Origin of the sequence: Vibrio sp. SALL6, from assembly GCF_002002385.1 — a bacterium.
Classification (GTDB): domain Bacteria; phylum Pseudomonadota; class Gammaproteobacteria; order Enterobacterales; family Vibrionaceae; genus Vibrio; species Vibrio parahaemolyticus.
In genome coordinates, this window is record NZ_MQVK01000026.1 from 57,672 (window position 1) to 113,963 (window position 56,292).

At 46.5% G+C, this 56,292-nt stretch carries 58 protein-coding genes (2 of these 58 running past the window's edge); 37 read left to right on the forward strand and 21 right to left on the reverse strand.

The annotated features are described in order from the left end of the window. The 8 genes in view from BIW15_RS17545 to BIW15_RS17580 are tightly spaced (at most 32 nt apart) and all read left to right on the forward strand, a layout consistent with a single transcriptional unit that may run on beyond the window. Nucleotides 1-80: the 3' end of a flagellar basal body rod protein FlgF gene (locus tag BIW15_RS17545; RefSeq protein WP_005464045.1), read on the forward strand. It extends 652 nt beyond the left edge of the window; 80 of the gene's 732 nt are visible here — the last part of the coding sequence; its start codon lies off the left edge, out of view; it ends in the stop codon at nt 78-80. 25 nt (nt 81-105) lie between these two features. Then, nucleotides 106-891 carry a flagellar basal-body rod protein FlgG gene (flgG, locus tag BIW15_RS17550; RefSeq protein WP_005481471.1) on the forward strand — a complete coding sequence of 262 codons (786 nt, stop codon included), beginning with the start codon at nt 106-108 and terminating at the stop codon, nt 889-891. A gap of 32 nt (nt 892-923) precedes the next feature. Next, complete coding sequence (gene flgH, locus BIW15_RS17555) at nt 924-1,595, forward strand: flagellar basal body L-ring protein FlgH (protein ID WP_077281397.1); 672 nt, start codon at nt 924-926, stop codon at nt 1,593-1,595. Then, nucleotides 1,595-2,716 (forward strand): flagellar basal body P-ring protein FlgI, encoded by a 1,122-nt coding sequence (locus tag BIW15_RS17560; RefSeq protein WP_005463987.1) that lies wholly within the window; start codon nt 1,595-1,597, stop codon nt 2,714-2,716. The genes flgH and BIW15_RS17560 overlap by 1 nt, the downstream gene beginning before the upstream one ends. Nucleotides 2,717-2,726: 10 nt before the next feature. Continuing rightward, the gene (locus BIW15_RS17565; protein WP_005463927.1) at nt 2,727-3,266 is read left to right on the forward strand and encodes a rod-binding protein; all 540 of its coding nucleotides are present in this window, start codon (nt 2,727-2,729) and stop codon (nt 3,264-3,266) included. Further along, nucleotides 3,267-4,640 (forward strand): flagellar hook-associated protein FlgK, encoded by a 1,374-nt coding sequence (gene flgK / locus BIW15_RS17570; protein ID WP_005483982.1) that lies wholly within the window; start codon nt 3,267-3,269, stop codon nt 4,638-4,640. An 11-nt stretch (nt 4,641-4,651) separates the two neighbouring features. Then, on the forward strand, nt 4,652-5,551 hold the full coding sequence (gene flgL, locus BIW15_RS17575) for a flagellar hook-associated protein FlgL (protein ID WP_005463980.1): 900 nt from the start codon (nt 4,652-4,654) through the stop codon (nt 5,549-5,551). Nucleotides 5,552-5,568: 17 nt separating this feature from the next. Beyond that, nucleotides 5,569-6,609 carry a flagellin gene (locus BIW15_RS17580; protein WP_077281355.1) on the forward strand — a complete coding sequence of 347 codons (1,041 nt, stop codon included), beginning with the start codon at nt 5,569-5,571 and terminating at the stop codon, nt 6,607-6,609. Between the two features lie 124 nt (nt 6,610-6,733). Here BIW15_RS17580 and BIW15_RS17585 read toward each other — a convergent pair whose 3' ends face one another. Then, complete coding sequence (locus tag BIW15_RS17585) at nt 6,734-9,448, reverse strand: DUF2339 domain-containing protein (protein ID WP_077281356.1); 2,715 nt, start codon at nt 9,446-9,448, stop codon at nt 6,734-6,736. Nucleotides 9,449-9,762: 314 nt separating this feature from the next. On the opposite strand from BIW15_RS17585, the gene BIW15_RS17590 reads away from it, so the two are divergent. The 6 genes from BIW15_RS17590 to BIW15_RS17615 all read left to right on the forward strand — a co-directional run bounded on the left by BIW15_RS17590 (nt 9,763) and on the right by BIW15_RS17615 (nt 16,277). After that, on the forward strand, nt 9,763-11,562 hold the full coding sequence (locus BIW15_RS17590; protein WP_005463905.1) for a sodium:proton antiporter: 1,800 nt from the start codon (nt 9,763-9,765) through the stop codon (nt 11,560-11,562). A 243-nt stretch (nt 11,563-11,805) separates the two neighbouring features. Further along, nucleotides 11,806-12,825: a type 2 isopentenyl-diphosphate Delta-isomerase gene (fni, locus tag BIW15_RS17595; RefSeq protein ID WP_005481444.1), complete on the forward strand. Its 1,020-nt coding sequence runs from the start codon at nt 11,806-11,808 to the stop codon at nt 12,823-12,825. A 160-nt stretch (nt 12,826-12,985) separates the two neighbouring features. Continuing rightward, nucleotides 12,986-13,249: a DUF3012 domain-containing protein gene (locus tag BIW15_RS17600; protein WP_005481466.1), complete on the forward strand. Its 264-nt coding sequence runs from the start codon at nt 12,986-12,988 to the stop codon at nt 13,247-13,249. Nucleotides 13,250-13,484: 235 nt separating this feature from the next. Further along, on the forward strand, nt 13,485-13,886 hold the full coding sequence (locus BIW15_RS17605; protein WP_005481510.1) for a GFA family protein: 402 nt from the start codon (nt 13,485-13,487) through the stop codon (nt 13,884-13,886). 236 nt (nt 13,887-14,122) lie between these two features. Continuing rightward, on the forward strand, nt 14,123-15,802 hold the full coding sequence (locus BIW15_RS17610; protein WP_077281357.1) for an LruC domain-containing protein: 1,680 nt from the start codon (nt 14,123-14,125) through the stop codon (nt 15,800-15,802). Nucleotides 15,803-15,812: 10 nt separating this feature from the next. Then, nucleotides 15,813-16,277, forward strand: a complete 465-nt coding sequence (locus BIW15_RS17615; RefSeq protein ID WP_077281358.1) for a hypothetical protein — start codon at nt 15,813-15,815, stop codon at nt 16,275-16,277. 155 nt (nt 16,278-16,432) lie between these two features. Here BIW15_RS17615 and BIW15_RS17620 read toward each other — a convergent pair whose 3' ends face one another. Beyond that, the gene (locus BIW15_RS17620; RefSeq protein WP_077281359.1) at nt 16,433-16,783 is read right to left on the reverse strand and encodes a rhodanese-like domain-containing protein; all 351 of its coding nucleotides are present in this window, start codon (nt 16,781-16,783) and stop codon (nt 16,433-16,435) included. Between the two features lie 259 nt (nt 16,784-17,042). Here BIW15_RS17620 and BIW15_RS17625 point away from each other — a divergent pair, with 259 nt between their 5' ends. The 4 genes from BIW15_RS17625 to BIW15_RS17640 all read left to right on the forward strand — a co-directional run bounded on the left by BIW15_RS17625 (nt 17,043) and on the right by BIW15_RS17640 (nt 20,406). Beyond that, nucleotides 17,043-17,333 (forward strand): co-chaperone GroES, encoded by a 291-nt coding sequence (locus BIW15_RS17625; protein ID WP_025508554.1) that lies wholly within the window; start codon nt 17,043-17,045, stop codon nt 17,331-17,333. A gap of 33 nt (nt 17,334-17,366) precedes the next feature. Then, nucleotides 17,367-18,965 (forward strand): chaperonin GroEL, encoded by a 1,599-nt coding sequence (gene groL / locus BIW15_RS17630; protein ID WP_005463958.1) that lies wholly within the window; start codon nt 17,367-17,369, stop codon nt 18,963-18,965. A gap of 105 nt (nt 18,966-19,070) precedes the next feature. After that, complete coding sequence (locus BIW15_RS17635; protein ID WP_005464025.1) at nt 19,071-19,280, forward strand: hypothetical protein; 210 nt, start codon at nt 19,071-19,073, stop codon at nt 19,278-19,280. A 154-nt stretch (nt 19,281-19,434) separates the two neighbouring features. Next, nucleotides 19,435-20,406, forward strand: coding sequence for a leukocidin family pore-forming toxin (locus BIW15_RS17640; protein ID WP_005463923.1), 972 nt, complete (start codon nt 19,435-19,437; stop codon nt 20,404-20,406). Nucleotides 20,407-20,495: 89 nt separating this feature from the next. Here the strand turns inward: BIW15_RS17640 and BIW15_RS17645 are convergent, their stop codons facing one another. Continuing rightward, nucleotides 20,496-21,107, reverse strand: coding sequence for a LysE family translocator (locus tag BIW15_RS17645; protein WP_077281360.1), 612 nt, complete (start codon nt 21,105-21,107; stop codon nt 20,496-20,498). Between the two features lie 109 nt (nt 21,108-21,216). Here BIW15_RS17645 and BIW15_RS17650 point away from each other — a divergent pair, with 109 nt between their 5' ends. Next, nucleotides 21,217-22,107, forward strand: coding sequence for a LysR family transcriptional regulator (locus BIW15_RS17650; RefSeq protein ID WP_047725868.1), 891 nt, complete (start codon nt 21,217-21,219; stop codon nt 22,105-22,107). Nucleotides 22,108-22,166: 59 nt separating this feature from the next. Further along, nucleotides 22,167-22,538, forward strand: coding sequence for a VOC family protein (locus BIW15_RS17655; RefSeq protein WP_077281361.1), 372 nt, complete (start codon nt 22,167-22,169; stop codon nt 22,536-22,538). Nucleotides 22,539-22,638: 100 nt separating this feature from the next. Here BIW15_RS17655 and BIW15_RS17660 read toward each other — a convergent pair whose 3' ends face one another. Beyond that, on the reverse strand, nt 22,639-22,860 hold the full coding sequence (locus tag BIW15_RS17660; RefSeq protein ID WP_025791583.1) for a hypothetical protein: 222 nt from the start codon (nt 22,858-22,860) through the stop codon (nt 22,639-22,641). Nucleotides 22,861-22,985: 125 nt separating this feature from the next. Here BIW15_RS17660 and BIW15_RS17665 point away from each other — a divergent pair, with 125 nt between their 5' ends. Then, nucleotides 22,986-23,522: a TetR/AcrR family transcriptional regulator gene (locus BIW15_RS17665; RefSeq protein ID WP_024703136.1), complete on the forward strand. Its 537-nt coding sequence runs from the start codon at nt 22,986-22,988 to the stop codon at nt 23,520-23,522. 74 nt (nt 23,523-23,596) lie between these two features. Here the strand turns inward: BIW15_RS17665 and BIW15_RS17670 are convergent, their stop codons facing one another. Both BIW15_RS17670 and BIW15_RS17675 read right to left on the reverse strand, forming a co-directional pair. Beyond that, entirely contained in the window at nt 23,597-25,039 is a 1,443-nt protein-coding gene (locus tag BIW15_RS17670; RefSeq protein WP_077281363.1) for a hypothetical protein, read from the reverse strand. A gap of 33 nt (nt 25,040-25,072) precedes the next feature. Beyond that, nucleotides 25,073-26,638, reverse strand: a complete 1,566-nt coding sequence (locus BIW15_RS17675; RefSeq protein ID WP_021450267.1) for a bifunctional UDP-sugar hydrolase/5'-nucleotidase — start codon at nt 26,636-26,638, stop codon at nt 25,073-25,075. A 278-nt stretch (nt 26,639-26,916) separates the two neighbouring features. On the opposite strand from BIW15_RS17675, the gene BIW15_RS17680 reads away from it, so the two are divergent. After that, the gene (locus tag BIW15_RS17680) at nt 26,917-27,972 is read left to right on the forward strand and encodes a nitronate monooxygenase family protein (protein WP_077281364.1); all 1,056 of its coding nucleotides are present in this window, start codon (nt 26,917-26,919) and stop codon (nt 27,970-27,972) included. A 72-nt stretch (nt 27,973-28,044) separates the two neighbouring features. Here BIW15_RS17680 and BIW15_RS17685 read toward each other — a convergent pair whose 3' ends face one another. From BIW15_RS17685 to BIW15_RS17695, 3 genes are all read right to left on the reverse strand, one after another. Continuing rightward, nucleotides 28,045-29,445, reverse strand: coding sequence for a fructose-specific PTS transporter subunit EIIC (locus BIW15_RS17685; RefSeq protein ID WP_045586747.1), 1,401 nt, complete (start codon nt 29,443-29,445; stop codon nt 28,045-28,047). An 11-nt stretch (nt 29,446-29,456) separates the two neighbouring features. Next, complete coding sequence (locus BIW15_RS17690) at nt 29,457-29,897, reverse strand: PTS sugar transporter subunit IIA (RefSeq protein WP_065770304.1); 441 nt, start codon at nt 29,895-29,897, stop codon at nt 29,457-29,459. Nucleotides 29,898-30,161: 264 nt separating this feature from the next. Further along, complete coding sequence (locus tag BIW15_RS17695; RefSeq protein ID WP_005464008.1) at nt 30,162-31,124, reverse strand: LysR family transcriptional regulator; 963 nt, start codon at nt 31,122-31,124, stop codon at nt 30,162-30,164. Between the two features lie 175 nt (nt 31,125-31,299). Here BIW15_RS17695 and BIW15_RS17700 point away from each other — a divergent pair, with 175 nt between their 5' ends. Then, complete coding sequence (locus BIW15_RS17700; RefSeq protein ID WP_077281365.1) at nt 31,300-32,793, forward strand: DUF1254 domain-containing protein; 1,494 nt, start codon at nt 31,300-31,302, stop codon at nt 32,791-32,793. Between the two features lie 260 nt (nt 32,794-33,053). Here the strand turns inward: BIW15_RS17700 and BIW15_RS17705 are convergent, their stop codons facing one another. After that, nucleotides 33,054-33,530, reverse strand: coding sequence for a peptide-methionine (S)-S-oxide reductase (locus tag BIW15_RS17705; RefSeq protein ID WP_015312890.1), 477 nt, complete (start codon nt 33,528-33,530; stop codon nt 33,054-33,056). A 181-nt stretch (nt 33,531-33,711) separates the two neighbouring features. Here BIW15_RS17705 and BIW15_RS17710 point away from each other — a divergent pair, with 181 nt between their 5' ends. Together BIW15_RS17710 and BIW15_RS17715 are read left to right on the forward strand one after the other, a co-directional pair. Next, the gene (locus tag BIW15_RS17710; RefSeq protein ID WP_077281366.1) at nt 33,712-34,062 is read left to right on the forward strand and encodes a VOC family protein; all 351 of its coding nucleotides are present in this window, start codon (nt 33,712-33,714) and stop codon (nt 34,060-34,062) included. 91 nt (nt 34,063-34,153) lie between these two features. Continuing rightward, the gene (locus BIW15_RS17715) at nt 34,154-34,894 is read left to right on the forward strand and encodes a DNA-binding transcriptional regulator YciT (protein WP_005463954.1); all 741 of its coding nucleotides are present in this window, start codon (nt 34,154-34,156) and stop codon (nt 34,892-34,894) included. A gap of 18 nt (nt 34,895-34,912) precedes the next feature. Here BIW15_RS17715 and BIW15_RS17720 read toward each other — a convergent pair whose 3' ends face one another. Next, nucleotides 34,913-35,269 carry a VOC family protein gene (locus BIW15_RS17720; RefSeq protein ID WP_005463914.1) on the reverse strand — a complete coding sequence of 119 codons (357 nt, stop codon included), beginning with the start codon at nt 35,267-35,269 and terminating at the stop codon, nt 34,913-34,915. Nucleotides 35,270-35,525: 256 nt separating this feature from the next. On the opposite strand from BIW15_RS17720, the gene BIW15_RS17725 reads away from it, so the two are divergent. Together BIW15_RS17725 and BIW15_RS17730 are read left to right on the forward strand one after the other, a co-directional pair. Further along, nucleotides 35,526-37,040, forward strand: a complete 1,515-nt coding sequence (locus BIW15_RS17725; RefSeq protein WP_069550247.1) for a catalase — start codon at nt 35,526-35,528, stop codon at nt 37,038-37,040. Between the two features lie 101 nt (nt 37,041-37,141). Continuing rightward, entirely contained in the window at nt 37,142-37,609 is a 468-nt protein-coding gene (locus tag BIW15_RS17730) for an ankyrin repeat domain-containing protein (protein WP_077281368.1), read from the forward strand. 118 nt (nt 37,610-37,727) lie between these two features. On the opposite strand, the gene BIW15_RS17735 is transcribed toward BIW15_RS17730, so the two are convergent. Beyond that, nucleotides 37,728-38,381 carry a nicotinamidase gene (locus tag BIW15_RS17735; RefSeq protein ID WP_005479858.1) on the reverse strand — a complete coding sequence of 218 codons (654 nt, stop codon included), beginning with the start codon at nt 38,379-38,381 and terminating at the stop codon, nt 37,728-37,730. Between the two features lie 32 nt (nt 38,382-38,413). Next, the gene (locus tag BIW15_RS17740; RefSeq protein ID WP_005463941.1) at nt 38,414-39,139 is read right to left on the reverse strand and encodes an NUDIX domain-containing protein; all 726 of its coding nucleotides are present in this window, start codon (nt 39,137-39,139) and stop codon (nt 38,414-38,416) included. Between the two features lie 299 nt (nt 39,140-39,438). Between BIW15_RS17740 and pncB the strand changes: the two genes are divergently transcribed. From pncB to BIW15_RS17755, 3 genes are all read left to right on the forward strand, one after another. After that, entirely contained in the window at nt 39,439-40,749 is a 1,311-nt protein-coding gene (pncB, locus tag BIW15_RS17745) for a nicotinate phosphoribosyltransferase (RefSeq protein WP_077281369.1), read from the forward strand. A 293-nt stretch (nt 40,750-41,042) separates the two neighbouring features. Then, nucleotides 41,043-41,402, forward strand: coding sequence for an acyl-CoA synthetase (locus tag BIW15_RS17750; RefSeq protein ID WP_077281370.1), 360 nt, complete (start codon nt 41,043-41,045; stop codon nt 41,400-41,402). 252 nt (nt 41,403-41,654) lie between these two features. Continuing rightward, a complete protein-coding gene (locus BIW15_RS17755) occupies nt 41,655-42,173 on the forward strand; it encodes a glycine zipper 2TM domain-containing protein (RefSeq protein WP_015312896.1) in 519 nt (172 codons plus the stop codon). Nucleotides 42,174-42,260: 87 nt separating this feature from the next. Here the strand turns inward: BIW15_RS17755 and BIW15_RS17760 are convergent, their stop codons facing one another. Further along, entirely contained in the window at nt 42,261-43,169 is a 909-nt protein-coding gene (locus tag BIW15_RS17760) for a DMT family transporter (RefSeq protein WP_025442519.1), read from the reverse strand. Nucleotides 43,170-43,260: 91 nt separating this feature from the next. Between BIW15_RS17760 and BIW15_RS17765 the strand changes: the two genes are divergently transcribed. The 3 genes from BIW15_RS17765 (at nt 43,261) to BIW15_RS17775 (ending at nt 46,759) form a co-directional block, all read left to right on the forward strand. Next, on the forward strand, nt 43,261-44,145 hold the full coding sequence (locus BIW15_RS17765) for a LysR family transcriptional regulator (protein ID WP_005464181.1): 885 nt from the start codon (nt 43,261-43,263) through the stop codon (nt 44,143-44,145). Between the two features lie 182 nt (nt 44,146-44,327). Beyond that, on the forward strand, nt 44,328-44,942 hold the full coding sequence (locus BIW15_RS17770) for an outer membrane beta-barrel protein (RefSeq protein WP_005464189.1): 615 nt from the start codon (nt 44,328-44,330) through the stop codon (nt 44,940-44,942). Between the two features lie 158 nt (nt 44,943-45,100). Then, the gene (locus BIW15_RS17775; protein WP_164977246.1) at nt 45,101-46,759 is read left to right on the forward strand and encodes an ABC transporter substrate-binding protein; all 1,659 of its coding nucleotides are present in this window, start codon (nt 45,101-45,103) and stop codon (nt 46,757-46,759) included. 89 nt (nt 46,760-46,848) lie between these two features. Here the strand turns inward: BIW15_RS17775 and ompV are convergent, their stop codons facing one another. Further along, nucleotides 46,849-47,625 carry an outer membrane protein OmpV gene (gene ompV, locus BIW15_RS17780; protein ID WP_005464165.1) on the reverse strand — a complete coding sequence of 259 codons (777 nt, stop codon included), beginning with the start codon at nt 47,623-47,625 and terminating at the stop codon, nt 46,849-46,851. 200 nt (nt 47,626-47,825) lie between these two features. Next, nucleotides 47,826-48,350, reverse strand: a complete 525-nt coding sequence (locus tag BIW15_RS17790; protein WP_077281373.1) for a copper resistance protein NlpE — start codon at nt 48,348-48,350, stop codon at nt 47,826-47,828. 376 nt (nt 48,351-48,726) lie between these two features. Here BIW15_RS17790 and BIW15_RS17800 point away from each other — a divergent pair, with 376 nt between their 5' ends. From BIW15_RS17800 to nqrM, 3 genes are read left to right on the forward strand one after another with little or no spacing between them, the layout of a single operon-like run. Beyond that, entirely contained in the window at nt 48,727-49,017 is a 291-nt protein-coding gene (locus tag BIW15_RS17800) for a DUF134 domain-containing protein (protein WP_005464150.1), read from the forward strand. After that, nucleotides 49,014-49,514 (forward strand): NifB/NifX family molybdenum-iron cluster-binding protein, encoded by a 501-nt coding sequence (locus tag BIW15_RS17805; protein ID WP_005479888.1) that lies wholly within the window; start codon nt 49,014-49,016, stop codon nt 49,512-49,514. Before BIW15_RS17800 ends, BIW15_RS17805 begins: the two co-directional genes overlap by 4 nt. 1 nt (nt 49,515) lies before the next feature. Further along, complete coding sequence (gene nqrM, locus BIW15_RS17810) at nt 49,516-49,725, forward strand: (Na+)-NQR maturation NqrM (protein WP_025576288.1); 210 nt, start codon at nt 49,516-49,518, stop codon at nt 49,723-49,725. On the opposite strand, the gene BIW15_RS17815 is transcribed toward nqrM, so the two are convergent. Then, complete coding sequence (locus BIW15_RS17815; RefSeq protein ID WP_179115299.1) at nt 49,703-50,515, reverse strand: phosphotransferase; 813 nt, start codon at nt 50,513-50,515, stop codon at nt 49,703-49,705. The two genes, nqrM and BIW15_RS17815, sit on opposite strands and share 23 nt — an antisense overlap. Before the next feature lie 187 nt (nt 50,516-50,702). Here BIW15_RS17815 and BIW15_RS17820 point away from each other — a divergent pair, with 187 nt between their 5' ends. Then, on the forward strand, nt 50,703-50,897 hold the full coding sequence (locus BIW15_RS17820) for a hypothetical protein (protein WP_005373920.1): 195 nt from the start codon (nt 50,703-50,705) through the stop codon (nt 50,895-50,897). A gap of 78 nt (nt 50,898-50,975) precedes the next feature. On the opposite strand, the gene fusA is transcribed toward BIW15_RS17820, so the two are convergent. The 4 genes from fusA to BIW15_RS17845 all read right to left on the reverse strand — a co-directional run. After that, the gene (fusA, locus tag BIW15_RS17825) at nt 50,976-53,000 is read right to left on the reverse strand and encodes an elongation factor G (RefSeq protein WP_015312903.1); all 2,025 of its coding nucleotides are present in this window, start codon (nt 52,998-53,000) and stop codon (nt 50,976-50,978) included. Nucleotides 53,001-53,293: 293 nt separating this feature from the next. Further along, entirely contained in the window at nt 53,294-54,286 is a 993-nt protein-coding gene (dgcA, locus tag BIW15_RS17835; RefSeq protein ID WP_077281375.1) for an N-acetyl-D-Glu racemase DgcA, read from the reverse strand. A 50-nt stretch (nt 54,287-54,336) separates the two neighbouring features. Further along, nucleotides 54,337-55,341: an N-acetyltransferase DgcN gene (gene dgcN, locus BIW15_RS17840; protein ID WP_077281376.1), complete on the reverse strand. Its 1,005-nt coding sequence runs from the start codon at nt 55,339-55,341 to the stop codon at nt 54,337-54,339. Nucleotides 55,342-55,442: 101 nt separating this feature from the next. Beyond that, nucleotides 55,443-56,292, reverse strand: the 3' portion of a protein-coding gene (locus tag BIW15_RS17845) for a LysR family transcriptional regulator (protein WP_025605693.1). The gene runs 32 nt beyond the window's last position; 850 of the gene's 882 nt are visible here — the last part of the coding sequence; the start codon falls outside the window, past its right edge; the stop codon is at nt 55,443-55,445.

Sequence of the window (56,292 nt, forward strand, 5' to 3'; positions counted from 1 at the left end):
ACTTCGAGATGCAAGTACGCATGATGAAAACTGCAGAAACGTTGGCGCAAGCCGGTAACAAATTAATGGCGGCGAGATAAGTCTCGCCCCAAAAGGAGATAACCAATGCATTCGGCATTATGGGTAAGTAAGACAGGTATGGCAGCGCAGGACACGAAGATGACTGCCATTTCCAACAACTTAGCAAACGTAAACACCGTCGGCTTTAAGCGCGACCGCGTTGTATTTGAAGACTTGTTCTACAGCATTCAGCGTCAACCTGGTGCACAGGTGGATCAGGTAAACGAGCTACCTAGCGGTGTTCAACTGGGTAGTGGTGTGCGCGTTGTCGGCACGCAAAAAGTGTTCACGCAAGGTAACACACAAAACACGACTCAAGACCTAGATCTAGCGGTAATGGGACAAGGCTTCTTCCAGATTGAAAACTCTGACGGTCAGATTATGTACACGCGTAATGGTCAGTTCCACATCAACTCAGAAGGTTTGATGGTGAACAGTCAAGGTCTACCGCTTGAGCCACAAATTCAAATTCCTGACAACGCGACCTCTTTCTCGGTTGGCGTAGATGGCACAGTGACAACAACAACGGCAGACGATCCAACACCTCAGCAGCTTGGTCAAATCACACTAGCAAAATTCATCAACCCAGCCGGTCTTGAAGCCGTTGGCGGTAACTTGTTCCGCGAGACGGAAGCAAGTGGCCCAGCCGATGAGCTGATTGCTGGCGCAGATGGTGCAGGCAGCATCAAGCAAGGCGCGCTAGAAGGCTCTAACGTGCAAGTTGTGGAAGAAATGGTCGACATGATCACGACTCAACGTGCTTACGAGATGAATGCCAAAGTCGTATCAGCAGCAGATGACATGCTGAAGTTTGTCTCGCAATCGATGTAATGATGAAGTTGGTGATGATGAAGGAAAAAGCAATGAAATGGCTTTCTAAGAGTTGGGCAGTAGCCGTCGTGTTGCTGGTGGGATGTGCCGGACGTCAGGAGTTTATTCCGCCTCAGCCAAATGCTGAGGCGTATGCGCCGCCGAAGTTGGATTACACCTTACCAGACGCTCAATCTGGTAGCCTTTATCGTCACCAATACACGATGACTCTGTTCCAAGATCGTCGTGCGTACCGAGTCGGTGATGTGCTAACCGTGGTGCTTTCTGAAGAGACTTCTTCAAGTAAAAAAGCCGGAACCAAATTTGGTAAGAGCTCAGCGGTGAACTTTGCTGCGCCAACCATTGGCACTAAAAAGTTTGATGAACTTGGTGTGAGCATTGACGGCAGCCGAAATTTCGATGGCAGCGCGTCTAGCTCACAAGGCAACAAGCTCCAAGGTGCTATCACGGTCACGGTGCATGACGTGTTGCCAAATGGCGTATTGCGCATCAGTGGCGAAAAGTGGCTGCGCCTAAATCAAGGTGATGAATTTATCCGTTTGACGGGCATTGTTCGCGTCGATGACATCACTCGCAATAACCAAGTTTCTTCTCAACGAATTGCGGATGCTCGCATCACTTACGCTGGTCGCGGCGCGTTGGCAGACAGCAACGCTGCTGGATGGCTGACTCAGTTCTTTAACAGCCCATGGGTACCATTCTAATGAAGCCAATCAATACCTTTTTTTCGTCTTTCCTACTGGCATTGACCTTAGGGCTTCCTGCGACTTCACAGGCTGAAGTGGAAATTCCTATTATGGATTTGGTGGATGTTCGAGGCATCCGCGAAAACCAATTAGTCGGTTACGGTTTGGTGGTTGGTCTTGCCGGCCAAGGTGACCGCAACCAAGTAAAATTTACCTCACAATCCATCACCAACATGTTGCGCCAATTTGGTGTTCAGATTGATGACAGCATGGACCCTAAACTGCGTAACGTAGCATCGGTAAGCGTGACGGCATCAGTAGACCCTATGGCGGGGCCGGGCCAAACCTTAGATGTGGTCGTGTCATCCATTGGTGATGCGAAAAGCTTGCGCGGCGGTACGCTGCTTCTTACGCCGCTACGCGGTATCGATGGTGAAGTGTACGCCATCGCGCAAGGTAGCGTAGTTGTGGGCGGTTTATCTGCCGAAGGTAAAAGTGGTTCGAAAGTCGAAGTGAATACGCCAACAGCGGGTCGTGTGCCGAATGGTGCAACGTTAGAGCGCGAAATCAAAACAGACTTCAACCAGCGCGATGAAATCACGTTAAACCTGCGCAAACCAAGTTTCACTACTGCAAAAAACATCGCACGTGAAATCAATAATACGTTTGGTCCGAACGTCGCTGTTGCCATCAACAAAGCACGCGTGGATATGCGAGCGCCGAAAGACACGCAACAACGCGTGATCATGATGTCGATGCTGGAAGAGATGAGCGTCGTGGAAGGTCGTAAGCCTGCACGTATCGTCTTCAACTCCCGTACTGGTACCGTGGTGATTGGCAAGAATGTCAAAGTTGGCGAAGCGGCAGTAAGCCACGGCAACTTGACGGTGCGAATTTCAGAATCAGAAAAAGTCAGTCAACCGAATGCGTTTGCTGATGGTGAGACAAAAGTCGTGAATCAAACGGATATTGATGTAAACGAAGAGCTCGCTCAAATGGTGATTTGGCCTCCGGGCACAGAGCTCAATACCATTGTCGATGCGGTCAACAGCTTAGGCGCAACCCCAACCGATTTGATGTCGATTCTTCAGGCACTAAATGAAGCGGGCGCGTTGAATGCTGAACTGGTCGTGATTTAAGGAGTGAAGGATGAAACTAGACGGTAGCAGCGATCAAGCTCAATTGAACTCAATGCTTTATCACGACAACAGTGCGTTGGCGAACATCAAGCACAGTCGTGATCAAGAAGGCGCGCTCGAAATGGTGGCGGGTCAATTTGAAGCTATGTTCTTACAATTGGTGCTGCGTCAAATGCGCAGCAGCAGCGACGTGTTAGCGGACAAAGACAGCCCATTTTCAAGCAAGCAACAAGGCGTTTTTCGCGATATGTACGATGGTCAGTTGGCGATGGAGTTGGCGAAAAAGCAAAGCTCTGGCATCGCCAATATGCTGATTCAGCAGCTGAGCCCTTCAATGCGCGAAGTGGCCTTCGATTCGGCGCGCAATGTGTCTTCTGCAAATGACGGTAAACCGGTCGATTCTGAATCGATATCACAGCTTGAACTCGAAGAAATTACCGACCCATTTAACTCAACGGCTCAAGCGGTCGCCTCAGTTAAACAAGTGCTTGGAGAAGCCGGTATGACGACCGCTTTTTCTCAGCCGCTGATCAGGAAAATGGAGCTGTAAATGAACCTAGTTAATATCGCCCTCTCAGGTTTAAACGCAAACCGCGTTGCACTTGACGTGACGGCGCAAAACGTTGCGAACGTCAACACGCCAGGATACAGCCGTCAACAAGCGTTGATGGCGACAGTTGGTGATGGTAAGTCCAACCGCTTAAGTTCTGGTATGGGTGTGGAAGTGACCAGCATCCGCCGTGTAACTGATCAGTTCTTGGTTAAACAAACTTGGTCTACCAATAGTTTGGCGGCTTACGCGGCTGGTTACACCAGCAACATGAGCCAACTAGAAAACACCTTGGGTGCAGACGGATTTAGTATCTCTGCTGGCTTAGATTCGCTTAACGCCGCGCTTAACGACGCGACAGTGAAGCCAGAATCGATGCCTTACCGCCAGCAAATCATCAATGAATCAGAAGCATTGGCTCGACGTTTCAACACACTAACTCAGTCTTTGCACAACCAACACAAAGACATGAACGATCAGCGCACCGCTGCGCTGACTCATGCAAACAGTCTGATGTCGAACATCGCTCACGTGAACAAGCAAATCGTTGAAATGCAAGGTACAGGCGGTAACCCTGCTCAATTGATGGACACGCGTGAAAAGCTGATCGGTGAGCTGTCACAAGTGATCGAAGTGAAAACAACCGATCAACCGGATGGCAGCATGCAGGTGACGTTGGTTTCTGGTCAGCCGTTAGTCATGGGCTCGGACTTTGGTCAACTGTCTGCGATTCCTGATCCAAGCGATCCGTATCTTGCGGATCTGCACGTGAATTTTGCTAATCAAAGCTTCGCTATTGGCGATTCGGTCGGGGGTAAGTTGGGTGCCATCAACGATTACCAAACCGACGTTCTAAAGCCAAACCAAGTAGCGCTTGATGACATGGCAAAAGCTCTGGCAGATGAGTACAACGCGGTACTTGCTACAGGTAAAGACTTGAAAGGCAATGCCGGCAAACCACTGTTTAACTACGACCCTGATAACCCAGCGGCAAGTTTAACCATCACAGATTTGAGCGCGGAAGAATTGGCGTTTTCAAGCGATGGTACGCCGGGTAACGCGAATGTTCTTAAATCTTTGATTGATTTGAGTAACAAACCGGTTGCGGTAACGGGCTACGGCTCAGTGAGCTTGAACGATGCCTTTACCTCAATGGTTGGCCAAACGGCGATCAAAGCGCGTCAGGCAGATGCGGATTACCAAGCAAAACTGGCAATGAGCAAGCAAGCGCATACCGCTCGCGACAACGTAAGTGCCGTGAACAGCGATGAAGAAGCCGCGAACTTGATGACGTTTGCTAACGCGCACAATGCCAACATGAAAGTGATCAGTACGGCGAACCAGCTGTTCGACTCTGTATTGCAGTTATTCTAGAGGAAACCCAGATGCGAATCAGTGATAACCAATTCAGCCAAATGATGTTGCAAAGCCTGCAGAGCAACAGCGCAGGCCTTGGGAAAGTACTTCAACAAATGTCGACACGTGAGCGACTGACTAAGCTGTCTGACGATCCAATGGCGTCTATCAAGCTGCTTAACTTGGAACGCGAAAACAGCGCGATTGCTCAATACCAAAGTAACATCGCAAACCTGAAAACAACGCTTTCAAGCCAAGAGACACACCTAGATTCAGTGAACGAAAGCTTGAAAAGCATGCGTGATATTGTCCTTTGGGGCGCGAACGGTTCGTTAACGGATCAAGACCGTAGCGGCATGATCACCGAACTGAAAAGCTACCGTGACTCCATCGAATCGTCTTTCAATGCGCAAGATGAAGAAGGCCACTTTCTGTTTTCGGGCACAAAAACCGATACCGCGGCTCTCAATAAATCAAGTGGCGCTTATGTGGTCGAAGGCAACAGCGATGTTCGTGTGGTGACGGTGGCGAAAGGCGTGACCATGGATTCGAACATGACCGCACAAGAGATCCTAGATATTGGTGGCGGCAAGAACGTTCTTAATCAAATCGACGCTTTGATTGCAGAATTTGAGAAGCCGAGTCCGAATTTTCAAGCCGAAGTGGACGCTAGCCTAAACGCCATCGATGATACGATGGCAAACGTACTAGGCGCGATGACGGAAATCGGTGGTCGCCATAACAACCTAGATTTGATGGATGGCGCACACAGCGAAAACAAGTTGTTTGTCGACAAAGTCTCTGGTGACTTATCTGCATTGGACTACGGTGAAGCTTCGGTACGTTTAAGCAACTACATGGCTGCTCTGCAAGCTACGCAGGCGAGCTACGTGAAGATCAACGATCTTTCATTGTTTGACCGTATTTAAGGTTAGGAAGTTCTTTTATGGTAATGAGTACAGTAGAGGTTAGAGCCCATAGCATACGCTTGGGTGGCCAAGAACAAGCCTCTATCATGCCAACCCGCTCTGCGGATTCAAGCAGTACGATCAAACTGCGTCCAATTCAAGTTCAGGCTGACACCGCGTCAGCCTATTCTGTCTCAGGCATTCAACTGACTCAGGGGCAGCAACAAGCAACAGCGGTACAAATTGCTTCAAAATCACTGCAAACCATTGGTAAAGAGCTAACGCACATTAAGCGTGGGTTAACTCAAGCCGTTACGCAAGGCACACAAAATGTGCCGGGGTTGCAAGATACGCTTGTGCGCTCTAAAGCGAACATTCAACGTGTTGTGGAACAAGCGCGTTTTGATGGCCAGAAGGTGATTGATAACGAGTTGCATCTCAAATTGGATAAAGCCGATATTCGTCGCTTCTCTATCCCAGGTTTGAATGTTCATCGTCTCAGTGACCGAGCGGAACAAATTCGTTTGGATTTCCCTCAGGGCCAAGCGGTGATGATTCAGTTTGACGGTCAATCGGACGGCGCACGCACGGTGAAAATGCTCGACCGCAGTTTAATTGCAATGGGCATGCGCGCATCATTGGCTGAAGACGGCACCATTTTGTTTGAAGCGCGCGATAACGCTTATCAACAAATGCAGCAGAAGGTTTTGGTTACGGGCGAAGGGCATCGCTTCCCAGCTGGCCAGCCAAATGTGCTGAACTTGAAATCTGAGCCGGACGGCATTGCTGAGCTGAGTTTTGATTTAGGCTCTCGTGATGGCATCAAACAGACCATCTCGAAAGTCAATCAGCACTTAAGACAAGTGCAAACCAGCTTAGAAGAAGCGAAAGTTTTTCATGGCGAGTTGAACACGCAGATGCGCTCAATCCAAAGCAAAAGTCATCAACTTTCGGTAGATGAAGTGAACGCAAAGCTGGATGGTTTTATGGAGACGTCTGGTCAGTTTACCTCGACGTTCCAAGCGTTAAATGCGCAAGCGAATGTTCGCCGTCATACGGTGGTTGCATTGTTGAAATAACGCCGTTTCAAAGAACACTCCAATGATTCCCGGCTTTACATTTTTGCTGCCCCCCAATAACGGCGAAAATGCATTGTCGGGAATCTCTCTTTTCCGCTTATCTTTTTGTGTTGAAGAACGTCGATTATGGCTCAGAGGTCTGAGTGACTGAGCGATGCAGTTTTTGAAATAGCCACCCCAAAGCAATAAGTGATGCCCCCAAGCCTAAGAAGCTGATGGCGCGCCAGAACCCGTCCAAAGAGCTTACATCCCACAAGAAGACTTTCAACGCCACAAAGGCCAGTATAATTAAGCCGATGCGTTGCATCATCATCGCCTTGTGAGTGACACCGCGCCAAGTTAAAGCGCCACCAACCATTAATCCTGCCACTGAGTAGCTAAACAACTCTGCCATACTGGTCGGTTGAAACAGCGTCATTGACGTGGTTTGCCAGAACTGTCGAATCGACATCCCTAGCCAAATGGCCGCTAATGCAAAGCCAAGACATGCGACCGCTAATCGGTGTACACGCAGCGTATTCCAGCGTCTAACGACCGCAGCAATGAGAATGCACGCTGGCAGAAGCCAACCTAAACTCAGCATGTTGAACACCGGCATGGCTTGTGCCGATACGTTGTTGGTGATGAGTGGCGATTCAACGCTGTTCAGCCATACCGTCAATAGCGCGAATACGCCCCACAATAAGTAGCTGTAGGCTTGATAAACAAGGGTGAGCTGCTGAGCAAATTGGCTGCGATAACTGTAAACCAAGCCCATAACCAGAGCTTGGTTGGCAAAGACCACTGCACTTATGAAATCGATGTGCCCCAAATAGCCGTATTGTCCCGTTAACCAGTAGTTGGTTTGGGTGAACAACGCCATTAAGAACACATGCAAAAACGCCCCTTCGAACCAGTTGGTCAGGTCGGAATCTTGTTTCGCTAGCACGCTTCGGGCATAGGCTAAGATAGCCAATGACGGCACGTAACTAAGAATGACCCAAGCCCAATGCCCACTTTCAACCGGCTGCCATTGTGGAATAAATGGCAGCAACGTGAGACGAACTACCAAAATACCCATCACGATTTTGACCGCCCAACTTGCTGGGCGAAAGAACCCGCCTTGGATTTGCAGTGCCATCACCGCGACTTGTATCGAAATGGCAGTGGTGAGCCAAGTGTCGCTTAACCAAACGAAAGCGACGCCAGAAATCAGAGCGTGAACGACCGCTGAACATTCAAGTGCAAGAGAGCGAAGGCGCTGGCTAAGGAACGCATAATAGGCCGCGATGAGCGCGCAGAACAACGTCCAGTACAGGGCGTAACCGTGCATGAATTCGTCAGCATAAAACAACGTGACCAAACCCATCGTTGGTGCTAGCACCAACAAAAGCACGTTGCTGATTTGCGAACGGTCACTCAAAGATTGGCAATAGGTTCTAAAGCCAATCAGTGCAATACTCACCGCCAGTGCGAATAAAATGCTGGCCTCTCGCTCTAACATATACAGCGCATCAAACGCGATGGTGAGAACAATCAGCGCGGTTGCCGAGACGAGTATGGATGGCAAAAATACACGTAACGACCAGCCGGTACGCAGTGCTGGTAGCCAGATGACCGCCACAAGCAGCGTATAACAGTACGCCATTTGTAGAGTGTTCAGTTCCGGCATTCTGGTGATAGCAGAAAAGGTCAATAACGCTACTGCAAGAGAGGTCGCGGTTGGTTGATTTGTCCACTTGCTTTGATAGTGGCGAAAACGAGGATTGAGCATCCAACCCATTCTCGGAACCGCGAAAATGAGATACAAAGTGATGGAGAGATAAATCGCGAGCCACGAGAACAGCAGTTCAGTTGGAATACTCTCAATCAACAGCAGCATCCAAATGACATGCGGAACGGCGATGCTTGGCGCAATCCATGCCCGACGCACTTTTTGCATCAATAAGGTCGCCGCGAACGAAATCGCGCAGATGTATCCGGCTAACAAAAAGTAGTTCGGTTCATTACCTCCAATCCAAAGCGGAGCGGTGTAGCCACCGATTAAACCGAGCACCGCCATTAACGGCCCTTGTCGTAATGACAACGCTAAACTGCAAAATGCCGCCGCAGCCAAGATGATCAACGAGACACTTGGCGTCAGCATTTGATAAACCACAAAAGCAAAAATGACGGTGCAGTAAATGCCCGTTAGCCCCGTTCCGGTGACAGCAGCAGGCACATAGGTAAAGCCTTGAGCGCGTGCGGCGCGATCCGGGTTGTTTTGCTCTTTTCGATGGAACCACTCGCCAGCGAGTACCATAAGTAACGAGAGTGAAAAGGCAAAAGAAACACGCATAAGTGGCGAAAACTCAATATGGCTACCAATCACTTGTACCAGATAGCCGCCACCGATCAACATGGCTAATGCGCCGACCCAAACTAGCCAGTTCTCTTGGAAGTTAGCAATGAGTTTTTGCGCGTGCTTCTGGATTAGTGGATCTTCTTGCTCAGTAAACGTCGCCAACTGAACTTGTGTTTGCTGGCTTTGGTTGAGTTCGGTTTGCTCTTGCCCGCTATGGTGCTGCTGAGTTGCAAGGTATGAAGGCTCAAATTCAGGCTCGATATTGCTTGGAGCGCTTAACGCCGAGTCGCCAGAATCTGAACGCATCGAAGAGGCCGCTCCAAGGCTGGATTCCGATGTGTCAGGCTCTGGTTGGGAGGCTTCGAGTTTTGAATCGCGACGCGTGCTGACGCGAAGAGAGGCAACTTCTTTCTGTAATTTCGACAGTTCTTTTTCCAGCGACGATATCCGACTGGCGGCTTTCAAACCGATCAATATGGCAAAAAAAGCCGTGATCAGTGCAAGTGTCGTAAACAATCCATTTCTCCCTATCCTTGGTCGTTTGTCTCACACGATAGATGATTCTTAACTTTGAGCACGTACACTAAAGCTTAGTTCATGCTCTATGCCTGAGCGTCTTATGATGCTAGGTTCCGCGTGAAATTTTGTACCCACTTTACCTTGCTCTGAGGGGAACTGCGAGAATGACGCAAGTCTTGATGCAGTTTCTGGACGACTTTTCGGCACACATCGCCGCTAAGTCACTGGGTATAAACTATATTCATAATTCTAAGGGTCAACGCATCCTAGCGCTGTGACGCTAAAACAACGATAAAAATAGGTGACGATAGATGCAAGTGGGTAATGAAGCGCTGGTGCTGTCAGCGGTAGGGGTCATTGGTTTGGGCTGTCAGTGGTTAGCTTGGCGACTGCGCTTGCCTGCCATTTTGTTTTTGCTGTTGGCTGGCCTCATCGTCGGGCCATTTATGCAATGGCTCAAACCCGATGAAATTTTGGGAAACTTGCTCTTTCCGTTGGTCTCATTAGCGGTGGCAGTCATTTTATTTGAAGGCAGTTTGACCTTAAATTTTAAAGAAATTCGTGGCGTGAGTGGGTCGGTATGGAGCATTGTTTCCATCGGAGCGATCATCTCGTGGGCGGCAACCAGTGTTGCGACACACTATTTCCTTGGTTTTACATGGGAGCTCGCCATGTTGTTTGGTAGCTTAACCGTCGTCACGGGGCCGACAGTTATCGTGCCGCTGCTTCGGACGGTAAGGCCTAACAGTACACTTGCCAATATTTTGCGCTGGGAAGGGATATTAATCGACCCTCTTGGTGCGCTGTTTGTGGTGATGGTGTATGAGTTTATCGTGTCGCACAGCGCCGTAAACAGCATGGAAGTCTTTGGCACCATCATTGCCGTAGGTGTCATTTTAGGTGTGGCGTCTGGTGCAGCAGTGGCGACGGTATTGCGTCGAGCGTGGTTGCCGGAATACTTGCAGCCTTTTGCGGTTTTAATGGTGGTACTAGGCGTATTTTCGGTCTCTAACCACATCGAATCAGAAGCGGGGTTATTAACCGTTACTGTGATGGGTATGTGGCTTGCCAACGCGAAAGACATCAACATTCAGCAAATTCTGCACTTTAAAGAACACTTGACCATTTTGCTGATCACCGGTTTGTTCATCTTCCTTGCGGCTCGAATCAGCTTGGATGATTTTGCAGCGCTGGGCAGTGGTGCGTTGCTGCTGTTTGTCTTTATGCAGTTGGTGTCGCGTCCGTTATCGATTTTTCTTTCTACGATGCGCAGCAACTTGAACCTTAAAGACAAGCTCTTTTTGTCTTGGGTGGCACCACGCGGTATCGTTGCTGCGTCGATTTCGTCTCTGTTTGCGATTAAGTTGACTGAATACGGAGTCGATGGAGCAAGCTTGCTGGTACCAATGACCTTTATGGTGATCATCGGTACGGTGGTATTACAAAGTGCCACTGCTCGCCCTATGGCGATTGCATTGGGTGTCGCTGAACCTGCGCCGAGAGGCTTCCTACTTATTGGGGCGAACCGAGTCGCACGTGAAATTGGCCAAGCGTTAGCGCGTTATGATCGACGTGTATTGATGACGGACTCGAACTGGGAGTACATCAGCCAAGTTCGTATGATGGGCCTGGATTATTATTACGGTAACCCGATTTCTAGCCATGCGGATGACAACCTGAACATGATTGGCATTGGTCAAGTGGTCGCACTCACGCCAGATCAACACTTCAACATCATGGCTTGTATGCAATTTGTCGACGAGTTTGGCGAAGATAAAGTACATTGTCTGCAAAAAGTGAAGACGAATGGAAACGGCAGTGAAAAGCACTCTGTTGCTCAGGAGTATCACGGCAAGCTGTTGATGGGGGGCAATGTTAGTTACACCCAGCTAGCGAGCCTGTTAAGCCGAGGTGCGGAAATCAAGCACACCAAACTGAGTGAGAACTTCACTTACCAAGATTATTTGGAACATCACAAAACCAATTTGGTGATCCCGCTGTTTAATGTCGAAGACAAAGGCAAAATCCAATTCTGTGATGATCCGGATCAGTTTGCGCCAAGTACGACAAGTACCATTGTGTCGCTAATTCTGCCTGAAAGCGCACAATAGAACGCAAAACATCTATTTCACCGCCTTTAAGTTGGCATCCTATCCGTTTGTTATCCAAGCTTAGGGAGTAACTCGCCGTTATCGTTTTAAACGAGAGGGTGGGTTTCTCTTCCTATAATTTCAGAGTAAATAACGATTCATTGCTGGTTTCGGAAATGCAATACACCTATTTCAGAAAATTCGCATTGACGTTACTGATAAGGATGGCAATACTGCGCGACTGTTTTACTTTAGGGTGACATTATGGCTCCGCAAACTAACCGAAAAGACTTACATTTAGACGCTGTTTTACATCATGACATGAGCATGAAAAAGAAAACGGCGGGTTTTGAGTCTGTCGAGTTTGAACATTGTGCGCTGCCAGAATGTGACTTCAACACTATCGATTTATCGACTGAGTTTCTTGGCCATCGATTGGCGCTGCCGTTTTTGATCAGCTCCATGACGGGGGGAGCGAGAGACGCCGAAACGATCAACTGCCGCTTAGCTGAAGCCGCAAGCGAGTTAGGTATCGCGATGGGTGTGGGCTCTCAGCGGATCAGCTTAGAAGAAAGCCAGCACTCTGGCTTGGGTAAAACCATCCGTGAACTCGCGAAAGGTGTGCCGCTGTACTCAAACTTAGGAGCTGCTCAACTGCGTGACAAAGGCAAGTTGGATAACGCGCAACGTGCGGTTGAGGCGATTCAAGCAGATGCCTTGTTTGTGCACGTTAATCCGATGCAAGAAGCGTTTCAGAAAAACGGCGATCACAATTGGATTGGTGTATTGCACGCTATTGAGCAACTAAAGCCACGCGTTAACGTTCCTATCATCATCAAAGAAGTAGGTTTTGGTATAAGCGGTGACGTGGCGCAGCGACTGGTTGATGCTGGCGTGGACGCAATTGACGTCGCGGGCGCTGGTGGCACAAGTTGGAGTGCGGTTGAAGGGTATTGCCAAGACAACCCTCACATGCAGCGCGCAGCAGAGCTTTTCCGTGATTGGGGTATTCCGACGGCAACGTGTTTGGCGCAAATACGTGCGCAGCATCCTAAATTGCCTTTGATCGCCTCTGGTGGTATCCACAATGGACTTGAGGCGGCGAAAGCGATTCATTTAGGCGCGAACCTCGTAGGTCAAGCTGGTGCAGTATTGAAAGCTGCGACCATCAGCACGCAGTTGGTGGTCGATCATTTTGAACAAATGGCGTTAGAGCTGCGTTTGGCCTGCTTTGGTACTGGATCGGCGAAGGTGAACGCGTTAACTAAAGCACGTCGTCTGTAAGACCAGATATGGTGTGATTATCACAGCGTCGCTCAATAAATTTTCGGTGTCTTAACACGTAGACTGATAATTTCGTTATAGTTGATACAAAAGTCACTTTGATGAACAACGCTTGTCGAAGTGATGGGTATTTAATTGTTTGCAACTGGAACCTGAATTTATGAAAAAACTAGTCATGCTGATGTTAGCTGTGTCTGCTTTAACTGCTTGTAGCGATGAAGTGGGCACCGAAGGCTGGTGTAACGACATGCGCGATAAGCCAAAAACAGAATGGACAGCAGACAATGCCGTCGATTTTGCAAAGCACTGTGTTCTTCAAGATGGTGTTGGCAGCGAGCAATGGTGTGAGAGCTTGAAAGACAAGCCAAAAGGTGACTGGACAGCAAACGAAGCAACCAGCTTTACTAAGCACTGCATTTTCTAAGCACTGAACTTGCTTAACACGATGTCTCTTATGAAGAGCGATGGCGTGGTTAAACAAAATATTAAGAAAACACCAAGCATCTTGCTTGGTGTTTTTGTATCCGAAAAGCCCGTTTTACATTTTCGTTTCATTTTTGAAAACCTGCATTACCCGTCTTTAATTTGTCGTGTTGTGGTGGCATGGTGAAGAGACCATCACCAACCTCACGTAGGTTCATAATAAAAAAGGGACTCAAATGGAAGTACTCAAAGGCTCATGTCTGTGTGGCAAGGTAAAACTCGAAGTGGCGGATGAATTCAAATACATGGGCAATTGCCATTGCTCTGAATGTCGAAAATTTACTGGCTCTGACTATTCATCGGCGGGCGGCATTGCTCTGGATAAGTTGCTTGTTATCCAAGGGAAAGAGGATATTCAAACTTATCAGAAAAGTGAAAATACCGAGCTATGTTTTTGTCGCCATTGCGGCTCAAGTTTATATTCGAAAAAGAATAACGGAATCGTCAATATTCGCTTAGGTGTGTTGGACGATGCCCCATCTCACAAACCAAGCTTTCATATTTTCGTGGCGTCAAAAGCGCCGTGGTTAGAAATAACCGACAACCTGACCCAGTTTGAAGCAGGGCCAAAACTTTAGAGAAAATCCGTTGTTATCGCGGGGCGAATATCAACGCCTCGCGGATTAAAATTCCACTGCACACGAGCACATTTTCTGAACTATCCAGACTTCTACTTCGCTTGTCATGTTCATTCTCAAAATGACAAAAAACACCCTTGTCATCATAACTCTTTGTTAGATAAATAATTTAAATTAGGCACCATAATTGCTCCTTCTTGCATATGACCAACGTCCGGTTAAAGAAGGGGAACATTATGAGAACAGGGAAACTAATCGCGCTTTCTGGCTGCTGCTTATCATTTTCAGCCAGTGCGCTTATGACCAGCGACTTTACCTTTGAATCTGGTAGTGACAGTTCAAATTATTCAGCTAAAGGTAAACCCGTTAATACCTATTCGGTCGCAGAAACCTTGCCGCAAGATGTGCTTAGTAACGTTTACTCCATGTTGCCAGAGGGCACACTCGTCAACAGCGCCTTTATTGCGCCAGAACGTTATTCCAGCATTGATATCGATGAAGAGTTGAATGGCGCGGAGTTCGCAACCGCAAAAGTCACTTTTTTGAATGAAGGGGCTGGGTATCGAAATACGCTCGGTTATTTTGTTTTTGATACCAATAACCCGCCGACCAATAAAGATGAAATCGCAGCGCATGTGATCATTTTCCCTAATACATCGAAAGCGCCAGATGGCGAGATGGAAGAAGGTGACACTATCGACCTGAATGTGCAGCTCACTGCCGGTCAAACGCTTGCGTTCTTCATTATTCCGAATGGTTGGGGCTGGTCTGGCTCATACAACAACATTGCCAGCCTTGGCAGTTGGGGCACGCCATTTTATAGCTATTCCAATCTAAACCCAGAGTCGACTTCAGAAAATCGTCGTCATAACGTGGCTTTTATCGATACGCAAAACGAGTTCTTAGTGCTGGGTTTTGAAGATATTTATCGCCCTGATGGCGACAATGATTTCAATGACTTGCTGTTTACTGTCGAAGTGAGCCCATTCACCGCCATTTATGGCGTCAACACTGATGGTTCGACGGACTCGAAATACGAGCCATTGGTGCAAGAAAACAACCCAGAAGTGACGGTAACTTCGGTTTATCCAAGCTCAGACACGTACGCGACGGTGGCGTTTGAAGATCGCTGGCCGCTAATGGGCGACTACGATTTCAACGATGTGGTGTGGCGTTATCGCGTTACCGAACTGCTAAATGGTCAGCGTGAAATCAAAAATATTACATTCGATTACACCTTACAGGCGATGGGAGCTGGGTTCTCCAACGGTTTTGCGGTTCATCTACCAAATGTTAACCCTGCCAATATTGCGTCGACCGTGTTGACTCGAAATGGCGAACCCGTCACTCATCAAGTGGTGCAATCTGGCGGTGAGGCGGTGCTTGTGGTCTCAGAAAACTTGCGCAAAGACTTAGAAGCATTGGGTGAGTTAGACAGCAATTGTACTTTTTATCGCACTCAAACCGCGTGTGTGAGTCAGCAAACGTCAGATGTTCTGAATTATCAGCTCACCGTTGAGCTATCGACGCCTGTTTCACGTGAGCAAGTTGGCTATCCGCCTTACGACTCATTCATCTTTGCTTCGAAAGACTCGTATCACGGTGATTTTACTGCCACACCTCCGGGTATGAGTTGGCAAACGCACTTCAAGTCCTTTGCGGGAACCAGTGAGATGAATAACTCTTTTTTCAATCTGCATGATGATAACTCCGGCGGCGCTGAGTCATTCTTAACGAACAACAACATGCCGTGGGCGATCAACATTCGTGACGAGTGGGATCATCCGATTGAAAACGTCGACATCAGTAAAGCGTATCCCGATTTTCCAACTTGGGTAACCAGCAGTGGCGAGTCAGAAACAACGTGGTACCAAGCCTCAACCGCTAACAAAGTAATTCCTGCAACTCAGCAGTAAGGAGCCTGACATGAAACATTCTACAAAACTGCTTATGACGACGTTGATTTCGGCACTAACCGTAGCTTGTGGAGGCGGCGGTGGAGGTGGTGGCTCAACTACGCCTCCGGCACCAACACCGACGCCATCGGTTCAGGTTCTCGACAATACGGCTGACATCGTGGCGGAACGAGACTTCTCATTCGATGTTGGTGAAAAAATCACCTTGTCTGTGAATTATACCGGTTCGACCGAGGGGGCGTTGCACTTGTATTCGAAAGCGGCGTATACCACCGTAAATGGCGATGTGATTGCCGACCCGACATCTCGTATCACGACGTTGTATCCAAACATGGCGGGTGACGTAGAGCTCGAAGTGAATGGAAACTGGACACATCTTTATGCGCAATGGGTGCCGATGAGTGCGCAAGAGTCTGAGCAAAATTGGTCGATTGCGCTAAACAATTCCAATAACAACTACCACATTGATTTTTAGAACCGGACTTTGCGAATAGTGGGGAGCGTGTGCTTAAAAGGAGTTGAGCAACGTACATAAAACTAGGGGAAGTCGCAGAGCGCGTTGCCGCTAATCAGCAACGCGCTCTGTTTTTTCCAGATGAAAAACGGGTCATGTAGTAACAAAACGAGGGATTATTGGGTGTTTTGCAACTCTTCCAGGCCGCCTGCATTGTGCAGATTTGTGAACCCTTGCGATTGCAAATATTGATAGGCTTGGCCCGAGCGGTTACCACTGCGACAATACAGCACAATCAATTGATCTTTTTTGACGTCTTTAAAATGTTTATCAAGCTCAGATAGAGGGAAATTCACCGCATTGTCTAAATGCCCCTCAGAGAACTCTTGTGGAGTGCGCACATCGACGATCATTGCGCCTTGCTCTATCAGTTGCCATCCTTGTTCCGCGCGTTCAGAAGCCGCTACATTAGGAGCGAGCAACCCTAAGCTCAGCGTTGCAAGAAACAGAGAAATTGCCTTTTTCATTCTTTCGTCATCCTTATCAAACTATGTGTGCCACTGCGTAAAATAGCCTCCATCATAGACTCATTATGACGGATGGTGAATGAGAATTTTTGATAGAGAATTTTATTTAGTTCGATAAAAAATTTTTATTAAATTTCCCCCTTGAACTCCAATTTTTCGACCTTATTATTTTCATCGAAAACGAGCAGACGACTCGTTAATCCATCTTTATGTTCAAACTATGTCTTTTATTTTTGGTTCTAAGTAGGAGGCACTTCAAATGAAAATTCGTCCTTTAAATGACAAGCTAATTGTTGAAAGACAAGAGGTGGAAAATAAATCTGAAGGGGGAATCGTTTTAACGTCTCAGTCGGTGAAAAAATCAAACCGCGGGAAAGTCATTGCTGTTGGTTTAGGTAAACGCCTTGAAAATGGCGAACGCGCTGCGATGGAAGTCCAAGTGGGCGACCAAATCATTTTCAATGACGGTTACGGCGTGAAAACCGAGAAAATTGACGGCGCAGAATACTTGATTCTGTCCGAATCTGATGTGTTAGCAATCGTTGAGTAATTATTTTTGTAGTAGTTTTTTGAGGAGATAATTATGGCTGCAAAAGACGTATTATTTGCTAATGACGCACGTCAAAAAATGCTGAAAGGTGTGAACTTACTGGCGGACGCAGTAAAAGTGACACTAGGCCCTAAAGGCCGTAACGTTGTGCTTGATAAATCTTACGGCGCGCCAACGATCACTAAAGATGGCGTGTCTGTAGCGAAAGAAATCGAACTGAAAGACAAGTTCGAAAACATGGGCGCACAAATGGTGAAACAAGTGGCGTCCAAAGCGAATGATGAAGCGGGTGACGGTACAACGACGGCTACCGTACTGGCGCAATCTTTCATCAATGAAGGTCTTAAAGCGGTAGCCTCTGGCATGAACCCAATGGACCTAAAACGTGGTATCGACAAAGCCACTGAAGCGGCGGTTGAGAAACTACGTGAAATGTCTAAGCCATGCAGCGACAAAGAATCCATTACCCAAGTGGGTAGCATTTCTGCAAACAGCGATCGCGCGATCGGTGAAATCATTGCAGAAGCGATGGAAAAAGTGGGTCGCAATGGCGTGATTACGGTGGAAGAAGGCCAAGGTCTAGACAACGAATTGTCTGTGGTTGAAGGTATGCAATTCGACCGCGGTTACTTGTCGCCATACTTCATCACTAACCAAGAAAATGGCAGCGTAGAGCTAGACAACCCTTACATCCTATTGGTGGACAAAAAAGTCAGCAGCATCCGCGAGCTATTGCCAGTGCTAGAAGAAGTGGCAAAATCTTCTCGCTCGCTATTGATCATTGCTGAAGACATCGAAGGTGAAGCGCTAGCGACATTGGTTGTGAACAACATGCGCGGCATCGTGCGTGCGACGGCGGTGAAAGCACCTGGTTTTGGAGACAACCGTAAAGCGATGATGGAAGACATTGCGGTACTAACCGCAGGTACGGTCATCTCTGAAGAAATCGGCCTAGAGCTTGAAAAAGCAACGCTAGAGCAACTAGGTAGTGCGAAGAAAGTGACCATCACCAAAGACACAACAACCATCGTGGGTGGCGCAGCAGAAGCAAGCGCGATTGCTGATCGTGTGGCTTCGATTGAAAAACAAATCGAAACAACCACCTCTCAATACGATAAAGACAAGCTTCAACAACGTGTTGCGAAGCTTTCTGGCGGCGTAGCGGTGATCAAGATCGGCGCTGCAACCGAAGTTGAGATGAAAGAGAAGAAAGACCGCGTGGATGATGCGCTACACGCTACTCGCGCAGCGGTTGAAGAAGGTATTGTCGCTGGTGGTGGTGTTGCCCTAACTAAGATCGCGAAAGAATTGGCGGATCTAAAAGGCGACAATGATGACCAAAACGTGGGTATCCGAGTTGCGCTACGTGCAATGGAAGAGCCTCTTCGTCAAATCGCAACCAACGCAGGTGACGAAGCTTCAGTTGTGGCGAATGCTGTCAAAGCGGGTGATGCCGATTACGGTTACAACGCTGCGACAGGTGAATACGGCAACATGATCGAAATGGGTATCTTGGACCCTGCGAAAGTAACACGCTCAGCGCTTCAATTCGCAGCGTCTGTTGCTGGCTTGATGATCACCACTGAAGCGATGATCACCAACCACGTTGAAGACAAAGAACTTGATATCTAACGTTACCAATCGTTAGTGATTAAGTAAGCGTTAAAACAACAATAACATTGCAAAACCTAAGCGGGCTCGCTTGAGCCCGCGAATCAGTCATTTGAGGTAAGTGTTATGACCCGTTTGCCTGCGTTTTCTTTCTCAATATCTGAGCCGGGCGGTAATGAAGCTTCGTCAACGTGGCCGACTGCTATTCACTTCCCCCTCGTTCCAGCTGGGCCAGAGTTTTCGATCGAAAATGCTCTGCCTAAACGTCCGACAGTGACGATATTCACTATCGATCTGTCTCAGTTACTTAAAGGGGACGCTCGGGTCATTCATTAACTGCATCGAAACAGCCAGCGTAAGTTGGCTGTTTTTTTTCATTTCTGGGTGTAGGTCAAACTATTGATAATGTGAATCGTTTTCGTCACGTTGATGCAGTGTATTCAATATGTTAGCTTGGTTTGGGACTGTTCCCAAGTAAGGTAATAAAATAATGAATAAGAAAATACTGCTTCCCCTAATGTTAGGGATTTCCGCTACTGCTGCTGCTTCTGATAACAAGGTTGTAGAAAGTGTCTTGATTGATAACATCGCGCTAGAAGGTTACGTGAAGAAAAGTTATGAGGTCGTGATGCAAAGCGAGCCTGAGCTTTTCCCGTACGAGTTTCGTGGTAGCCGCGTGCAGATGAAGTTACTGGTTGAGTTATTCCATAACTCAAAGAACGATAAAAAAGCGGCTCGCGTGATCACTCTAGGGAATGGTTATGTACCAGGTAAGCCGGGTGTAAAACACACTTTTGATGCAGCGATTGTTGACCGTTTTACTCAAAACTACCCAGTTGCGTTCGATTACAGCATCTATCAAGCTGGTGGCACGCCTGTATTTAGTGAGGATTACTCACCGCAAAACGAAGCCAATGATGTTTCGGTATCGACAACCACGGTTGCACCGTCTATCGGCTTAACCGCGACTGCAACACCGGGATCGGCACCAAGTTTTTCTGGCTCGTTGACGACCGATCTCGGTGTGGCTTATACGTCTCGTTACTCAAGTAAGGATTACGTCACCGCAGCCAAGCCAAAAGCTTCCATGGAACGTGGTATGGGCGTTAAGTGGACCACCTCTCTTAGCCAAATTTACACCAACGACTACCAGTACTACGGTAAATGGGCGGGTGTTTACCACTACACAGGTTGTTCAAACGAAAACCTATTACCAGAAGAGAACTTGCCGCGTTTGATCTACGGCTTCAAACCGAAATTCCAGTACGTGTTCACACCAGAATTTGAGCGCGGAGAAGAGCCCAAAACGGAGATGATTGCGCGAGCGGGCATGAAAGAAGTTGACGAAGGTTTCTCTCGCAATGCGTGTAACTGGTACGATCAAGGCACAACGAGCCACTACACTGAGGCGCAAATTCGCTTCACGATTGATTGGGATAAGCTCACCGTTATCACTCAATAAACGTTTCACTTATCAGACCTAAGGTTTGTGGATTGTAATGCGGCTCCAGTAGCCGCATTTTTTGTGTTCAAAATCTGACCGCAAACGTATTAAGCTTTTAAGCCCAGCATCGCGCCGAAAATGACCAAACCCGCCCCACATACTTGATTGAGTCGATGCTTAATCTTCAACAAGAAGGCTTGTAATTGGGGGGACGTGAATAAAACTGCAACGATAGAAAACCAAATGCCGTGCAGCGCAATCATATAAATCCCGTAAAACAAGGCGATATGTTGCTGACTAGAATCGGGAGAAATCACTTGGCTAAAAATACTCAGAAAAAACAGCATCGTCTTAGGATTGAGTAAATTACACAGAAATCCCTGCATGAAAAATCGCCACATTGAATACTCGCTCTGTTGAATGGTTTCTGAGTTTGGCGCAGGCTGCGAGGAGAATATTCCTTTAATCCCAAGGTAGACAAGATAAGCAGCCCCAAGATAGCGCACGAGATTAAACAACCATTCATTTTGTGAAATTAAGTAACTGATCCCCAGCATGGAGTAAGCGATGTGGATGCTTATCGCCATGCTGATACCAATCGCACTGTACACGCCAGCTTCTCGTCCTTGATTTAAGCTGTTTCTTAATACCAAAACAAAGTCTGCGCCAGGGCTAATAACAATAAGTACGCCCAATAGCGTAAGAGTTACAAATTCCATATCGGTTTCCTGTTTGAATGATGAAGTCTGTGATGTAGCGGAATTGTAGGCGTCTTTGTTACTGACTATAATCGAAAAATATTCCCATATTGGTGAGAAAAACTCACAGATGCGTCACCTAAAATCTTTCTATGTCTTCCACGTTGCGGCGAGCTCTTCAAGCTACACTGAAGCGGCTGACAAACTGAACATCACCCACGGAGCCGTGAGTAAGCAGATCAAGCAACTTGAGCAATATCTGTCGCAACCTTTGTTTTTGAAAGAGGGCAGGAAAGCCGTGTTGACGGCAGAAGGTGAATTACTCAAGACATACACAAAAACGGCATTCCAAACGCTAGAAACAGGCGTGAATACACTCATTCAAGAAAAGCATCAGCATCTTGAAGTGTCTTGTGAACCGACATTAACCATGCGTTGGTTGATGCCAAGGCTTGCTGCGTTTAATGATGAACACCGTGCTGATGTTCGTTTGTCGACGGCGGGAGGCCCGGTAACATTAGGGTCAACAGGGCTTTCGATGGCGATTCGTCGAGACGATTTTGCTCAGCAGCACGATTACAACAAAACCATTCTTGTGGAAGAGTGGGTGGGGCCAGTATTTTCTCCTGAGTATTGGCAATCCATTCAAGACGATTTGGATGCAGTTCGATTGTTGAATAGCCAAACTAGACCGCATGCTTGGGCGGATTGGCAGCAATCAACACGTTGTGAAACCTTCAACGGCAACACTCAGCAATCATTTGCGCATTTTTATTTTTGCATACAAGCCGCGGTGGATGGCTTAGGCGCGGCGATGGGAGCGTATCCTTTTGTTATGGACGATATTAAGCGCGGTAATTTGGTCGCGCCATTTGGTTTTGTGCTATCAGGTTGCAATTATGTTTTATTGAGCCAAGATAAAAAGCGTACAGAACTCGAACATAAATTCATCACGTGGTTACAAACGCAAATGGTAGAGTGTGTACCACTACCATCGCAGCAAAATACGCAAGGCGAATAGAAGGCGTAGAGCGTGATTACGTCAGTCAGTTTGATGGAAAAGGGCTTAGGAAATTGGAAATGGAAAACCTCAATATTGTTGAAATCAAATCATTTGTTCCAGCGAAAGATTACGCGCTCTCAAAACGTTTTTATGAGGCGATAGGCTTTGATATGGCGTCAGACTTCGGTGATGTGGCGTACTTCTCTCAAGGCAGTTGCGCGTTTCTTTTACAGAATTTTTATGAGCCAGAACACGGCAGCAACTTCATGATGCACTTGCTCGTAGAAGACGCAGAAAGCTGGCATCAGCACTTATCCAAAGTAGGTCATGAAGAATTTGGTTCGCGTTTAACTGAGCTGGTCGAGCAACCTTGGGGTATGCGCGAATGTTGTTTGTTTGACCCTAGTGGCGTTTTATGGCGAATCGGTCAGAACATGAATACTGATTAACGCCAGTCCTCTTTTCACCACATCTATATCGCGCAGGTATTAAGATCTCAATACCTGCGCGTTTTGTTTTTGCTTAACCTTGCCAACGTTTCTCGCGCACTCACGCCTTTTTCGAGGTGGTGTGTGATGGACTGACCCCAAAAAGCTCCTCAAGCAGCATGGCTTTGAGTTCTGCTCTGACTTCTGCCCCACCGATTAACGCCAAAAGTGCGAGTCCACCTGGTATGAGAATCACCATCAATATTGGTCTTAAAATATAAGAAAAGCAGAATATGGTCGGCAAGAAAATCAATCCTTGGCCTAGTTTGTTTAATATGTACATGAGCGATTCCTTTTGTTTTTATATAAAAATTGAGCGTGCTCATTTTTTATAATTGAGCGCGCTCAATTTGTCAATGTCAGCCGCTCAAGGTATGATCCTTTCAGGCTCATTAAGCAGATACATCAATGACGAAGCGACAACAAACCAGAGACAAAATCCTAAAAGCCGCGTGGGCATCTTTTGCTCAGAATGGCTATGACATGACGACCACAAGGCAGATTGCGAGAGAAGCAGGAGTCGCCGATGGTACGGTATTCAGCCACTTCCCGACCAAACTGTCGATTTTGCGCGAAGGGATGCTGACGCAACTGCAACAGATCAGCCAAGAGACGCTAGTCAGTGTGGAAGGTAAGACAGCTATCGACATTGGTTTGGCGCTGACGGAGAAATACTATCGCTACTATTTTGCGAACGTCGAGTTGAGCCGAGCCTTGTTGAAAGAGGTGATTTGGGATTTGGATTATTACCAGTCGTTTAACCAAGCTTTGTTTCAATCTGCGAGCGTAAGTTCTGTTCTTGAAGGCAAAATGCCGTTGATTTTTGACTGCTACTTCATGACGCTAATCGCACATTTAAGCCGAGCAGAACCGGATGTTGAAGCCGCGCTTACAGATCTTCATGCTAAGTTTCGGCAAATCATTCCCATTGAATCACTTGGCTAATGGCTAAAAGTCGAATCTTAGCTCCAGCATATTCAAACAACATCGGTTTTGATGAAGCCTTCTTGTTCGAGCGTTCAAAGGTGTACAGTAGCGTTTACCGAGCGGTTGATTGATTCGGCTATGCTATCGACGCGAGACAGGTCGATCTCATCCACCCCAACTTTTGGTGGTGATTGCATGGCTGAGTAGTTATAGAGAAATCGATAAATCGCTTGCCACTGTTTAATGCGCTGCAAACTCAAGTGGGCAGCGTAGCTTGGTGGTAACCATTGGGTATAACGGTTCCAAAACTCGCTGTTCCAATTCGGGTGTGTCGGGATTAATTCGTCTATCGATTCCGATGGTCTTGCGCTTTTTTGAGTCAGCCACCCCACCCCCACTTGCCAACTCCCATATTGATTTTGGATGTTTCCACGACGCCACGTTTCATCCCACCAACTCATCTTTTGCTTTGCATGATTTAAGCTCAGGTTTTCCTCACTTTGTCCAATATGGCAATAATAGAGTTGCGTCGTGCCCCGCTTAATGGCGGAGGTAAAAGCGGTGATCGCTGCCTCTCGTAAAAAGCTTTCATGTTCGAGGACAAAGCGTTTCGGCACTTTGTTAGCAAAGTATTTCGCCAAGTTTTGCATGTGCGCGTGCGCAGCAAAAACTGGGCGAGTGAGTAGCACTTCTTTTGATTTCGCGTGCGAACCATCGCAGTAAGCGAGTTTGTCAAATTGGCTGCGGCTAAGAATTTTGTCGTAAGTGCGCTGTGCTTGGAGAAATACATCTGATTCGTTTGGCATTTCTTCTTGCTGCGTTAATTGGTAACGGCTTTGCTCCCAAAGCGGTTGAGGAATGACGTGCTCTGACATCTCTGTCTGAGGAAACCAAGCGTTGTCACTGAGCAAAAGCACGTAACCCGTTTGGGCATCGGCGCTGCATAGTGTCCAAATATGCGCTGCACGTTGTTCTCGACCATGGTGGCGAAAACCAGAGCGCGCCACTTGAACAAAGGAACGAGTTTGGATATTCGAGAACGATAAGTGACGTTCGTATAAGCGACTAAAAGTGTCCAGCATACTTGCCAAACGTTCAAGATATTGTGAAAAACGGCGATGATTCAAGCCCAATTTATACTGTAAATCTTTGGGTGAAACCTCGGCCAATAGAGCATCAAGCAGTGGTTGGAGTGTGTGGGATTCTTTGTTCGGGTTCAGCAGCGTTGCGGTTTTTTGACAGCAGCGACACTTTACTCTTGGGCTACCGACGGCGGTTCTCCCGTAACGTTGCCAAGCGGATAAGCGGCAGTCGCAATGAGGTAATAGCTTCAAATTAAAGGTTTGCTGTTGTAGTTGATGAGCCAATGCGAGTATCGGCTCGTTAATCAAAACCGGAGGATAAGCACCACACTCAGGGCAATGCCACGCGTCGTAGCCAAGCCGATTTGAGCGCGAATACAAACTGAGATCAGGCACGCCGCAATTAGGGCAGCCAAATGACTTACAGCCATTGTATTCTTGACGAAAAGTCATGGTGCTTATCCTTTGAGGTTATTTGTCAGAGACTCACTCTTTGACGCTGACATCCACTTGGCGACCCAGCGCCGGAACGATAACGTCTTTCTTGGCTTTAAATTGGTCAATCAATACTTGGGTGACTGAATCACCTTGCGACTCTAACGTGCCTTTTTCAAATACATGATAACCGTCGCCCCCGCTCGCTGCGTAAGAGTAAGTGGCCACTTTGTATGATTGCGAGTCGTTCACTGGTTTGCCATTTACGTTCAGGCTGAGCAGGCGTTTACCTTGTGGTTTTGCGTTGTCGTAGCGCGCTTCAATACCGGAGAATTGTGCCAGACCGTAAGGCAAGGTGTAGCTGTACTCCAACAGTTCTTTCAACTGTACACCGTTGAGTTTTACGACGGAAAGTTTATCTGTGAATGGGAAAAGATCCATTACGTTTTCCATCGTTACTGGGCCTTTGTTGAGGTCAACGCGAATACTGCCCGAGCTGATCATACCCACATCCGCTTTAGCGGCTTCGCGCATCATATCTGCTACTAAATTACCTACGTTGGATTCGCGATAATAACGTCGGTACGCCGTGTCATTAATGGTCGCCAACTGCTGACCAAGCTCTGGGTATTGTTTGCGAGCATTGGCGATAAGATCGCTTGTTTTCTTGTCGCGCTCAAGCTTGTCTGACTCGACAGGGATCAGTTTTCCGTCTAGCAGTTTTACGTCGTGCTTTTCGGTGTCTACGGCAAATTTAGTGTAACCCAAGTATTTACCTTGGCCGAAAGTGAGGCCGATAACTGTGCCCGTTTTTGGATGCACGACAGGCTTCCATAAGCCATGGTCAGAGTGGCCGCCAAAAATCACATCGACCCCTTTTAGCTTGCCTGCCATGTCGTAATCTTCATCAAAGCCGCGTTGCACTTCGGGATCGGCTTCTTTGTCGGTTTGCATTGGTGCCGTTTTATTTTGGTGTGTGAGCACGACAACCATGTCCACTTCGTCGCGGATCTTATCAACCCAGAACTGAGTGGTTTTGATTGGATCGTCGATAGTCAAACCTTTGCGATTACCTTTCCACATAGTGTTGTAGAAGGCATCAACGCCCATTACCCCAATCACACCGACACGAATGCCATCGCGTTCAACAATGGTATATGGCGAAGCAAAAGGCGCATTGTTTTGCTCAAACTTGATGTTGGCATTGAGCACGGGGTAGGCGGCTCTTGGCATGTTCTCTTTCAAGGTTTGCCAGCCGTATTCAAATTCGTGGTTACCGAGTGTTATCGCGTCGTAGCCCATCGCACTGTACAAATCGAAAGAGAGCTTGCCTTGCGTTTTTTTCGCGAGTGAACCAGTGAAAATGTCCCCCGCATCGAACAAGAAACTGGTCTCCTCTTGCGCGCGGGTTTGTTTGATCAGTGTGGCAAGGTAAGGAATACCGCCAATGCGGCTAATGTCTGGATTCCAAAATGCGTCAACGGGCTCATAAACGCTTTCAATGTCATTGGTGTGCAGCAACGTGACGTTGCGAATTTCCGCAAAGGAAGAAAATGACACGCCGATAGAGAACGCCGCTAACGCATACAGCAACGGCTTTTTAGAAAATGTCTTCATAGTTGATCCGGTAAAAGTTGAGTAAGAAGTAAGGTTTCGCGAAACAGAGCAACTTTAAAAAAGTACGTAACTCAGGCGATTGAATTGGATCACATAAATTCATGTCAGTAATCGCTAATTGACGCGGAATATCATTTTGAGTGGGCATTGAGTGCACAGAAATAACAACGTAGTTGGGTAAAAATTAGTCGATATGAGATAGTGGACATATTGATGCGTATCAGTGAAAACGCGCATAAAACAACAAAAACTCAGTTGGATGAACTCAAGGAAGAACGATGAAAAACAACGCATTTAATGCACTTTTGGGGACAGAGTTACCGATTATTCAAGCCCCAATGGCTGGCGTGCAAGATAGCCAAATGGCCATTGCTGTGAGTAATGTTGGCGGGCTTGGCTCGTTACCTTGTGGAATGTTGAATAAAGACGCCATCGTTAAAGAACTTCAACTTATTCAACAGGCGACCAATCGACCGTTCAACCTCAACTTCTTTTGCCATGAAATGCCGAAATACGACGCTAACAAGCACGAAGAGTGGCAAAAAACGCTGCAACCGTATTTTGCTGAAGTTGGTGCAACCGTACAGGCTCAGCCAAACGCTCCGACAAGGATGCCTTTCAATCATGATATTGCTGACGCGATTGAACCATTTGCACCGCCAGTAATCAGTTTCCACTTTGGTTTGCCTGCCGATGACTTGTTAGCGCGAATTAGAGGCTGGGGAGGGAAGATCCTTTCGACAGCGACCACAGTGGATGAAGCACTGTGGCTGGAAGCAAAAGGCGTTGACGGCATTATCGTACAAGGCTTGGAGGCTGGTGGACACCGAGGAATGTTTTTATCGGATGATTTATCTACTCAATTAGGCTTGATGGCGTTGTTACCGCAAATCGTCAAGCGTGTGAATTTACCTGTTATTGCAGCAGGAGGAATTGCCGATAAAAGCGGTGTTGAAGCCGCGCTAAAGTTAGGAGCAAGTGCCGTGCAGGTTGGCAGCGCCTATTTGTTGTGTGATGAGGCAAAAACCTCGTCTTTACATCGATATGCGATTGCCAGTGAGCGCGCGCAGCATACGGCGGTGACTAATGTTTTCTCGGGCAGGCCAGCACGAGGCATTGTGAATCGCGCGATGTCGGAGCTAGGCTACATCTGTGAGTCTGCGCCGAAATTCCCATATGCTTCCATTGAAATGACTCAGTTAAGAGCTCTTATGGAGAAGCAAAACCGAGATGAATTTACGCCGTTGTGGTGCGGACAAAATTCGTCGGGTTGCAAAGAAGTTTCGGCAGCAGAAATGACACTGTCATTAGTGGAAGGGATTGATTTGAATTGATGTATTCAATGTGCGTTTTCAATAGATAGAGCCCTTTGGGGGAAAGGGCTCTTAGGGGGAGGAGCTTAAGGTTTAAGCTTTCACAAGAGTCGCTGCGTTACGCATCGCTTCTTTCGTTGAACACTCAACAACGTTTGCTTTTGCAAAGCGGTGAGCGTCTTTTACTTGGATATCGTGAGCTAGAATAACCAACTTCGCGTTTGCTACATCTAGGTCAGTGATGCGGTTCTGGATACCGTTTTGCCCTTGAGTTTCTACTTTGATTTTCAGACCCGCTGCCGCACCTGCTTTCTCTAGTGCTTTCGCTGCCATGAATGTGTGTGCTACGCCAGATGGGCAACATGTTACTGCTACGATGTCGTACTCGCCTTCGCCTGCTGCTGGAGTCGCTTGAGCTTGTGCAGGTGCTGCTTCAACGATTTCGTCTTCTGCTTCTTCTTCAGCAACCGGTTTCCAGAAGCCAACGATAACTGCTGTTGTTAGTGAGCCTAGTGCGATACCTACAACGTACATTGGGATGTTGCTTGATACAGGTGCTGTGATTAGACCGCCCCATGGTGCGTGTAGTAGTACGTCTGTTAGGAAGCCGAACACACAGCCAACGATACCACCAGCAACGATTGAAGGAAGAACGCGTACAGGGTCGTTTGCTGCGAATGGGATAGCACCTTCAGAGATACCGATAGAGCCCATGATTGCTGCTGCTTTACCTGCTTCTTGCTCTTGCTTAGTGAACTTTTTCTTGAATAGGAATGTTGCTAGTGCCATACCTAGAGGAGGCGTACAGATTGCTATACCAACACCACCCATTAGCCATGGTTGAGTATCAACTTGAGTTTGAGCGAATAGCGTTGCTACTTTGTTGATTGGACCGCCCATATCGAATGCAGTCATACCACCAAGAATCGTACCTAGAACCACTTTAGAAGCGCCAGCCATAGAAGCTAGGAATTCGTTCATAGAAGCCATGAAGATCTTGATTGGCTCACCGATACCCCATAGAACGATACCTGCAGAGATAAGCGTACCAACAAGTGGGTAGATGAAGTAAGCGCCCAACGCAGTCATGTTAGCAGAAAGAGGGATCTTCTTAAGTTGGAATACCACACCACCAGCGATGAAGCCCGCTACGATACAACCAAGGAAGCCGCCGCCCATGTCAGCCATGATGCCAGAAGAGATCATCGCTGGAGCAAGTGCCGGTTTGTCTGCAATTGAGTAACCAATGAAGCCACCAAGAATAATTGGGAACAGCACCAGACCTTTAATACCGATATTAGAAATATCCGCCAATAAACCGTCCGCAGGAACCGCACCTTTACCTGATGCCATTACCGCCAGCGCCAGTAGTACACCACCCGCAACGATAAATGGAAGCATGTGAGAAGTACCGAATAAAAGGTGACCTTTCATGGTACTGAGTAGTTTTTTGAAATCGCTATTATTAGTAGCTTGAGCTGTGATTGTACTCATAATTTCACGCCTTATGAATTAATTAAAATATTTAGTATTTGGTTTTCGTCTTTTGCGTTATGAATATCTTCAATAAACTCTTCGCTAAATTTTCCGAATAATTCTTGAAGAACATAAATATGGTGGTCGGCACCGTTATCTGGTGAAGCAATCATGAAGAATACGGTCGGTTTGACTCCCTCTTCGTCGCCATACTCGATGCCTTCGCGCTTTACGCCAACAGCGATTGCAGGCTCTGTGACCGCTTTGCTTTTTGCGTGTGGGTAGGCGATGCCGTCCATTGAAGTCACGCTTAATGTTTCACGTGCTTCTATGTCGGTTAAAAAAGCCTCTTTGCTGCTGATTCGATTATTTTCGAATAGCATTTTCGCTAGCTCTTCAAAGACTTCTTTTTTATTATTTTCTTGAAGGTTGCCTTTAATTAAATTGACGTTTGTTAGTTCTGTAATCATTTTGTGACTCATTGGTACTGAAGTAATGAGTCAAATTTAATTAATGAAGTGGTTTTCGGAAATAGTAAAAAAAATACAATAACTATACTTTTGTATCACCCAAGCTTAAGTGTGATAGCCGTCATTAATAACGCGGAATATTATGAAATTTATTATGTGATTTATATTCCATTTATTTGTGGTGGCCGCTGTAGTTACAATAATTAAACGTGAGTGAAGGGCTGGTGGATATTTATGCGGTGATGATTGAACCGACAAATCGGCTCAATCTTGAGGAAAATCGTATTCGAAAAGTTCATTGATGATGGAAAGTAGCCACTTAAACATCGGGTTGCTACGGTTTCGATAATGCATGTAGAGCTCGATTTCCTGAGATTCTGACACCAGTGTTTCGACAATCGATTCTGCTAATGTCAGTTTTGAGAGTCGTGGGTGATGATTTTGTAGCAGATACATGGACGTGGGAAAGAGAACATCACTAGTGGCGGTAATTTCTAAAAGCGAGGCGATAGACTCAGATCGAAAGGCGACGTTGAATCCAAGTGTTTGAGATTGATCGAGTTGAATGATGCGAGGTTTTTTCTCGTTCCAATCTGGCACGATCGCACTGACGATAGGGAAAGAGGCAATGTCTTGCACCGTGACGATCTTCTCCGTCAGAGGGTGACCTTCTCTCGCAAAAATTTGGAAATGATCATTGGCTAAATATCGGCGAGAGATTTCTTTCGGAACGTTATTGAGGCTGTAGTTGATGCCAAGATCAATGTCGCCATTCACCAGCCGGTTTAACGTTGTAGGCCCCCAGTTCTCGATGCTAAAAACCATGTTTGGAGCCAGTTTATTTATCTTTAAGTAAAACTTCGCGGGCAAAGAGACGCCAAAAAAGTTGTTGATCGCAATTCGAATATGCGCAGCATGAGAGCCTGCATCAAAGTCATCCAAACCTTCGAGAACGATGGATAACTCGTCAATAATTCGAGGTAAGTTGTCTGCCAAGAGTTGACCTTTTCGAGTCGGTTTCAAACCATGCCGAGTGCGAACAAAAAGCTCATCGTTAAAGTGCTGGCGCAGTCGAGATAACGCGCGGCTGACTGCTGGCTGAGTCATGTTCAGTCGTTTGGCAGCAAGCACGGTTTTCTGTTCTTCTGCGAGCACGATAAAAACCTTCAAGAGGTTAAGATCGAGCTGATGCAATAAACCTTTCGTTAATTTTCTGGATGGGGACATCGTTGATCACGTGGCTCAAATAGTGGTTTTTATACCAGCTAAACGTACCACACTTGTGGCCGTTTATTTATGCTCTATTTGGTATAGTTGACATAAACATAAGTCAATATCACCAAAGTGCTGTTGGAAGTAATGTGATTAGGAGACGTGTTGATTTCTTAAACAGGAGCACATTATGAACCTAAAAGCGGTACCCAAAGCGCTATTAGTGACCTTACTTGCGTCATCTTTACCCATTTCTTCCGTCGCTTATGCAGCGCCGAATGCCAATGAGTCCTCTCTTGTTCAACAGCAATGGGAAGGTAACTGGCCCACGCAAAACGAAGCGGAAAAACTCGTCCAAGAGTTGTATTACCAAAGAGCCATTAGTGCGTACTACCAAATGCAGCCTGCTATGAATGTGATTGGCATGCGTGATGGTTCGGAAAGTAAGTTTGGCAAGGGTTACAACGTGTTGCCAATTTGGAAAGACCGAATGGATTCGAGAACGTTAGTTCCGACACCAAATGCGGATGTTGTCTACTCTATGAACTATCTCGATCTGAAAGAAACGGGCCCGTTGGTTGTCGCTGCGCCGCCAAAAGTAATTGGCATGTTCACAGACTTTTTCCAACGAACGATCACTGATGTCGGTTTGATTGGCCCAGATCGTGCTCGTGGTGGCTTGTATTTGTTGCTTCCACCGAACTATGACGGACCTGTACCGAAAGGATATTTCACTTTTACATCGAGCACCAACAACGTGTTCTTGTTCTTTAGAACCGTCATGAAGAAAGGCGAAAACGGCGCTGACCCATCAGATGCTGTCAAGATTGCAGAACAGACTCGTATTTATCCATTGTGGAATGAAGAGAAAAACATCCAACCGATGAAATTTCCAAACGCTTCTGGTCAACGCATCAACATGATGTACCCAACCGACTTCTCTTACTGGGAGAAAATGAAACAGTTTGTGGATGAAGAGCCAATTTCTGCCATCTCTCCAGAGCTACGAGGCGTACTTGCGTCGATTGGTATCGTAAAAGGTAAGCCGTTTAATCCCACCGTTGAAGAAAAACAACTGCTTGAGAAAGCGGTAAAAACCGCTCCTAAAATGATCACCGCGCAGCGCCTATTGGGCCGCAAAGACGAACGTAATCTTTACTACAAGGATCGTCAATATGAACGAGCTTGGGCTGGTGCGACGTCTGAATACATGCAGGAGTCATATTTGGACATTGACCAACGTGCCGCTTTCTTCCAGTATGCGTACTCTTCAGCGCCAGCGATGGTGATGCGTACGATGAATGCAGGCTCGAAGTATCCTTTCACTGTGCGAGATAGTAAGGGTGACATTCTAAATGGTAGCCATCAATACAAGCTTCATCTGCCTGCAAACCCACCAGCAAAACTCTTTTGGGCTGTGACACTGTACAACGTAGTGGATGGCACCATGCCAGAAACATCGCAGTTACTCCCTTCTAAAAATGGTTTTGACAACATAGAGAAAAACACAGACGGTTCAATCGATTTATATTTTGGACCTCAGCTTCCTAATGGCGCACCAGAGTCCAATTATATTAAAACCATTCCGGGCAGAGATTTCTTAACCGCAATTCGTTTGTACGGAACGGGTATTGAATTCTTTGACCAGACTTGGAAGCCTGACGACGTGTTAAAAATCAAATAGAAAGAATCAATATTTATAAATTTATTTGATGGTTTACAGAGGAGTAATTTAATTGCTCCTCTCGTTATTTTTTACAACCAAAAATGATGGCCATTATTTAGTCTATGTAACGATAATGATTAGATCATAAAATGAAAATATTACAGTGAAAATCTTCGCGGCTTCGCTATTTCTCCAGTTCGTGAATCCTGCCGTTACTAAATCGGATGATTCCGTACTACAAGGTATGCTGGAGCTACTTGTCGCTTACACTCAGCAGGCTACTTGTTCTTATATTTATGCAGCAGGTCTAGGGGGATGTGACAGTAATCGTTTGGGAAACGAGTGAGTCTATCTTGATGCTCTTCGTCGCTTGGAACGTAGTTTTTTAGTGGTAATACTTCAACCGCAATCTTATCGGCATCGTCTCTTGTTGCTATAAATGATTTGGCGATTTCAAGGTGCTTGGTATCACGGCTGTATACGCCGGTACGGTACTTTTCACCAACATCGTCCCCTTGCTTGTTGATGCTATATGGGTCGATGATTTCAAAGAAATAGCCCATTAAGGTTTCAACCGACACTTGGCTTGGATCAAACTCGGTTCGAACGCATTCTGCGTAGCCATCGTATTCAGATTGAGTGTTATCCGTTTTTCCATTTGCGCGTCCAGCTTCGGTGCTGATTACGCCCGGAAGGTGGCGCATAAATTCTTGTACGCCCCAAAGGCAGCCGCCTGCGAAGTAAATCTCTTCCATCATTTTATCCTGTAAAATTTTGCGCCATTATGAACAACACCGTCATGCAAACACAACTCCTACCATAAAACAGGAACAAGGTTGCAGTGATTTGCTCTCTTTTTCATTCAAGTCGTCCTCGTTAGATTTGATGCCAATGCCAGCAATTATTGAATCACAAATACTTACGAAGAGAGCCAATATGAAAATAGAACATGTCGCAATTTGGACAGAGCGTTTGGAAGAGCTGAAAAGCTTTTATGAGAAATATTTTAACGCCGTATCCAACGATAAATACTACAATCCGAAGAAGCATTTTTCGTCTTACTTTCTTTCGTTTGAAAGTGGTGCTCGATTGGAGTTGATGTCGATGGAAGGAGTGACCGCCTGTGAAAACTCTCACTCGATGCAAGTAACAGGGTTGGCACACTTTGCCTTCGCATTAGGATCAGAGCAGGCCGTTGACCAAATAACCAAAACCTTGGTGGAAGATGGTTATTACGAAAGCTGCGTATTAGATCCAGATGGCAACCGTATTGAGCTTACCGTTTAACGCGACTTAGCTTATTAATCCTGTTCACAGGCTGCTTTCATATGAAAGTATTCGGGCGTATACTGCAAGCTCATCAATAAGGAGCGAGCCTGTGAATCCAAGACAAAATGAAATTCTGCAATTAGTGAATGACCGTAAACGCGTTCAAGTTACGGAGCTTTCTGACATCATCGGCGTGTCGGGCGTGACCATCAGGCAGGATTTGAATTTTCTTGAGCAACAGGGCTACTTAAAGCGTGTTCACGGCGCTGCTACCGCACTGCAAAGTGATGATATAGATACCCGCTTAGAAGTGCGTTTTGATATTAAACAAACACTTGCTAACAAAGCCGCGGATTTGGTCGCACCGAATGAGACGGTGCTGATTGAAGGGGGCAGTGCAAATGCGCTATTGGCTCGTACGTTAGCCGAGCGTGGCGACGTGACTATCATTACGCCATCGGCCTATATTGCGCATCTTATCCGCAATACATCGGCCAACATTATCTTGTTGGGTGGCGTGTATCAGCACCAAGGCGAAAGCCTCGTTGGCCCGCTCACCAAACTCTGTATTGAGAACATTCATTTCAGCACGGCTTTCTTAGGTATTGACGGATTTCACCAAGACACAGGTTTTACTAGCCGAGACATGATGCGTGCCGACATTGCAGAGGCCATTCTGGCAAAGAAAAGACGCAATATCGTCCTGACGGATTCCAGCAAGTTTGGTCAGATTTATCCTTCGTCGATTGGTAAGACAAACGAAATCTCAGTGTTGTTAACTGACAAAGCCGCTCCGAAAAGCGACCTCGAACAGTTGAAAAAACTCGGCGTTGAAGTGGTGTTGGGTTAACAACACAATACCGCTGATTCAGTGACTTTCTGACCACACTGCAAACTCGTTTCCGCTTGGCTCAGTGAAGTGGAAACGACATCCGCCCGGAAACTCGAAAATAGGGCGGATGATTTGCCCGCCAAACTTCGCTACTTTTTCTAACGTGGCATGAATATCAGAGCTATAGAACACCAATAGTGCTGCTCCGTTTGAGGTTTGACTGACTTGTTCTGCCGAATAAAATCCGCCATCCAAACCTTGGCCAGAAAAGGCCGCGTAGTCAGGGCCGTAGTCGACAAATTGCCAACCAAAAACGTGCTCAAAAAACGCCTTAGTGGCACCGATATTGGGCGTACCAAATTCAACGTAGTTCAATTTTTCATGTTGATGCATGCAATATCCTTTCTGCTTGGTGATGTTTATTCAGTGTAATCACTCTCGCCACGAGATTCTCATGCTTTTGGTTTGTTTTTTAATCTAAATAGATGAAAAACGAAAACTTTCATCGTTTATCCCTATCAAATCTATCGCCAATTCCCATTAAACAAATGGAATCTTTGAAGATATATTCTTCGTGGGCAGAAAAGAGCTTTTGAATATCCATTTACCACTCATGGACTAAATGGTGAGCACGCATTGGAGAGCAACCATGCAGATGTCAAAAAGCTTTTTATTAATTACAGTTGGCTTAGCCAGCACATCTCTACAGGCGCAAACCCTGACAAGAGATAACGGTGCACCAGTCGGTGACAACCAAAATTCAATCACAGCAGGTGAAAACGGCAGCGTATTGCTGCAAGACGTTCACCTGATCCAAAAATTGCAACGTTTTGCCAGAGAACGTATTCCTGAGCGAGTTGTACACGCTCGTGGCACGGGTGCGCACGGTGAATTTGTTGCGTCTGGCGATTTTAGTGATTTAACGGTATCCGCTCCTTTCACTGAAAAGGGGAAGGTAACTCCTGTTTTCGTTCGTTTTTCGACCGTTATTCACTCAAAAGGATCACCTGAGACACTGCGTGATCCACGAGGTTTCGCCACTAAATTTTATACTGAACAGGGCAACTGGGATCTGGTAGGGAACAACCTGCCTGTGTTCTTCATCCGCGATTCGATCAAGTTTCCGGATATGGTGCACTCTCTGAAACCGTCACCAGTGAACAATGTTCAGGATCCAAACCGATTCTTTGACTTTTTTAGCCATGAACCAAGTGCGACTCACATGCTGACTTGGGTGTACAGCAATCTTGGTACGCCAGCGAGCTATCGCACAATGGATGGCTTTGGCGTTCACGCTTACAAGTGGATCAACCAACAAGGTGATGTGAACTATGTGAAGTTCCAATGGAAGAGCCAACAAGGCATTAAGAGTCTTCGTCCTAATGACGTGACGGAAATGCAGGGTAAAGACTTCAATCACCTTACGAATGATTTGTATGCCGAAATTGGTCGTGGAAACTACCCTAAGTGGGATCTGTTCGTGAAGGTGTTGTCGCCAGAAGCGTTAAGCAAGTTAGATTACAACGGCCTTGATGCAACCAAAGTGTGGTTGAATGTACCGGATCGCAAAGTGGGCACAATGACGCTTAATCGTCTGCCGGAAAACTTCTTTTTAGACACCGAACAGTCGGCATTCGCACCTTCAAACTTGATCCCAGGTATTGAGCCATCGGAAGACCGTTTGTTGCAAGGCCGTGTGTTTGCGTACGCTGACACTCAGCTTTACCGCTTAGGCGCGAACTTGTTCCAGCTGCCAGTGAACCGTCCGTTAACGTCTGTTAGTAACCATAATCAAAATGGTTTGAGCAATAACGCGCAGCTGAGCAATGGGGACGTAAATTATGAACCAAGCCGCAAGCTTAACTTGGCTGAAGACAATCAGTTTAAAGCGGTAGAAACCAAGCTCGTCGGTACGGTTCAGCAAAAAGCGATCAGTGAACCACGAGATTTTTACCAAGCTGGCGTATTGTACCGCAGCATGAATGAACAAGACAGAAGCGATCTGATTGCTAACCTAGCGGGCGACCTGAATAAGGTAATGGATAAAGACATCAAAGCGACGATGGTGAGCTACTTCTATCGTGCAGATAAAGAATACGGTTCGCGTCTTGCTGAAGCGACCGATACCAATCTCTCGCAAGTGAAAAATAAAGCGATGATGTAAGGCGTAAAGTTTTGGCCTGCGGGAGAAGTATCTGCTCTTTTCTGCCCGAAAATCAGGGCTCCCGTAGGCCATTTTCTGTCATTTTTAATGAGGATGGGTGAATGAAAAACGTATTCTTGCTCAGCTCTGTACTATTTTCTTTGGGTTTATCTTTTAGCTTGTTTGCCTCTCAAGACAAACTCGAAACTCAATATCAATCCTTAGTAGAGCTCTTTTTTGATGCTGCGCGCATTGGTAACAATGAAGTGGTTGAAACCTTTGTATCGCAAGGTTTCCCGATTGATCAGCGCAACAATGAAAGTTACACCGCGCTAATGGTGGCGGCATATCAGGGTAATAAAGACACGGTACGGTTACTGCTCGACTCTGGAGCGAATGCCTGTTTACAAGACAAGCGTGGTAACACGGCCCTGATGGGGGCGCTGATTAAGCGCGAAATTAGTATAGCGAAAGACTTGTATCAAGCGGAATGTTCGCGCGATTTGCGCAACAAAGCAGGACTCGACTTAAAGACGTTTGCAGAGATTTATGGCCAGTCGGAAGTGTTGAAATCTCTTCAGAATAAATAGAGCAAAAACAGATCAAGAAAAGCCAAGCAAGCAAATGATGAGTAAGACGCGATCCCAAAATAAGCAAATAAAAACGGCCCAGAAATCTGGGCCGTTTTTATACAAGGAAACCGGTTAATTACGCGAAGCGTTCAACAATAATGTCATCGGCATTTTTAACAAACAGTGCACCTTTTTCTTTCATCTCTGCGATCACGCTGTCGACCGTATCTGGCAGAACGGCGCGAGTTGCAGCCAGATTCACAATCACCTTAAAGCCGAGATCTAACGCTTGCATAACGGATTTCTTGACGCAGAAATCGAGCGCTAATCCACCAACTACGACGGTATCTATTTTATTGCATTTCAGAAACTCATTTGCACCCGTAGTTTTGGTGTCAGCCACGTCATGGAAGAAGATGCCGTAAGGGTGTGCGTCCGGATCCATCCCTTTATTGACTTGGAAATCGTAGTCAAGCACTGGAGGTAACCCATCCAGAAGCTCTACGCCTGTTGTGCCAAGCACACAGTGGCGATTCCATTTTACGTCGACATTTGGCAAGCCAACAGGCTCTAGCATGTTCGCGGGCGTTTCTGCATCCCAAGCGGCTTTTGGTGGGTGCAAGTCACGGCTTACTAGCTTCAAGCGACCTTTCGCATGGTTTTTTAGTAGCTCCGGCACGATGTCCAATGCGCCTGCTACAGGTAATTCATCTGGACAAAGCTCACTAAAGCCTTTCTCTGGATCAACGTCGATCACGGCTGTAGTTTGATAGTTAACTCGAACAGTCATGGCAGACTCCTTGTCTGTCTGATTGTTTGCGTTTAGCCACGCAAACAGTTTTGAAAAAAGGTCACTTCATCGCTTGTCAGCGTGTACACCATGGCTGGCTTACCGCCTTTGCCTTTGTTGGTGGACGCGACTTTGTTGGTCGGCTTCAACACACCTGAGTCGATCAAACGGCGTTTTATGGTCATGCGGCTGATGTCGATGCCAAATTCTTGATATGCAGAAATGATGTCAGCGACCAAAAATTCTTTATCGAGTGCGAACAGCAGCACTGATGTGTACTCAATCGAAGCACGCAGTTTCTGCCATGCTTTTTCGATGGTTTTTTGGTGGTCAAAAGCTAGGGTTTCTTCCCCATTGAGGATCGCCTGCAATGGGAACCATTTGAGCTGACACTCGGGCACGCCAGCATTGTTGATTTGCTCGACGTTGTTGCGGTCAACTAATGCGTAATGGGTGATGTTTAAGCTCCAATCTTCCGGATCGCGCTTAGGATCACCGTCGATAAACGCTTCGCTGAAGTGACGAGGATAGGTATGAATCTTCTCGCGGCAAATGCGTCGGCGCGCCGCTTCAAAGTTTTCATCTGCCGGACGTCCGCCTTCGCTGGTCAAGTCTTTATCAAAGACAAACCCGCCCGGTAATGCCCAGACACCATGGTAAGGCCGATTCGGATTTGAACGTTTAATCAGCAACACTTCCAATCCTTTATCGGCACAGCCAGATAGCCTGAATGGAATAATGTCGACAGTTACGATCATGGTTGGGTCCTAATATTGATTTGTAAGTAATCTAGCGCATAACAAGTGGTCAATCAATGGGTAAGTAACGAGTTGTTAGAAACATTGTCGACGCTGTTAACGAAATCGATTGAGCATAACAATGCCTATAAATCTGACTTATTCACAATCAGTGCTGAATTTTTAAACGGAAAAACCATATAAAAAAGAGTGGTTAGTAACAAAAGTTGACAAACTAAAGATGGGTGTTTATTGTTTACGCAAATTAGTTAGTAACAAAAAGTTATATACCCACGGAAGGGCATGTAGAAGGGCTCCGAATGACGACCACACTATTTTCTTCTCGCATCATTCAAAGTGCATTGGACTTTGATGTGTACAAAGTAAACATGATGAGTGCAGTTGCCGCACTTTATCCTGATGCGATGGTGTCGTACAAATTCATCGTGCGTAGCGAAGAAGATCTGTCGGAATTGCTGCCAGAGGTAAAGGCAGAAGTTCTTAAACTTCAAGATGTTCGCTTTACTGAAGATGAAATTGCGTACATGAAGCGCGTTGCGCCGTACCTAAAGCCCGAGTTTGTCGAAGCGTTACGTCACTTCCGTTTTAACCCGCAAAGCGATGTCTCTTTCCATAACAAAACCATGTCGGATGGCTCAAGCCAGCTACGCATTACAATCAATGGCTTGTGGAAGGAAACCATTCTGTACGAAACCATCATCATGAGCATTGTGTCGGAAGTTCGCAGCCGTCAACGTTGGTCAGATATCCCGTTCGAGCAGTTCCAAACCGTATTGGAAGACAAAGTTCGCTATTTGAAAGCCGAACTAGAACGTCGCAACATTACTAACTTCAAATTCGCAGATATGTCGACGCGTCGCCGTTTCTCTTTTCAAGCGCAGCGCACCATGTTGGAGTACTTAAGCAAGGAATTGCCACAATGCTTGACGGGAACCAGTAACTACCATTTGGCGAGAGAGTTAGATCTTACCCCAATTGGCACGGTTGCTCACGAGTGGTTTATGGGCCATCAAGCGTTAGTAAACGTGCGTGATTCGCAGAAAATTGCCCTGCAACGTTGGCAAAAAATGTTCAATGGCGCACTGGGTATCGCACTGACGGATACCATCGGCATCGACGCATTTCTCAAAGACTTCGATGAAGAGTTGAGTAATGCGTACGTTGGCGTTCGTCACGACAGCGGTTGCCCATTCACTTGGGGCGAAAAGATGATTGCGCACTATGAGTCGCTTGGCATCGACCCGATGACGAAGACCCTAGTCTTTACGGATGGTTTGAACTTCGAGCAAGCGCTAGACATTTGTGAGCATTTCCAAGGCCGTGTGCAAGTGAGCTTCGGTATCGGTACGTCGCTGGCAAATGACATGGGTAATTACGTTAACGATCAAGGCGAGGCATATCAGCCGCTTTCCATCGTGATTAAAATGGTGACTTGTAATGGCTCTCCAGTCGCCAAGATCAGTGACGAGCCAGAAAAGGCAATGTGTGAAGACATTTTCTTTTTGATGAATCTTAAACGTCGCTTTGAACAACCGCTTGATTTAAATGAATGTCGTAAGCTCATTGATCGCCTCGAAAGCGAAGGGAAGAACTACCTTATTGATGCGTAAATACCGCTCTTTTTAGCTCCTTTCTTGATAATCACCCTCTATCGTTTCGATAAATTTATATCGGTAAACGAAGAGGGTGATTTCGTTATAGTAAGTCTTATATCAATCTTTGCTCCCTTGCGTTTTTTGCGTCGCTAGAGACTATGATTGATAGATACTCCCAACGTTGCGGCATTGTGGAAAGTGTTCTTTCGCAGAGCACTCACTTAGCCTGATCACATAGTTTATCTATGCGTTTATCTGCTTTTTCATGACTTTGGGCTTCACGTAATAGCTTGAATCAGGAGTCAAAAATGAATTTAGTTGTACATTTGCAAAAGAAAGCGATAAGAAAACACGGCTATGAGATGGCAACACGCCAAGCCTGGAAATGCGGTATTAAAGCGAACCTCGTGCGACGTGTCATTGGCTTGTTTAAAGGCCAAATCGTCTGTGTGGTAGAAGGGTGCCGCGCCGAGTTATCTTCAGTTGTTAACAATCAACTGCATGATGAAGAGAAGCAAGGCCGCTACGTATTTGTCGGCGGTGTGTGCTGGGAACCAAACAACATCATCGCTCCTGGTTTTCCGGATTTTATGTTCATGCATGTTCGCAATGTGAGCCATCGTCACAAGTACCTCACTGACGACGAGCTGTTTTTGAGTTTGGCGTAACTCAAATGTCTTTAGTGATGGTTTTGCCCAAGTGCAAACCATCACCTCCCACAGTGAATAACGCAAAACAATAAACCTCAGTGATGTGAATTGGCCTCAATTAACCTCTCGCTGAGATTGTTCTGACGCTCTATTTATAAAACACCGTTTTTTTACTCCGTAATGACAGAGGCTTTGTTTTCGCCTGATGTGAATTTCTCTTCGCGATTTACTATACCGTTCATCAAAGCAAACCATACTGGGATGTAAATCATGAATATGAAATCTATCGCAATTGCAACGGCAGTTGTTGCTGTACTAGCTGGCTGTAAAGACAAAACGCCACCAGCGCCAACTCAAGCAAACATTACTTTGGTGGAAGCGGTCACTGAAACTGTGAAAAATCCTCACCAAGTATGTAAAGACGTGGTAGTGACTCAGCAAGTTGAGCCAACAGATGACAACAAAATCATCGGTACGGTAGGCGGCGCGGCAGCTGGTGCAGCACTAGGCAACCAAATTGGTGGTGGCTCTGGTAAAGTCATCGCAACCGCAGCAGGCACGATCGCAGGTGCATTGACGGGTCGTAAGATTCAAGAAAATGTGCAGAAGGGCGATGTAATTACGACCACGAAGAAGCAGTGTCACACCGAATACACGACTTCTGAGAAGGTGGTAGGTTACGACGTAACGTATGAAGTGGCTGGTGCACCAACCACAATTCGTATGGCAAGCAAACCTGCGACGAAAACTTTCCCAATTCAAGATGGCAAAGTGGTTCTGCCACAATAATTTACGTTTGAATTGAGTGATAAAGACAAGCCCTTTGGTCTGATAGACGAAAGGGCTTTTTTGCATTCATCGTATAGTTTTTAGGTCTTACGAAACGATATGTACTTGCTGCTCGTGCTCCTTTTGAGCCTGAAGCTGAGCATGTTCTTTCTGCTTGCGACGCTCGCGTTTCGATAGCCAGATCAGTGGCACCACGATCATCACCGTACCGATGGCCATGAAAATATCTGGTATTTCACCAAACCAAATAAAGCCAACGACAACCGCACCAATCAAACCGCTGTATTCTGCACTCGCGATTTTGTTGCTATCGATAGAACGGTACGCCAGTACACAAGTCGCCGCATAGATCATAATGAACAAACTTGACCCTGCCGCGACAGGGAACGCGTCCCATTGCCAAGGCTGATCCTCTATGAGCACCAACAGCAACGCAACCGGAATACCGGCCAAGTTGGTCATCAGCAAGGTTTGCATCACTGATTGGTTTTTTGGCAACTTACGAATCAACAGATTGTTAACGGCTAACGTTAACGCGACCACAAACGCTGAGATTGCTGCCCAATCAATTTGATCCGGGCGAATAATCACCAAGACCCCTGCAAATCCCATTACCGCCGCAGCGACCGATTGTTTAGATAGCTGTTCACCGAAAAAAATCGCAGCGAGAGGGAGCATGATCAATGGCGCGGCATAAAAGATCGCGTTCGCAGTTGCGAGCGGCAAAGATGAGATCGCCATGACCATAAATACAGCACCCAACAGCCACACGTGAGCACGAACCGCATGCCATTTAAATCCTTCCATAAAGTTGGTTTGTTTTGCTAACAAACAGACAGGAAGGAGGAACATAACCGCTGATATTTGTCGAAAAAAGACAAACTGAAACATCGGCACTTCATTCGCGACACTTTTGATCAAAGAGTCCGAAAGCACCGCAATAAGATTCCCGACAATTAATAGCAGCATTGCTGCCCCGACAGATGTGACTTTCACATTTTTCTCCTCATTCTTTGCCAAAGATTAGGTGATGTCATAGGATGAAGTGAAGTGATATTTATTAGTTTAAGTATGAGATTTTTAGATAATGAAATTGCCACCATTGCGAGCGGTTCACTGTTTTGAAGTTGTTGCGAGAAATCTGAGTTTCTCTCTTGCTGCCGAGGAGCTTAATGTGACGCAAAGTGCGGTGAGCCATCAGATTCGCTTACTTGAAGATTATTTGGGCGAATCGCTTTTTATTCGCCAAGGTCGCAAGCTTTCACTATCGGATACGGGCGCGCGGTATTTAGAAGACATCAGCCCGGCTATTAGCTCAATTGCGATGGCGAGCCAAAAGGTGCGAGAAGGGGATAAAGGCAGTATTCGCCTAGCGATTTACAGCTCGTTGGCGGTGAAGTGGTTGATCCCACGTTTGGCAGACTTTAAGCGCTTGTATCCTGAAATCGACCTAACACTCAATATGGTCGCGGGCGATCCAGAGCAAACGGACAGCGTGGGCGACTGCTTTATTACTGTGCAAAAACCGAAACGAAACTATATGGCGGTTAAGCTTTATGCTGAAACGCTGTACCCAGTTTGTAGCCATAAAATTTGGAAAGAAATCCAAGACCAATCTATCCCCGACGCACTGTGGCAATATCCCATTCTCTCTACAGATTCTATTTATCGTGAACGAGGGAAAGATTGGGCCGAATGGTGCAAAGCGGGTGGTTACACGTTACCAAATGATGTCGATGTCCAGCATTTTAGCCACATGCTCTTGGCGATCGAGGCTGCAAGGTACGATCAAGGCATCGCGTTTGCCAATGACTTCATGTTGAACGAGCGAGATAAAGCACAAGACTTGGTTTACATTCCATCTCATGGTTTAGAAACCGGCGACAGTTTTTATTTTGTGCACAAGAAGAACCGAGCAAAGCAGGCCGAGATCGTCAAACTGACCAACTGGTTAAAGCAGCAGTGTCTGTAATTAAGATTAAATATTCTTAATTAAGAAGGAAAATAGAAAAGTTGTGTCTAATTATTTCGTGTTTTATTGAGTTTTTATTCACTAACATCTCGCTCGGTTTAACGCCAAGCGAGATGGATAACGCGACATGCTTAAGGAAGGGCGATACACAAACTCAATAATAAAACAGGCAGTGAAATACAATGTTAAAGAAAACATGGCTAACAGCAGCCCTTCTAGCAACTTGTTCTATGGCAAACGCCGCTCCTTACATTGGTGCATCGATCGGTAAAGCAACGTTTGATGATATCAGTGGTTCAATCAAATCAAATACCTACAACGCAAGCGAGAAACTTGAAGTTAAAGACAACGAAAGTCTGTCTGGCAAAGTTTTTGGTGGTTACACATTCAACGAGTACATCTCTCTTGAAGGTGCGATCGGTGGTTATGACGCTCTGGACGGCTCTGTCGTTACCGTTGGTGATATGAAGTTTTTGGCTATCCAACCTAAATTAACGCTGCCAATTGGTGACCGTTTCAATCTTTTCGCGAAAGCGGGCCTTTCTTACTTCAACGCGGAATTTAAAGTAAGCAATTCTGTGCTAACTGGTGACGAAGGCCACACGACGTTTTCTGAAACGACAGTAACCGGACTTTACGGCTTAGGTGCTGAGTTCGCGATCACAAAAAATCTAGCACTACAGGTTGAATGGGAATACATGAAACCTGAGTTAGACGTAGCGAAACTAGGCAGTGAAAAAGTCACCGTTGAAGCAGAAATCAGCGCGTTCTCTGTCGGTATGAGCTACCGTTTCTAAGCATTTTTATTCAAGTTCTTTGGGCTTAACCCAAGCGGTGTGCTGTTGTTTGTTCAGTTAAGCCCTCAGTTTGAATTCATATAGATATGACACAGGAAGTTTGGTCACTAAGCTTCCTGTGTTATTTTTGGTTTTTAGAAAAACGCTCAGGAAGCACTGTGAACGATGTAAATCTTAGATATTTAGATTTTCTGCTCAAACATTTTGAACCGCATAAGCATCATTTAGTGACGCTTAGCGAACTCGAATCTGTGATTTGCACGTCCAGACGTAACGTTTCCATTGTGATGAAAAAGCTGGCGGCTTACGGTTGGGTGGATTGGCAACCGGCGATTGGGCGAAGCAACCCAAGCCGCTTGAGTATCACCATTACTTTGCAACAAGCGATGACCGAGTTTTTGGTGGAAGAGCTTGCCAGAGGCAGAATGAATTCGATAACAAAGCTTATCGATTGGTTCGGCCAAACGGCGGTTCGTTCGCTTACGATTGCATCGGAAAAAGTGAACGAGCTGAATGAGTCTAAAAACGCCATTCTTATTTCTTCTTATCCGTGGGTTTCAAATATCGATCCCGCAGAGACCTTCCGTCATACCGAATTACACGTGGTCAAAAGTGTTTATGATGGGCTGCTAACACAAAACTCCAATGGTGGCATTGAGCCCGCTTTAGCGCATGAATGGAAAATGGAAGAAAACGTCATGACGTTATGGTTAAGGCCAGGCATTTTTCGTCATGATGGTGAGCTTCTGAGCATAGACGATGTGGTTTGGAGTTTAGAAAGACTCAAGCAAATTAAAGGGCCGGTTTATGAGCTCTGGCAATGCATTGAAACCGTTACAGCCGAAACACCGAACTGCTTGAAGATAGTGCTCAAACGCGCAAACCAATTCTTTCCATACATGTTAGCCACGCCACATGCCTCAATATTGTGTCGAGACACGGCCTCTTTTGGCTCGGGTTATTCATATCATATCGGTACTGGGCCATTTCGAATCAGCAGCTGGAACAAAGAGAGCATCACGCTGCAAGCGCACAAAGAGTATTTTTCTGCACGCGCGCTTTTGGATCAAATTACGCTTTCTCACGGTGATGTTCAAAACTTGAATATGCTGAGTTTCAATCAAGTCTCGGATCATGTTGAGATTGAAAAAATCAGCGCACTTTCCTATCTCACCTATCGTGAGAGGCGAGATTCGCAACTGACGAAACAAGAGTGGCGCCAGCTTGCCAACTATATTAATCAGCAAAAGCGGCACCATGAGCCACAAAGTGCTGTCGACAGTATTCAGTTATCGCCTCTTGAGCTAGGTTGTAGCGCTGAGACAGCGCCAACGCTACAAGGCAAAGTCGTGCTTGCTGAACCGATATGGACTATCCCGAACCTGATGCGCCATTCTGAATGGTTGCATGAGGTGATTCGTAGCACGGGGCTAGAGTTAGAGGTCATCAAAGTGGAAGACATTAGTTTTCCCGAGTCAGTTTCACACTTGGCGGATTTATTGTTCATTGAAGAGGTCATGGAAGCGCCATTTGAATATGGGGTATTTGAATGGCTATCGGTGGCGACTGGTTTACGTTTTAGTTTCGAACAAAACCAGATGGAGCGTCACCGCGAGCAGCTTCAAGAAGCCATTGCTTATGAACAACCGATTTCTCATTTGCTGGGTATTGAAGAAGCGCTGCGCGCGCAATATGTCTATTTGCCTTTGTTCATTGGCTACGAAGAAGTGACAAAAACTCAACAAGTTCGGGGCGTGCAAGTTAAGAATACGGGCTACAGCGACTTACACCGACTTTGGATTGCTCACAGTAGTTAGCCCGTTTGATGCCAATCGCATCATCATATTCTAGAAAGCAAAAAGCCATCAATACGATGGCTTTTTTAGATTTTAAATTAAAATCTGAGTTAGAAGTTGTAAGACACGCTTGCGCCAACAACCCATTGGTTTGCGCTGTCTACAACAGATGAATCACTGATACCACTGCCTAGGCGAGTGTATTGAGTCGTTTGGTTGATTTGCCAGTTGTCATTAATTGGCATAACCAGCTTGTAGCCCAGACCGTAGCTTACAGTTGCATCACCTTTGTATGCTTTGCGGTTTGCCGTCGCTTCACGATCTTTGATGCCAAAGTAGTAATCTACGTAGTCTTCACTTTGATAAGTTAGGTTAGCAAAAGGAACAAAATCAACACTACCGAAGTTCATGATGTGGAAGTACGTCGCGCCCGCTAAGTAACCTTTGTATGCGCCGCTGATGTCGTGTTGTAGGTATGTCGAGATGACGTTGTGCTCATCTAGAGTGAAATCGGTATTTAGACCTAAATCAACTGCTAAACGACGTTTTTGTGTGCCTTTCAAGCTCTTTGCTACATCGCCATCACGAATAATGCCGCTGCCTACCACGTATGCGCTCATGTTGATCAGATCGTTGGTTTCACCCAAGAAGCGGTAGTTGATGCCGCCCAAATCTGCGTTGAAGTCTTCACCGTGGTAACCACCGTTTAGGATTGGTGCAGTATTGTGTTTTTGATCTTTAAATAGATCACTACCTTGAGCTACGCCCACTTCCGCAACCCAACCACCTTGGTTGTTGTAGATGTTGCCGTTACGGATGTATGTGTCACCTGCCGTTGCGGTGCCAGCTGCTGCCAAAGTTAGTAGTGCAATAAGTGTCTTGTTCATTTGTATTTCCTGTACCGTTTATTTTATTTTGAACAGTGTACAAAATGGTGTTGTAAGCCTCTATCAGCAAAGCGTATGGAAATGTATGGCTTTCGGTGATTTCGCTTTTTGCGTAATGACAAAACAGTATGGTTGGGGAGAACAAAAAAACCGAGCTTGGGGAGGCTCGGTTTTCAACATCTATCAGGTCAGAGTGACGATTATTGCTGCTTTGTTAGGTTGTAAAACGAAGCTAATTCGCCAGTTGCTTTCTCACCGTTCATGTCTAGCATCATAAGCATGTTCTCGCCTACGAAGTATTGGTTTGGTGCGTCTTCGTCGGTCAGCGTTACGATGCTGCCGTTTTCATCCCAAGTGAAGTGGCCTTCTGATTTGAACTTGCCATCTTCTTTGTCTTGGTAGTTTTGCTCAAGCACGTAGCTGCCATCTTGATTTAGCGTCAGAGTCACGTCGATGCCTGCGCAATCAGCACATGGTAGTGTGCCTTTGTAAACGCCATTCCAATCTAGCGCGTTTTTCGCGCTGTGCTCTGAGTCTACAAACGTTTCTGTGGTGATCACTTGTTCTTCTTCCACTGGTACTGCATCGACAGGCAGTTCAGTGTCAGTGACTTCCATTTCTACTGCTTGAGGAGTTTCAACTGCACTTGTTTCTACTGGTTTCTCGTCTTGACAGCCTGCAAGAATAATTACCGCACCAGTTAACGCCAACATTGTCTTTTTCATTTTATCCCTCTTTAAATCAAGATTTTGTATGCCGTTAATATTAGCCCTGTTTCCGACGTTTACGTCATAACAAAGCAATAGAATGATCTATCTGTGTCAATAAAACCGGTGTTTTTGGCGCTATCCAAGCGTCGCGCCATGACTTGGAGACAAAGTAGTCAGAATCATCAAACGCATGTAAATGCTTGAATTGTAGGGCTGAGTATTGAGCTGGATTTAAGCAAGTGGCAATTGGAGATTCGTTGTGGTGTGAAAACTGTCAGAATCTTATTAAATACGATTTTTGCAAACTTAGATTATTAGCATATGCCAAAAATGTTATTGGCATATGCCATAATTTGGGCGTAACGTAGCACAGTGTTTGAGAGGGACGATAATGGCAAGACCAAAAATAGAAAGAAGAATATGCGGCCGTGCGGCGCACCATTGTTTCAAGCCCAATGGCGTGCCATTCCATCAGTTGGAGCAAGTCGCCATATTGCCAGAAGAACTTGAAGCACTGCGCTTGGCTGATTTAGAGGGACTCAGCCAACAACAAGCCGCAGATCAAATGGGCATATCTAGACAAACTTTTGGCAACACAGTAAAAAGTGCGCGGTTCAAGGTCGCAAAAAGTTTAGTTGAAGGTCATGCATTAGTTTTTCCGAATGAGGAGTCAAACTTATGATTTATGCTATTCCTAATGATGGTGAGCGGGTGGCAAACCATTTTGTCAAAGCGCCTTACATCGCTATTTATTCTGATACTGACGGAATGCTTAAAAACCTAGCAAACATCGCTGCAATGCCCCAAGCTGGCTGCAAAGCGAAGTCCCAGCTTATCCAATCTTTACAAGACTACAATGTAGAAGCTGTGCTGGTGCGCAACATCGGTGAGCGCGCATTAGAAAAGCTTTTGCACAGTGGCAAACAAGTGTTCAGACTTTCAACGCGCAGCTCATTGGAAGATGTACTTGCCGTTCCGAGAGAGCCACTGACAGACGCATCGCAAGGTCGTCCATCAACCAATCATCAGAAAAAAGGTGGATGCGGATCATGTGGCTGCGGCGGTAAAAAAGCCAAACCCTCGTTGCTAGCACGCCCAAAACAGGCTGCTGCATTATTCGCCGCAAAATCGAGCCCAGCTATACTTAGCGTAAAGGCGTCGATTAAAAAGGCAGGTTAGTATGGTTTGGTTGTTTACCTTTCTTGGTTTTCTCGCGATTATTTTGCTGATGTCGCTTGGGGCTATCTTTCATAACAAGCGTATTCAAGGAAGTTGCGGCGGTTTAAACAACGTTGGTGTTGATAAAGTATGCAACTGCGAAACCACGTGCGCAGAGCCTGAGCGTCACTTGTATCAAATCTCAGAGCCTAACTCATCACCTGAGCGCTAAGGCTTTTGGCCCATTGCGGCAAGGTTTGTCGAAACCAGTCCAAATATTTGCTGGTCTGCGGATTTTTTCTGGAGACCAGTATGTTGACTACCTCGACGACGATCCACGCTTTTGCTAATCCGATATCGCGCGCCAATTCTGTTGTTTCACCTTTCTCGGCGCACTTTATATACCTGCCTGCCACCTTCAAGTAATCATCAAATGTGCCCATGCCTTCGATGAGCGGCGATAAATCTATCGCGACATGCCCTGTAGAAAAGCGCTCCCAGTCGAACAGCACTAGCTCGCCATTTTCGCGCTGTCCCCAGTTTCCAGCATTCGAGTCTCCGGAGATCAAGTTCTGTCCATCGAAAAGGTGCGCCGATCGTTGTTGGAGGTTGTGGAAGAACTGTTCTGTCTCTGAGCCCAGTTCAAGTGTAGTGAGTGCTTGTTGGGTCGCTTGTGGTGTCCACTGGTGGCGGTGATAAATACCATCTGATGTTGGTGGAAGTTGGTGCAGTTTGACGAGTTGTTCAATGACTCGATCATCTTCAAGCAAGAATGCTTGATCGACTGCGTGGGGAACGTATTCAATGTGCAGAACGTTTTTCTGGTCGTCGAATTGAATCAAGCGCGGTACGTGTATTCCAAGCGCGTTAAACTGCTCGGCATAGCGTTGATAAAACGCCACCTCTATTTGAGTAGGGTTACGTTTTTCTATTACTTGGACTCCATCTTTTTCGATGAGAAAAACTTTGGCACTGCCCATTTGGTTGAGTTCTTGTTGTGACACCGGACTTCCTGTCTTCATGTAGAGAAATCTCACCTTAATCGCTGTACTTACGTTTGCCAATAGCCACGACAAAGTGCCTCAAAAATATTAAATGCAACTGTTTAAATATGATTTTGCTGTGAGTGTCTAAATTTTACACAGTCTCGCCTGTACTCCGTTAAATTCGTTCTACGCTTACTATTCGTCTTAATAAAGGAGAACCCAAATGGCTGTAATGAAGCAGGATATTCCAAATCGTGTAACGGTTTACCATGACAATATCGATCAAGAACAAGAGCTGAAAAATGCGATGCTGCCAGAGAAACCGCGCTACTTTAACGGTGCTCCGACTTACAAAGCGAACAGCATCGAAGAGTTTGAAAGCAAAATCAGTCAGATAGGTTTGTCTCTCGATAAATAATTTTTCTTTTACCTAAAAGCGCCCTCAACAAAATGAGGGCGCTTTTTTATTTGTATGGTTGATTTGAATCGTAGGGAATTAACCTTGTTGTGCACTGCCTTGGCAGACCTGTTTTTGCACTGCTGGTGGCGCGGGCTCGTAATGGCTTAAGGTCATACTAAAGCTGCCTTCACCACCAGTGATGGAGCGTAATCGACGAGCGTAATCTTGCAGCTCGTTTACTGGTGACTTGGCTCTGAGTAAGGTGAAGCTACTGTCGATTGGCTCGGTGCCTTCGATTAAGCCTCGGTTTCCAGATAAATCTCCAGAAACATCGCCAACGTTCGCGGTTGGGATGTGCAGTTCCATCTGGACAATGGGTTCTAGCACAATAGGATCGGCGTTGTTAATCGCATCTAAAAAGGCTTTCTTACCTGCGATGACAAACGCTATTTCTTTCGAATCGACGGAGTGATATTTACCGTCATAAACGGTGACTTCCACATCCTTAATTGGGTTGCCAGAAATCGCGCCTTCCTCTAACGCTTGCAAAATACCTTTTTCAACAGCAGGAATGAGCGCGGTTGGAATGGCGCCACCCACCACTTTGTTGATGAACTTAAATCCGGCGCCACGCTCGAGTGGACGAACCTTCAATTGCACTTCACCAAACTGGCCTGCACCGCCACTTTGTTTTTTGTGTCGATAATGCCCTTCGGCAGGTTTGGTGATGGTTTCAAAGTATTCGACGCTTGGTTGGCAGGTTTCGACGTCCAGTTTGTACACGTTCGCCATCTTTTCTAATGCGACTTTGAGGTGAAACTCCCCTTGGCCGCTGATGATGGTTTCGTTGGTGCGAGCGCGATGTTCGATGCGCAGCGAAGGATCTTCACTGGCAATTTTATTCAGCACATCTCCTAATTTTTGCTCATCTCCACGCTTAAGAGGTTTCAAGCACAAAGAATACATGGAGTCAGGAAGGTCCAACGTTTTGAGTTGAACACCATCTTCTTCGTGAGAGTCATGAACGATTGAATCGAATTCGAGATCATCCACTTTGGCTAAAACGCAGAAGTCGCCTGCTAGCGCGCGAGGGATCTCGGTTCTATCTTTGCCCTGCAGTTGATATAAGTGCCCAACTTTAAATGCCTTGTTGCTTTCGCCAATATAAAGCTGGCTGCCCGCATTGATTTCACCCTGATACACACGTAAGTAGGCAAGTTTTCCCATGTATGGGTCGACGCTGACTTTGTACACGTGTGCGACGGTGTGCTCTAAGGTTTCGCAATTTACTTTGATTTTTTTGCCGTTCTTTTCCAGTAGAGGAGGGTTACCCTCGTTTGGCATGGGCATGATCTCCGCCAAGGTGCGCAGCAGCAACTCGACGCCCGCGCCGGTTTGTGCTGAGACAAAACAGACCGGAATCACATGTCCAGTTCTCAGTGCTTCTTCAAACGGATCATGCAGTTGCTCTGCGGTGAGTTCGGAGCCTTGTTCCAGATACAGTTCCATCAGTTCTTCATCGACTTCGATAACTTGGTCAATTAAGGTCTCATGAGCTTCATCTACCGTTGCAAGTAAGGTTTCTCGTCCCAATTCTGGTTCGAAATAGCAGTCAACTACAGATTCCCCGTCAGCCGAAGGTAAGTTGATCGGCAAGCAGTGGTCCCCAAAATGCTCAACGATGTTCTCCATCAATCTTTCTAACTGATTACCGTGGTTATCGAGCTTATTGATGATGATCATCTGACATTTTTGCTGCTCTTTAGCAAAGGTGAATAAGCGATCGGAAGTTTGGTTTAGTGGCGTTTGAGGGTCGATGACAAGGGCGGATGTTTCAACGGCGGGAAAAACGCTGATCGTACGGCCAAGTAACTCGTTTTGTCCCGGAGTGTCGATGATATTGAGCCGGTGTTTATTCCAGCGCAGTGCGACTGGCGTTGCTTCAATACTGTGTTGATATTGGATGGATTGAGGGTCGAAGTCGGTAACGGTATCGCCTTTTTCTACGCTGCCTAAATGGTGCGTGGCATCGCAGGTGAAGAGCAGTTTTTCTATCAGCGTGGTTTTACCGGTCCCGGTTTGGCCGACAAAAGCGATATTGCGTATTTTGTTGATAGGCATAGAGCCTCCTTGCAAGATGGCGTGAAAAACCTACGAATTGCTAGGAAGTGGGTTGCTATAGAAACCCACGCACTGCATTGGAGTAGGGCGGGATTACCGCCTATTCGTCTTCCATGTCATTTTCCGGATGACTCGATGCATAAGACCACCTTCTTGGACTACTGTAATCTTAGCATGCCGTAATAACCGTATAATTTATGTGATTTATTTCATGATGGGGCTGATTGTTTTTTAATCGAGATCATAAACTCAGAGGTTCTGACTTTTCGATCAAAACCTCGGGATTGTTTAGGCTATTTGGAAAGAACGATTTCGCCGTCGCGATAAACTAAGCTAGGCGTTACATCTTGTCCGAGCAACACCGGGCCATCAAGATCGACAACGCTCGCCTGAGCAGCAATGGGTAACGCAGCACGCATCGCCAGCGACGTCCCCAACATACAACCGGACATGAGGCTAAAACCGAGTTCTTTTGCATCGTCGGCCAGCAATAATGCTTCACTGAGCCCACCCGTTTTATCTAGCTTAATATTCACCATCTCGTATTTGCCAAGCAGTTGATGCAATTGCTCTCTGGTGTGGCAACTTTCATCGGCGCAAAGTGGAATGGGGTGCGGAATGCTGGCGAGTACGTCATCACGGTCTTGTGGCAACGGTTGCTCGATCATGGTGATATTAAACGGTTCGAGTTGAGCAAATACCGTAGCGAGGTCGAGGTTTTGCCACGCTTCATTCGCATCTAAAACAATTTGCGCGTGCGGCGCGGCGTCGCGTACTGCGGCAACGCGCTCAATCACGTTTTCACCATCCAGTTTTACCTTAAGCAGTTTTGCGCCTTGACTAAGGTAAGCTTGCGCCTGTTTGGCCATCGCTTGCGGCGTGTCGATAGAAACCGTCATCGCCGTCACAATCGCCTCAGGTAACGTAAAGAGGTCGTGAACCTGCTGCTTGTGGCTCAAAAGCGCGTGAAGATGCCAAAGGGCGCAATCCAATGCATTTCTTGCCGCTCCTGCGGGCAATAACGATTGAAGCTTGCTTTTGAGAGCCATCACATCAGCGTCACCTTTGGCGTACAAACTTTGCAGTTCTTGCGCGGCGTGAGAAATCGCCTTAATTACCGATTCAACCGATTCACCATAACGAGGGTATGGCGTGCATTCTCCTTGGGCGATCATGCCTCGATGTTCAATTGTCACGCGAACTACGTGGCACTCTGTCCGACTGCCGCGAGAGATGCGAAATGGTGTCGCCATGGCAATCGTGACAGGTTCTACATGAATTTTCATCTCACTAGTTTTCCCTAAACCGCAGTTATTTTCTAAACCGTAAATGTTTCCTAAATCGTAAGGATCTTATCTGCAACCGCATCAACGCCAAAACGCACAGGGTCGGTGACGGGCACCTGATATTTGTCGCTCCAATCCTGGCATAACTGTGCCGCATCTTCTTCGCTGATCGCCGAAGTGTTTAAGCAAATACCCACTAATTGAGCTTTAGAATTTGTTAGGCGAGCAGCGGCCAGATTCGCTTCTATCGTTTGTTCAATGGTTGGCAAGCTCGCATGTGGTAAGTTGCGGATGTGCGGGCGACCAATCTCATGGCACAGTACCAGAGCGTCCGCTTGTGCGCCGTGAAGTAAGCCCAAACTTACGCCAGCAAACGAAGGGTTAAATAACGAACCTTGCCCTTCGATGATGTCCCAATCGTGGTCAGTGAAGTCGGGGCTGATCGCTTCTACTGCGCCGGAGATAAAATCGGCAACTACGGCATCAATCGAAATGCCACTGCCTGCGATGAGAATTCCGGTTTGACCAGTTGCTTTGAACTCTGCACGACAGCTTTTACGCTTCAATGCATGCTCAATGGCAAGGGCAGAGTACATTTTGCCAACGGAGCAATCTGTCCCTACAGTAAGTACTCGCTTGCCTGCGCGTACTTTGCCATTGCCGACCTTGAGCGGGGCATCATAATGGCGAACATCATACAGTTTGGTTAATCCGCGTTGTTCTAGATCGGCAAGAGGAGCAAATTCCGCTAAACGTTGGTGCATGCCCGATGCAATTTCAAATCCCATTTCTGCCGCTTCAAGTAAGGTAGCTTGCCAAGCTTCGGGAATGACGCCTCCTGGATTTGCTGTGCCAAGCACCAACGTTTTTGCTCCTTGCTGCTGCGCTTGTTGTAGTGTCATGTCGGTTAAACCAAGCGATACGGTTTCTGGCGTCAGGCGGATTTGGCCAAGACAAATCTCAGGTCGCCATTGGTAAATGCCACGCGCGGTTTTTGCTGCGAGTGGATCGGTTACATCGCCAAGAAAGAGTAGGTAAGGTTGAGCAATTTGCATGATGGTTCCCTTCGTCATCGTTATTGCCCATTAATGTAGCCAGACTGATTTAGGAAACCGAATGCTTATTTGTTAGGCAGGTATAACTTCAAGTTATACCTTTAAACCATCTGTTGTTTTAGGGCGGTGATAAATTGCTTTGTCGCAATGGATTGAGGTGTGTGCTCTGCGAATAAAATAGATACAGAGAAGGACATGTTTGGCTCCAAAGCATGCACGGATACGGCATCATCTTGGCGATATTGTTTTGCAGTCCATGGGTCTACAATGGCGAACCCTGCTTGGTGTTTCACCAGTTCAGCCGCCGCGGAGTAGCTGCGTACAGTGATGGCATGTTGATAATGCTCGTCACGCGCTGACAAGGTTTGATGCAACAACAAGCCCAGAGGGTCTCGGCTATCTAAACCGATAATGGATAAATCGTCACTGATGAGCTCTTCTAAAATGACGGTTTTTTCTGCGGGTATCGCTGCGCTTTTAGGAGCGATCAGTACCAAGTTTTCTTTCAATAACACGTGCCCCATGATCGCTGGTGGTGTTTCTTCACCAAAAGCGATAGCGACATCCAATTCATGTTTCAGCAACCCAGAGCACAGCTCATCGCGATTGGCCGTTAATAGCTCAAAGGAGATGCCGTGCTCTTTCGACAACAACGCGACAGTCGGCGCTAACAAGTGCGCGGCCAAAACAGGCGGGGCACCGACTCGTAAATGTTGAGTTCCCTGTTTGACTTTGTTGGTCAGAGAGCGAAATTGTCCGAGTTGTTGATAGACTTTTTCTGCCTCTGGCAATAAGGCTTTGGCTTCTTGAGTGGGAACGAGGCGACCTTTTACGCGTTCAAATAAAGCGAAGCCCAGTTGTTGCTCTGTATGGGCGAGAACTCGAGTGACATTGGGCTGGGAAACGTGCAGTAAGCGAGCAGCACCAGACACCGTTCCTGCTTGCATAATG

What these genes read in the sequence shown, in the direction of transcription:
- flgG (WP_005481471.1), top strand. Translation starts at nt 106, where the DNA reads ATGCATTCGGCATTATGGGTAAGTAAGACAGGTATGGCAGCGCAGGAC.
- flgH (WP_077281397.1), top strand. Translation starts at nt 924, where the DNA reads ATGAAATGGCTTTCTAAGAGTTGGGCAGTAGCCGTCGTGTTGCTGGTG.
- BIW15_RS17560 (WP_005463987.1), top strand. Translation starts at nt 1,595, where the DNA reads ATGAAGCCAATCAATACCTTTTTTTCGTCTTTCCTACTGGCATTGACC.
- BIW15_RS17565 (WP_005463927.1), top strand. Translation starts at nt 2,727, where the DNA reads ATGAAACTAGACGGTAGCAGCGATCAAGCTCAATTGAACTCAATGCTT.
- flgK (WP_005483982.1), top strand. Translation starts at nt 3,267, where the DNA reads ATGAACCTAGTTAATATCGCCCTCTCAGGTTTAAACGCAAACCGCGTT.
- flgL (WP_005463980.1), top strand. Translation starts at nt 4,652, where the DNA reads ATGCGAATCAGTGATAACCAATTCAGCCAAATGATGTTGCAAAGCCTG.
- BIW15_RS17580 (WP_077281355.1), top strand. Translation starts at nt 5,569, where the DNA reads ATGGTAATGAGTACAGTAGAGGTTAGAGCCCATAGCATACGCTTGGGT.
- BIW15_RS17590 (WP_005463905.1), top strand. Translation starts at nt 9,763, where the DNA reads ATGCAAGTGGGTAATGAAGCGCTGGTGCTGTCAGCGGTAGGGGTCATT.
- fni (WP_005481444.1), top strand. Translation starts at nt 11,806, where the DNA reads ATGGCTCCGCAAACTAACCGAAAAGACTTACATTTAGACGCTGTTTTA.
- BIW15_RS17600 (WP_005481466.1), top strand. Translation starts at nt 12,986, where the DNA reads ATGAAAAAACTAGTCATGCTGATGTTAGCTGTGTCTGCTTTAACTGCT.
- BIW15_RS17605 (WP_005481510.1), top strand. Translation starts at nt 13,485, where the DNA reads ATGGAAGTACTCAAAGGCTCATGTCTGTGTGGCAAGGTAAAACTCGAA.
- BIW15_RS17610 (WP_077281357.1), top strand. Translation starts at nt 14,123, where the DNA reads ATGAGAACAGGGAAACTAATCGCGCTTTCTGGCTGCTGCTTATCATTT.
- BIW15_RS17615 (WP_077281358.1), top strand. Translation starts at nt 15,813, where the DNA reads ATGAAACATTCTACAAAACTGCTTATGACGACGTTGATTTCGGCACTA.
- BIW15_RS17620 (WP_077281359.1), bottom strand. Translation starts at nt 16,783, where the DNA reads ATGAAAAAGGCAATTTCTCTGTTTCTTGCAACGCTGAGCTTAGGGTTG.
- BIW15_RS17625 (WP_025508554.1), top strand. Translation starts at nt 17,043, where the DNA reads ATGAAAATTCGTCCTTTAAATGACAAGCTAATTGTTGAAAGACAAGAG.
- groL (WP_005463958.1), top strand. Translation starts at nt 17,367, where the DNA reads ATGGCTGCAAAAGACGTATTATTTGCTAATGACGCACGTCAAAAAATG.
- BIW15_RS17635 (WP_005464025.1), top strand. Translation starts at nt 19,071, where the DNA reads ATGACCCGTTTGCCTGCGTTTTCTTTCTCAATATCTGAGCCGGGCGGT.
- BIW15_RS17640 (WP_005463923.1), top strand. Translation starts at nt 19,435, where the DNA reads ATGAATAAGAAAATACTGCTTCCCCTAATGTTAGGGATTTCCGCTACT.
- BIW15_RS17645 (WP_077281360.1), bottom strand. Translation starts at nt 21,107, where the DNA reads ATGGAATTTGTAACTCTTACGCTATTGGGCGTACTTATTGTTATTAGC.
- BIW15_RS17650 (WP_047725868.1), top strand. Translation starts at nt 21,217, where the DNA reads ATGCGTCACCTAAAATCTTTCTATGTCTTCCACGTTGCGGCGAGCTCT.
- BIW15_RS17655 (WP_077281361.1), top strand. Translation starts at nt 22,167, where the DNA reads ATGGAAAACCTCAATATTGTTGAAATCAAATCATTTGTTCCAGCGAAA.
- BIW15_RS17660 (WP_025791583.1), bottom strand. Translation starts at nt 22,860, where the DNA reads ATGTACATATTAAACAAACTAGGCCAAGGATTGATTTTCTTGCCGACC.
- BIW15_RS17665 (WP_024703136.1), top strand. Translation starts at nt 22,986, where the DNA reads ATGACGAAGCGACAACAAACCAGAGACAAAATCCTAAAAGCCGCGTGG.
- BIW15_RS17670 (WP_077281363.1), bottom strand. Translation starts at nt 25,039, where the DNA reads ATGACTTTTCGTCAAGAATACAATGGCTGTAAGTCATTTGGCTGCCCT.
- BIW15_RS17675 (WP_021450267.1), bottom strand. Translation starts at nt 26,638, where the DNA reads ATGAAGACATTTTCTAAAAAGCCGTTGCTGTATGCGTTAGCGGCGTTC.
- BIW15_RS17680 (WP_077281364.1), top strand. Translation starts at nt 26,917, where the DNA reads ATGAAAAACAACGCATTTAATGCACTTTTGGGGACAGAGTTACCGATT.
- BIW15_RS17685 (WP_045586747.1), bottom strand. Translation starts at nt 29,445, where the DNA reads ATGAGTACAATCACAGCTCAAGCTACTAATAATAGCGATTTCAAAAAA.
- BIW15_RS17690 (WP_065770304.1), bottom strand. Translation starts at nt 29,897, where the DNA reads ATGATTACAGAACTAACAAACGTCAATTTAATTAAAGGCAACCTTCAA.
- BIW15_RS17695 (WP_005464008.1), bottom strand. Translation starts at nt 31,124, where the DNA reads ATGTCCCCATCCAGAAAATTAACGAAAGGTTTATTGCATCAGCTCGAT.
- BIW15_RS17700 (WP_077281365.1), top strand. Translation starts at nt 31,300, where the DNA reads ATGAACCTAAAAGCGGTACCCAAAGCGCTATTAGTGACCTTACTTGCG.
- BIW15_RS17705 (WP_015312890.1), bottom strand. Translation starts at nt 33,530, where the DNA reads ATGGAAGAGATTTACTTCGCAGGCGGCTGCCTTTGGGGCGTACAAGAA.
- BIW15_RS17710 (WP_077281366.1), top strand. Translation starts at nt 33,712, where the DNA reads ATGAAAATAGAACATGTCGCAATTTGGACAGAGCGTTTGGAAGAGCTG.
- BIW15_RS17720 (WP_005463914.1), bottom strand. Translation starts at nt 35,269, where the DNA reads ATGCATCAACATGAAAAATTGAACTACGTTGAATTTGGTACGCCCAAT.
- BIW15_RS17725 (WP_069550247.1), top strand. Translation starts at nt 35,526, where the DNA reads ATGCAGATGTCAAAAAGCTTTTTATTAATTACAGTTGGCTTAGCCAGC.
- BIW15_RS17730 (WP_077281368.1), top strand. Translation starts at nt 37,142, where the DNA reads ATGAAAAACGTATTCTTGCTCAGCTCTGTACTATTTTCTTTGGGTTTA.
- BIW15_RS17735 (WP_005479858.1), bottom strand. Translation starts at nt 38,381, where the DNA reads ATGACTGTTCGAGTTAACTATCAAACTACAGCCGTGATCGACGTTGAT.
- BIW15_RS17740 (WP_005463941.1), bottom strand. Translation starts at nt 39,139, where the DNA reads ATGATCGTAACTGTCGACATTATTCCATTCAGGCTATCTGGCTGTGCC.
- pncB (WP_077281369.1), top strand. Translation starts at nt 39,439, where the DNA reads ATGACGACCACACTATTTTCTTCTCGCATCATTCAAAGTGCATTGGAC.
- BIW15_RS17750 (WP_077281370.1), top strand. Translation starts at nt 41,043, where the DNA reads ATGAATTTAGTTGTACATTTGCAAAAGAAAGCGATAAGAAAACACGGC.
- BIW15_RS17755 (WP_015312896.1), top strand. Translation starts at nt 41,655, where the DNA reads ATGAATATGAAATCTATCGCAATTGCAACGGCAGTTGTTGCTGTACTA.
- BIW15_RS17765 (WP_005464181.1), top strand. Translation starts at nt 43,261, where the DNA reads ATGAAATTGCCACCATTGCGAGCGGTTCACTGTTTTGAAGTTGTTGCG.
- BIW15_RS17770 (WP_005464189.1), top strand. Translation starts at nt 44,328, where the DNA reads ATGTTAAAGAAAACATGGCTAACAGCAGCCCTTCTAGCAACTTGTTCT.
- ompV (WP_005464165.1), bottom strand. Translation starts at nt 47,625, where the DNA reads ATGAACAAGACACTTATTGCACTACTAACTTTGGCAGCAGCTGGCACC.
- BIW15_RS17790 (WP_077281373.1), bottom strand. Translation starts at nt 48,350, where the DNA reads ATGAAAAAGACAATGTTGGCGTTAACTGGTGCGGTAATTATTCTTGCA.
- BIW15_RS17800 (WP_005464150.1), top strand. Translation starts at nt 48,727, where the DNA reads ATGGCAAGACCAAAAATAGAAAGAAGAATATGCGGCCGTGCGGCGCAC.
- BIW15_RS17805 (WP_005479888.1), top strand. Translation starts at nt 49,014, where the DNA reads ATGATTTATGCTATTCCTAATGATGGTGAGCGGGTGGCAAACCATTTT.
- nqrM (WP_025576288.1), top strand. Translation starts at nt 49,516, where the DNA reads ATGGTTTGGTTGTTTACCTTTCTTGGTTTTCTCGCGATTATTTTGCTG.
- BIW15_RS17815 (WP_179115299.1), bottom strand. Translation starts at nt 50,515, where the DNA reads ATGAAGACAGGAAGTCCGGTGTCACAACAAGAACTCAACCAAATGGGC.
- BIW15_RS17820 (WP_005373920.1), top strand. Translation starts at nt 50,703, where the DNA reads ATGGCTGTAATGAAGCAGGATATTCCAAATCGTGTAACGGTTTACCAT.
- fusA (WP_015312903.1), bottom strand. Translation starts at nt 53,000, where the DNA reads ATGCCTATCAACAAAATACGCAATATCGCTTTTGTCGGCCAAACCGGG.
- dgcA (WP_077281375.1), bottom strand. Translation starts at nt 54,286, where the DNA reads ATGAAAATTCATGTAGAACCTGTCACGATTGCCATGGCGACACCATTT.
- dgcN (WP_077281376.1), bottom strand. Translation starts at nt 55,341, where the DNA reads ATGCAAATTGCTCAACCTTACCTACTCTTTCTTGGCGATGTAACCGAT.